We start from the raw sequence: 55,904 nt of genomic DNA, 5'->3' as shown, positions 1-55,904 counted from the left end.
GCCCGCCATCTCGCCCTGCCGGGCTCGTTCCCCTTCCCGACCGATGCCGGTCTCGCCACAACGGAACGGCTCCTCGCCGCAACCGCAGCCGACGACATCCTGCTGATCGATGGGCTCGCCTATGGCGCCTTCCCGGAAGCACTCGCGGCAAGGTTCGCGGATCGCATCGTCGCGCTGGTGCATCATCCGCTGGCACTGGAAACGGGGCACAGCCCGGAGATGACAGAGGCGCTGTGTCGCAGCGAAACGCTGGCACTCCGCCACGCGCGCGCCATCGCGGTAACCAGCCTCGCGACAAGGCACATACTGGAAGCCGAGTTCGGCGTCCCGACCGACAAGATCGCCGTCGCCATACCCGGCACCGACCCGGCGCCCCGCGCAAAGGGCTCCGGTAACGGCGAGACACCGAACCTCCTCGCCGTCGGCTCGCTGATCCCGCGCAAGGGCTACGACATCCTCGTCGCGGCACTGAGCACGATCACCGACCACCGCTGGAGGCTGACCATCGCCGGCTCGCCTGATCACGCTCCGGCAATGGCGGCGGAGTTGCGTGACGGAATCGCCCGTGCCGGGCTGGCGGAACGGATCTTGCTGACGGGTGGCGTCCAGACCGGCAGGCTCGCGCAACTCTATGACGAAGCGGATCTTTTCGTGATGTCGTCGTTCTATGAAGGCTACGGCATGGTATTGACCGAGGCGCTTGCACGCGGCCTGCCGATCGTCACGACGCTGAGCGGCGCCGGGGCCGAGGCCCTGCCCGATGCCGCCGCGCTCAAGGTGCCGCCCGGCGACGCTGCGGCACTTGCCAAGGCGCTAGCAAGGCTGATTGATGCGCCGGCAGAGCGTCGGCAGCGTGCCGATGCCGCGTGGGCTGCCGCCGGCGATCTGCCGCGCTGGAGCGAGACCGCGCGCATCGTCGCGGAGGCCTGCCTGCGTGATAGCAGCCGAAAGGTGGGGTAATGGCTGGTTTCTCTCCGGAATGGCTCGCCTTGCGCGAGCCGGCCGATCATGCGGCGCGCAATCCGCAGGTGCTCGCGGCCGTCGGCGGCTATTTCGCCGACAAGGCTTCGCTCTCCGTGCTCGACCTCGGCTGCGGCGCCGGCTCCAACCTGCGCGGGACCTATGCCGCCCTGCCCGATCGCCAGCACTGGACGCTGGTCGATCACGATGCCGAGCTCCTCGCCTTTGCCCGCGAGCGCCTGATCGACTGGGCCGACGAGGCGCGCGAACAGGGCGAGGAACTCGTGCTCGCCAAGGACGGCAAGGCGATCACGGTCGATACCCGCAAGGCCGACCTGAACCAGGACCTCGAATGGGTGCTGGGCTGGCAGCCCGACCTCGTCACCGCCGCCGCGCTGTTCGACCTCGCCTCGAAGCGCTGGATCGAGCGCTTCGTCGCCGCGCTGGCCGCCCAGCATCTGCCGCTCTATGCGGTGCTCACCCATGACGGCCGTGAGGCCTGGCTGCCGGAACATCCGGCCGATGCCGGCATCCACGCCGCCTTCACCGATCACCAGCATCGCGACAAGGGTTTTGGCCCGGCCGCCGGCCCGGATGCCTGCGAAATCATGGCCGAGGCCTTCCGCAAGTCTGGCTTCGCCATATCGAGCGGCGATAGCGACTGGCTGCTCGATGCGAAGCGCCGGCCTTTGCAGGAAGCCCTGGCGGAAGGCATTGCCCAGGCAGTTCGCGAGACCGGCCGTCTCGATCCGAAAGCGCTCGCCGCATGGCTTGCGGCGCGGCGCGAGGCCCGGTCGGCCATGATCGGCCATCAGGACCTCTGGGCCCGGCCGATCTGAACTTGACCCGTCTCCACGAAACCACATCGTCATTCCGGGGCAGGCCGAAGGCCTGAGCCTGGAATCCAGAACCGGCGCCCTTCAGCGTTGTATTCGACGGCCCCTCCGTGCTTTTCGCGGAGGGGCATCGGTTCTGGATTCCGGGCTCTTCGCTGACGCGAAGCCCCGGAATGACGGCATAGTTCCGTGGAAACGTGGCTCTCGCCCTACCGCACCCAAGGCAGCATCCGCCGCATCACCCCGTCCTTGAGGATCAGATAGTGATGCAGCGCCGCGCCGATATGCATCAGCGCCAGCGCCCCGGTCGCCAGCGCGAGCTTGCCATGGATGTCGAGCACGCGCTTGGCCATGTCCTCATTGGGCTGCGCCAGCGCCGGCAGGTCGAACAGATCGAAGATCGTCAGCGCCGGAAACAGCGATACCCCGATCCAGCCGAGCAGCGGCACGACGATCAGCAGGCCGTAGAGCAGCCAGTGCACCAGATGCGAGACCGCCTTCTGCCACCAGGCCAGCGTCGGCTCGTCCGGCGGCGCGCCATGCAGCAGGCGATAGGCCAGCCGGCCGGCCATCAGCCAGAGCAGCAGGAAACCGACGAGCTTATGGGCGCTGTAGAGCCCGTTCGTCAGCCCATCCCAGATATTCAGCACATTGCCGCGATAGCTCATGGCGAGCCCGACCGGGACCATCGCGAAGACCGCCGCCACCGTGATCCAGTGCAACGTCCGGGCGATCGGGCTGTAAACGCGGGTTGCCGGCATATCGCCCTCCATAAGCACGACTCCTCACCTGTTGCCGAAGCCACATTCATCTCACGTTCAAGCACATGCGCCCATAGGATGCGAGACGCTTCGGAAGTTCCCGATTTCGCTTGCCGACCGACGCCATCTGACGCGGTTTTGATCATGGAACCGGCGCCCCGCCCGCCACGTTGCTGGCAGAGCGCGATGCAAGGCCCTATATCGATACGCGATGGTGCCCTGGACGCTCCCTCGGCCGTTCCCCGGCCCAATCTGACGGACTTTTCGATGCCTGAGTCGCGTACGCTCTTCGGCCCATCCCTCCAGACGGATCTCGTGAAGGTCGAACGGGCGATCGCCGAGTTCCGCGCAGCCCGTCCGGTCCTGCTCCGCGATGGCGAGAGATTGGCGCTGGCCCTCTCCGCCGAACTCGCCGACGCTGGCCTCGCCCACAGCTTCGACCTGCTGGCGCAGGGCCGCGGCCATCTCGTGCTGAGCGCCGCGCGCCTGCGCCGGCTGGGCGCCAAGGGGCGCCTGGAGACCGGCATCTTCGCCCTGCCGACCATCGATACCGCCCGCGTCGAGACGCTCGCGCTCAAGCTCGATGGTCGCATGGATGCGCCCGTCGCCCCGGCTTCGGCCCTCGACGAGGCCGCTTTGGAGCTGGCCCGCCTCTCGCTCGTGCTGCCGGCCGTGATCCTTGTGCCCGTGACCGCCGATGCCGTCGCGAACGAGCCGCTCGTCGCGGTCGAGATTACGGCCGTCAACGGCTATCGCGCCGAGCAGGCGGCGACGCTGAAGATCGTCGGACGCGCTCCGGTGCCGCTCGAAGGCGCGCCCGAGACCGAATTCGTCGTCTTCCGCGGCGGCGAGGGGCTGCGCGATCAGGTCGCGATCATCGTCGGCAAGCCCGATCTGTCGACGGCCGTGCCGGTGCGCCTGCACTCCGCCTGCCTGACGGGCGATCTCTTCGGTTCGCTGAAATGCGATTGCGGCGACCAGCTCCGCGAAACCGTGCAGTGGATGGCCGAGAATGAGGGCGGCGTGCTGCTCTATCTCGATCAGGAAGGTCGCGGTAACGGCATTTCCAACAAGATGCGCGCCTACAAGCTGCAGAGCCAGGGCTGGGACACCTACGACGCCGACGAAGTCCTCGGCTTCGATCTCGACCAGCGCCATTTCGACTTCGCCGCGACCATGCTCAAGCAGCTCGGCATCTCGCGGGTGGTGGCACTCACCAACAATCCGCAGAAGATCGGCGCGATCCAGGCAGCCGGGCTCGAGGTCGCCGCGACCCAGCGCGTGCTCGGCCGCCCGAATGCCCATAACGTCCGCTATCTCGCATCGAAGCGTGACCGGGCCGGCCATTTCATCGACATGGACGCGCTGATGGCGCGCGCCGCCCCCACGGATTGACCCTGCTCCCGCTCGCGATCAGGCCAGGCTGATGCCCGCGCCCGACGATACCTTTCCCGACGCTCCCGCACGCTGGCCGCTCGCCAGCGTCTGCGCGATCGTATCCATCGCCTGGCTCGCCCTGTCCTGGCCCTGGCTCTCGGGCAGGCTGACGATCCCCTGGGACGCCAAGGCGCATTTCCACCCGCAGCTCCAGTTCCTCGCCGATGCCTTCCACAAGGGCCTCTCGCCTTTCTGGACTCCTTACGTCTTTTCCGGCTCGCCGCAGGTCGCCGATCCGCAATCCCTGATCTTCTCGCCCATTTTCGCCCTGATCGCGGCGCTGAACCCGGCCCCGGATTTCCGCTGGAGCGACGGCGCCCTGCTCGGCACGCTGCTTCTCGGAGCGCTGTCGATCGTTTTGATCTTCCGTGATCGCGGCTGGCATCCGGCCGGCGCCGTCGTAGCGGCCCTCTCCTTTGCCTTCGGGGCGGCTGCGGCCTGGCGCATCCAGCATGTCGGGCAGGTGCTCAGCCTCGGCTATTTCGCGATCACGCTCTTCCTGCTCTCGCGGGCACTGGAGCGCGGCTCGATCGGCTATGGCTTCGCCGCCGGCATCGTCTCCGGCTTCATGGTGCTGGGGCGCGATCAGGTCGCGCTGCTCGGCGTCTATGTCCTCGCCGGGCTCACCATCGCCGCGATCCTGATCGCCCGGAGCCCGTGGCGAGCCTTCCGCGCCAGCCTGCCGCCGCTCCTTGCCGGAACGCTCGGCGCCATCCTCGTTGCGACAATCCCGATTCTGTTGACCGCCTTCATCGCGCAGGAATCGAACCGCCCCGTCATCGATTTCGTCGAGGCCGGCAAGGGCTCGCTCCATCCGGCGGCGCTGCTCACCGGGCTCTTCGCCAATCTCTATGGCGCGGCCGGTCCGCTCGCCGATTTCTGGGGTGCGCCCAGCCCGGCCTGGGAAGCCCGCTTCGGGCCGCTCAGCCTCTTCCTCGCCCGCAACATGAGCCAGCTCTATCTCGGCCTGCTGCCGATGGGCCTGATCCTCACGGTCGGCCTCGTCCGCGGCGCGCTCTGGCGGCGCGAGATCGTCCCGCTCACCGTCGCGGCGATCGTCGTGCTGCTCTTCGCGCTCGGCCGCTACACGCCGGCCTTCCGGGTGCTGTTCGAACTGCCCGGCATCAGCTTCTACCGCCGCCCGGCCGATGCGCTCTTTATCCTCGGCGCTCTGCTCGCCCTGCTCGGCGGCTACCTGACCCATCTCGTCATGACCGGCACCGCACCGAAGGCGCGGCCCTGGCAGATCGCTCTCGAAGCCCTGATCTTCGCCGGTGCGCTCGCGTTGGCGCTCTGGCTCGCCTGGATGGTCGGGCGCATCCCGGTCGCGACCATTCCGCTCGTCATCGCGGCGCTCTGCGGCATGCTCTCGCTCGGCGGCCTCATTGCCGCGCGCGGGCTCGCGGTGCGCGGTTCCCTGCTGGCCGCAACCCTGGTCCTCGCCGCGACGCTGACCATCGATCTCGCGGTCAACAATGGTCCGAGCGAATCCACCGCGCTGCCCGCGCAGACCTACGACGTGCTGCGCAAGGACAGCAGCAACGACACCATCGCCCTGCTGAAGCGCGAAACCGCCCGCACCATGGGCCCCGACCGGCGCGACCGCATCGAGCTCGCCGCCATCGATTTCCACTGGCCCAATGCCAGCCTCGTCCACGATCTCGACAACACGCTGGGCTACAACCCGCTCCGGCTCGGCCTCTACAGCAAGGCGACCGGCGCCGGCGACCATGTCGCCCTGCCCGACCAGCGCACCTTCTCGCCGCTGATGCCGGGCTACCGCTCCCTGCTCGCCGACATGCTCGGCCTGCGCTTCATCGCGACCGGTGTCCCCATCGAGCAGATCGACAAGCGCCTGAAGCCCGGCGACCTCAGGCAGATCGCCCGGACGAAGGACGCTTTCGTCTATGAGAATCCGCGCGCCCTGCCGCGCGTCCTGCTGGTGACCGACGCCCGGAAGGCGGATTTCGACGCGATCCTGAAAACCGGGGAGTGGCCTGGGAATTTCGACCCGCGCCGTACCGTGCTGCTCGACCGCGATCCTCCGCCCTTGCCGACCGGCCCGCTTGGGCAAAACAGTGTCGCGATTCGCGACTACGGCACCACGACCGTGACGCTCGCGGTCGAGACCACACGGGGCGGCTATCTCGTGCTCAACGATGTCTGGCACCATTGGTGGCAGGTCGAGATCGACGGCCAGCCGGCCGAATTGCTTCGCGCAAACGTCCTGTTCCGGGCCGTCGTCGTGCCGCCCGGCAATTCGACGGTGCGCTTCGTTTTCCGCCCGCTGCAAGGGCTCTGGCACGACATCGCCGCGCATCTGCTCAGGCCCCGGTAACGCAGCCAGGGTAAAGCCTCGTGCTATTGCCCTCAGGCCAGCGCGCCCATCGCCGCGATCGGCTGGACGGGGAGACCGTCCAGCACCCTGGCGAGCCCGGCCGCATCGACCTCGCCGCCCCGCATCGTCTCGTCGCGATGGATGCCGCCGGCGATGAACAGGCTGTCGAAGCCCATCAGGCGCGCCCCGGCGAGGTCGGTACGGACCGCATCGCCGATCACCAGCACCTTGCCGGGCTCGACCGACCGGCCGCCGCGCGCGTCGGCCGCCGCCGCCAGCGCGAGATCATAGGCCGGGCCATAGGGTTTGCCGGCCCAGGCGACGGAGCCGCCGAGCTGCTCATAGATCGTCGCGAGCGAACCGGCGCAGGGCAGCAGGTCCTCGCCGACATGCACGACGAGATCGGGATTGCCGCAGATGAAGGGCAGGCCGCGCCGGGCGAAGCGCTCCAGCAGCGGCCGGTACTGCTCCGGCGTCTCGGTGCGGTAGTCGTTGAGCTCGGTCGCGACGACGATATCGGCCTTGTCCTCATCGACGAGCGTGACATCGAGCCCGTCGAAGACGGCCCGGTCGCTCTGCCAGCCGATATGATAGGCGCGCTTGTGATGGCTCTGCGCGATCAGCGCCCGCGTGACGTCGCCGGAGGTGACCAGCCGGTCCCAGGATTCGCGCGGCACGCGCTTGGCGTCGAGGAGGTTGGCGACCTGCTGCGACGGGCCCGGCGCATTCGAAAGCAGCACCACCGTGCCGCCGCGCTCGCGATAGGCCATCAACGCGTCGCAGGCCGGCTCCAGCGCCCAGAGCCCGTCATGCACCACGCCCCAGACGTCGCTGATCAGCACATCGTAGCGGGCGAGAAGATCGCCCGCCCGCTTCAGAACCGGAACGCTCATCAGGAACGGACCTCCGCAGCGATGCGCGCCTCGACATCGGCGCGGCGCGGCAACGGCGCGACCGCGCCATAGCCGAGCGTCGACAGGGCCGCCGCGACATTGGCATAGGCGCCCGCAGTGAAGGCATCGCCCGTGCGCAGGTATTCGGCGAGGAAGGCGCCATCATAGCAGTCGCCCGCGCCCGTCGCGTCGATCGCATCGACCTTGATCGGCCGGAAGCGCTCGCGCCGGACCGGCGTCGCCACCAGCGAGCCCTCATGGCCGAGCGTCAGCGCCACGACCCGTGCACCGAGACCGAGGTAGAAATCGACGATGGCATCGGGATTGTTGAGCCCCGTGAGCTGCGTCGCGTCGTCGAGGCCGGGCAGGATGATGTCGGCCATGGCGCAGGCGGCATGGATGATCGCCCTGGCGCGGGTCAGCGGCCAGAGCTTCAGACGCAGATTGGTGTCGTAGGCGGTGAGAACCCCTGCCTTGCGGGCCGTGTCGAAGGCCTCGAACACGGCGTCGCAGGCGCTGGCCGAGATCGCCTGGCTGATGCCGGAAGCCTGGATGATCCGGGCCGAACGGATCAGGTCGCGCGGCAGGTCGCGCGGGCCGTAGAGGCTCGCGGCCGAGCCGGCGCGCAGATAGGAGAAGACATGGCCGGAGGGACCGTGATCGACGAAATAGAGGCCGGTCGGCGCGCTCGGATGGGTCGCGACATGGCTGTCGTCGACGCCTTCGCGCTTCCACAGGCCGCGGATCGAATGGCCGGCACTGTCATCGCCGAGCGCGCCGAGATAGCCGACCGACATGCCCTGGCGCGCCGCCGCGACCGCGCAGTTCGAGGTGTCGCCGCCATGGCCGAACAGGAAGGCACCGCTCTCGGCGCGGGTCGCATTGAACTCGCCGAGCGGCTCGCCGAGGCAAAGGAGATCGAAGCGGCTGTCGGTCACGTTTCAAACCATTCGGATGGCGCGGGAAGGCCGGGAACGCAGCCTTCCTAGAGCATCGGCCCGAAAAGTGGAATGCGGTTTTCGGGAAAGCCGATGCAGGATCAAAGCCCTGCATCGAATGGCAAAGTGAAATCCGCGAGAGAGCGGGCGGGGTGCATTTCGAAGAACGCGGGTCATTCCGGACGCAGCGAAGCGAAGATCCGGAATCCGTGCCTGAACCTTCACCGGGAGCGCTCCGGCATGGATCCCGGGTCAAGCCCGGGATGACCCCGTGGTTCCCGGGAAAATCGGCAAAGGCCGGTGACCGCCAAGCGGTGGCCGCGCCTATTCCGCCGCCTCGCGCTTCGGCGCCGCACCCATCAGCCGGTCCGCGAGCTTGACGATCTCCTGGCGCAGGGCCGCATCGTTGGCACCCGCGCCTCCAGCCCGGCGAAGACCGGACATCTCGTCCATGAGCCGGTCCCGGTCGGTCCGCGCCTGGGCGAGCGCGCCCTGCAGCGTCTGAAGCTCGGCCCGCAGCATCGCGATCTGCCCCTCGTGCTCGGTCTGGGCGTCCTGCAAGCTCGCGATCTCCTCCCGGTTCTTCTGCATGGCAGCCTCGTGATCGGTCTTCGCCGCGGTCAGCGCCAGGTCCAAGGCTCCCCGCAAGTCCTTCGCCGCCGCATGGTCGGCCTGCTCCTGCCGGAGCTGCGTCTCGAGCTGCTGCGCCGCCACACCCGCCGCACCGGCGCGGGCATCGGCAGCGGCGAGCCCGGCCTCGGCCTGCGCGGCCCGGGCGTCGAAGGCATCGGCCCGCACCCGCTCGCCATCGCGTTCGCCGGTCATGGCGCGCAGCGCCGTTTCGCTCTGGAGAAGGCGCTCCTCGGTCACGGCAAGCTTGCCCGCAAGCTCGTCGCTCCTGGTTTGCAGCACCATGATGCGGGTTCCGTCCTCGATCTGTGCGACGCGCAGCTTCTCGGCATGGCTCCGGGTCTCGGAGAGCTCGCGCTCGCGCTCGGCCAGCAGAGCCTCGATCCGCCCGACGGTCTCCCGCTCGCGTTCCAGTTCGCCGCTTCGCGCCACCAGATCGGCGCCGGTACCGGTCAAGGCCGCCCGGGTCTCTTCCAGATTGCGTTCGAGACTGGCGAGGTCCGCCACCCGCTTCTCCAGCGTGGCCGTGGTTTCGCCGTGGTCGGCCCGTTCGCTCGCGAGCGCTCCTTGCGTATCGGCAAGTTCGCCGCGCGTCTGCGCGAGATCGGTTTCGAGCCCGCCAATCCGAGTGTCGCGCTCGCCAAGCTCGCGTTCGAGCCGGCCGATCGTCATGTCGCGGCGGCCGAGTTCCTCCATCGCGCCGGCCTTGGCGGCGAAGCCGCGCTCGGCATCCTGCTCGGCCTTGCGCATGCGCAAGGCAAGCTCGGCGCGCAGATGGTCGCGATCGGCCGCGATCTCGGCGAGGGACAGCGGAAACGCGGCCTCGGCCCGCTTGCGCGCCAGCCTGTCGGCCCGCCGCGCCAGCGCCGGCACGGCCGCCAGGGCCAGCAAGGCGGCACAGAGGAAGCCGAGCGCGAACAGCATGGCGGCTTCGATCACGTCTCAGGACTCCCGGCTGAGGACTGAGGTCGAATCTGCCATGACGGCCGCGTCATGGCCAGAGCGGCACACTCGAACAGGGCGGCTGAGATGCTCCCGATCGCAGCCGCGATCAGAACGGGTTCCAGGTCGCCTGCGGCGTGAACTTGAGATAACCGAGATTCACGCCGAGCCGCCAGCCGACGCCGGTGCGGATCGGCACCACGGTGATCCCCTCCGCCGTCAGCGCGGTGAAGCCGAAGCCACCGATGAAATAGGCCGAGCCGTCAACGCCCGCGAAGCGCTGGTAGAGCGCATCGACCATCGGGAGGTTGTAGACCAGCATCATCGTGCGGGCGCCTTCGCCGCCGAAATCGAAGCCGATCGAAGGGCCCTGCCAGAACACGCGGCGGTCGCCGGCATTGCGCGTGTAGAGCTGGCCCTCGCCATAGCGCAGGCCGCCGACGAAGGCGCCGGAAGCTTCCTGGCCGAGCACATAGCCATTCGGCTCGCCCCAGCGGCGCACCGCCTCCTCGATGGTGAGCGCGAGACCGCGCGACACATTGCCGAAGAACTTGTGGCCGGAGCCGACGAGCTCATTCTGGCTGAACGATTGCTGGTTCTGATAGTTCTGGGCGAGCGCGGAAAGCGGCCCCCCCGTCAGGCTCGCGCCGGCCACGGCGAGACCGCCCGTGATCAGGTTGCGGCGGGTCTGGGTCATCGGCGACATCTCCAGGCAGGGCGCCAGACGAGGCAGAGCGCCGGGGCGGTTCGATCATCCGTCCGCTCGGCACCCGCGGCTGCGCGGCAGCAAGCCCGGGATGGATGCGATACGGGCCGGGGGGCGGGCCGATCCTGGGCCATCCGCCGCCCGACCGGACGTCGAAGCCCGACGCCCGGCGAATGCGAATCAATTCGGTAACGAATTTGATACGCCGCAAATCTATTCAAGGCGTGAAGATTCCGGAGAGCCGTTCGGCCCGGGATGGGACCTCGACGAGGATTTGATGCGATGAAGGCCGCAACAAGGCAGCGCCGGATATTGCTCGCCGCCGGCCTGCTGTCGCTCGCCCTGAACGGGCCGGCATCCCGCGCGAACTCCCCATCGGCGGCGGCGAGCGCAACGACACCGGTGCCCCTCCCGAGCCTGCCGGACCTGCCTGCCGTCGGCGAGGTGATGCAGCGGGACCTCCACACCGGCCTGGCCATCAACGGCGTCGACCCGGTTTCCTATCGGCTCGGCGCGAAGCCGCTGGCCGGGCGCGCCGAATACGAGCTCATCCAGGATCGTTTCGTCTGGCGCTTCGCCTCGCGGGCCAATCTCGAAGCCTTCCGCGACGCGCCCGGCATCTATATGCCGGCCTTCGGCGGCTTTGACCCGACCGGCGTCGCCAATGGCGTCGCCGTCGAAAGCGATCCCAGCCAGTTCGCGATCATCGGATCGCGCCTGTTCCTGTTCCGCTCGGCCGAAAACCGTCAGCGCTTCCTGCGGGAACCCGGCTTGCTGGCTCAGGCCGAGAGTCGCTGGAACGCGGTGCTGCGCGTGGTCGCCCGCTGACCGGCTCGGCTCAGCCGCCGCAATCCCCGGCGATCGCCCGACGCGCCAGTTTTTCGCTCGACGCCGCCACGAAGGGCGGATTGCGGAACTGCCGCTCGCTGCGCCCGTAATCGGGCAAGGCTCCGTCCAGCGTCAGCACGATACCGCCCGCCGCCGAGAGGATGGCGTCGCCGGCCGCGATGTCCCATTCCATCGTCTGGCCGCAACGGACATGGATGTCCGCCTCGCCCGAGGCGATCAATCCGAATTTCACCGCCGACGAGACCGGGATGCCCTTGCTGCAGCACATCGAGGCGGTGATGCCGTCGCTGCGGCCGTCGCCGTGGAAGCGGCTGACCAGCGCGACCGGGCCTTCGCCCGGAACGGCGCGCACGGCCGTCGGCTGCGCCTCGCCGAACAGGACGCCGTCAGGGCCGAAATCCTGCACATAGGCCCGCGTGCCGGAGAACCAGAGCCGCCCCATCGCCGGGGCGGCGATCGCGCCCGCGATCGGCCGGCCGTCGCTCACCACCGCGATAGCGACGCAATAGCTGTCGCCGCCGGCGAGGAACTCGCGCGTGCCGTCGAGCGGGTCGAGCAGGATGAAGATCGCGCCGGGCGCCGCATCCGGGGCGGTTTCCTCGCTGACGATCGGAAAGCCGGGCAGGAGGCGCGCCAGCGCCTGCTTGGCGGCGTGGTCCGCCGCAAGATCGGCCGAGCAGACGGGCGAACCGTCGCTCTTGAGCGTGACGTCGCGCGCCGCCCGCTTCGCCAGCAGGACCGCCGCACTCAACCCGGCGGCTTCCGCCAGTTTGCGCCCCAGCCCGTCGCGGTCGTGCAGGCGGGGATCGTCATGGCCGATCATCGCGGCCCATCCTTCCCGTGATCGCCCCCGATATGGCGATTAACCACATGAAAACCAAGATAGCAGCATATCAAGCGATAACGACGCCTCAATTCCGGCGCATCCCCGTTTCCAGGACCTCGCCCCCATGACCGACATCTCGCTCGAGCCGCTCGACCTGGCTGCGCTTCTCTGCAGCCGCGTCTGCCACGACGTGATCAGCCCGGTCGGCGCGATTGTCAACGCTCTCGAAGTTCTGGAGGAGGACGATCCCTCGATGCGCGATTTCGCGCTGGAGCTGATCAAGAAGAGCGCACGCGCCGCTTCCGCCCGGCTGCAATTCGCCCGCCTCGCCTTCGGCGCGGCGGGTTCCGCCGGCGCGATGATCGATCTCGGCGATGCCGGCAATGTCGCCAACGGCTTCCTCAACGACGAGAAGCTCTCGCTCGACTGGGAGGCGCCACGCGCCCTGCTCCCGAAGAATCAGGTCAAGCTGCTGCTCAACCTGCTGGTCATCGCGACGCAGGCCGTGCCGCGCGGCGGCAAGCTCGTCTCGCGCGCGACGGTCGACGGCGAGCAGGGTGCGTTCGAGATCACCGCGACGGGCTCGCATGCCCGCATCCCGGCTCATGTCGAGGAGCTCCTGGCCGGCCGCTCGGATACCGGCACGATCGATGCCCACGCCGTCCAGCCGCTCTATACCGGCATGGTCGCCCGCGCGGCCGAAATGGGCATCACCTTCGCCATCGAGGGCGATACCGTGACGATCAAGGCAGCCAAGGCCGCGTGAACGAAAGCGGCCTGAATGATCGTTACCGGTCGAGACGCGATCTCAACCGATCATAAACCGTTCTCCTGCTTTAGTTCCGGCAGCGTTCCGCGTTGAGTGAAGTTCCTGCATGGACGAGCTGCTGCAAGAGTTCCTGACGGAGACCGGCGAGAATCTCGACACGGTCGATCGGGAACTCGTTCGCTTCGAACAGGACCCCAACGACCGCGACATCCTGCGGAATATCTTCAGGCTGGTCCATACGGTGAAAGGCACCTGCGGCTTCATCGGCCTGCCCCGGCTGGAAGCGCTGACCCATGCCGCCGAATCGGTGATCGGGCAATTTCGCGACGGCGCCACCGTCAATTCCATCGCCGTCACCGCGATTCTGGAAACGATCGACCGGATCAAGGACATCCTGGCGGAGCTTGCCGAGAAGGGGCAGGAGCCAGAGGGCAATGACGAGACGCTGATCGGCGAGCTGTTCGCGCTGGCCGAGCACGCCAAGGGCGAACTGACGCAGCAGAATCCGGCGGAAGCGCCGCTCGATCCGGTCGCCGCCTATCTGGCCCGCCATGGCCAGGCCGCGCCCTCCACGGCCAGCGCCGAGGACATCGTCTTCCGCAGCGCGCCGGGTCCGCAGCGCGGACGCGACGGGCGCATCGAAGGCAGCGAAGCCGCCGTCCACGCCGAAGACGCCCAAAGCCCGCCCCGCAGCGGCGGCCCGGCCACGCTGCGCGTCAATGTCGATACGATCGAGCATCTGATGACGATGGTCTCGGAGCTCGTCCTGACCCGCAACCAACTCCTGGAAGTTGCGCGGCGCCAGGAGGATGCCGGTCTCAAGGCCCCGCTTCAGCGCCTGTCGCTGATCACCGCCGAATTGCAGGACGGCGTGATGAAGACGCGCATGCAGCCGATCGGCAATGCCTGGTCGAAGCTGCCGCGCATCGTGCGTGACCTCAGCGCCGAACTTGGCAAGCGCATCGAACTGATCACCGAGGGCGCCGAGACCGAGCTCGACCGTCAGATCCTCGACCTGATCAAGGATCCGCTGATTCACATGGTCCGCAACTGCGCCGACCATGCGATCGAGTTGCCTGCCGACCGGCACGAGGCCGGCAAGCCAGAGCACGGCACGATCCGGCTCGCCGCCTATCACGAGGGCGGCTCGGTCACGATCTCGATCGCCGATGACGGCCGGGGCCTCGACATCGAGCGCATCCGCGGCAAGGCCCTCGCCAGGGGCCTCGCGACCGAGGCGGAGCTCGACAGGCTCAGCGACGCGCAGATCGGCCGCTTCATCTTCGATCCCGGCTTCTCCACCGCCGACAGCGTCACCGCCGTCTCCGGCCGCGGCGTCGGCATGGACGTCGTCAAGGCGAATGTCGATTCCATCGGCGGCACGGTCGATGTCGCGAGCCGCCCCGGGCTCGGAACGACCATCACCATCAAGATTCCGCTGACGCTCGCGATCATCTCGGCGCTGATCGTGGTCGCCGGCGAGGACCGCTACGCCATCCCCCAGATCGCGGTGCGCGAGCTCGTCCGGGCCAAGGCGGGTGACGACAACCGCATCGAGGAGATCAACGGCGCCCCGGTGCTGCGCCTGCGCGGGCGCCTCCTGCCGATCGTCTCGCTGCCGGGCCTCATGGCCTGCCCCGGCAGCGAACAGGCCAGGCGCGTGGATGGCGAAGGCTTCATCGTCGTCACCCAGATCGGCGAACGGCAGTTCGGCATCCTCGTCGACAGCGTCTTCCACACCGAGGAAATCGTGGTGAAGCCGATGTCGAGCAAGCTTCGCCATATCCACCTGTTCTCCGGCAATACCATCCTCGGCGACGGCACCGTCGTCCTGATCGTCGATCCCAACGGCGTCGCCCGTCTTGTCGGCGCGACGACGTCCGAAACCGCGGAAGAGCAACCTCTTGAGGCGGCCACCCAGGTGCACCGTGGCGAGCGCACGACAATGCTCGTGTTCCGGGCTGGCTCCGGCAGTCTCCAGGCCCTGCCCCTGTCGCTCGTGACGCGATTGGAAGAGATCGAGGCCGGCGAGTTCCAGCGCAGCGGCGGCCGCACGCTGCTGCATTACCGCGACCGCCTCGTCCCGGTGACGCCGGTGGCCGAGACGCAGCTGCGCACTGCCGGCATCCAGCCGCTCGTCATCGTCTCGAACGGCGATCTCACGGTCGCGCTCGCCGTCGAGGCGATCGTCGACATCGTCGAGGAGACCTTCGAGCTTGAGATGGCGGCGGCCGAGACGCGCGGCATCATCGGCTCGGCCATGATCCGCGGTCGCGCCACCGATATCCTCGACCTCGCCCACTATCTGCCGCTGAACGAGCCCGGCTGGTTCGCGGCCGGCCGCAACGCCGAGCTTCCCGGCCGAATCCTGCTGGTCGAGCCCTCCGACTTCCTGCGCGACATGCTGAGCCCGGTGCTGCGGGCTTCCGGTCGCATCATCGCCCCGATCGCCGATTTCAGCGAAGCCGCCCTGGCGACCGCGGGCGAACCGATCGTGACCGCCCTGCTCGACCTCGATCGCGACGCCGACGCCGCCTTTGCCTTCGCCGCCCTCCTGCGCGAGCGGGCCAGGGGCGAGCGCCTGCGCATCCTCGGCCTGACCACATGCGCCACGCCCGACCTTCACATGCGCGCGGTCCAGGCCGGTCTTGACGACGTCATCGCAAAATTCGACCGCCGCGCCCTTCTGAGCGAGATCAACGCGGCCGGCTCCGATCTGAGGCAGGCGGCATGATGTCGAGCGAACCCCAGACACCTGTCCCCGCCGCGCCCGGCTTCGGCGACTCGCTCGACTACGTGACGATCCGCATCGGCGAGCAGCTTCTCGGCCTGCCCATCGGCCGCGTTCAGGACGTGTTCATCGCCAACCGCATCACCGTCGTTCCGCGCGCCCCGGACGAGATCGTCGGGCTGATCAACCTGCGCGGCCGCATCGTCACCGCGATCTGCCTGCGCAAGCGGCTGGGGCGCCCGGTCGAACTCCAGCGCGACGGCCAGGGTCGCTACGAATTGACGGCGATCGGCATCGATCATGGCGGCGAGGCCTATGCGCTGATCGTCGATGCGGTCGGCGAGGTCATCCGGCTCGACCGGTCGAGCTTCGAGCCGCTTCCGGTTCACCTCGATCGTGTCTGGGCGGCCCTGGCGACGGGAATCCATCGCCTGGAGGGCGAGCTTCTCGTCGTGCTCGATCTCGACGCCGTCCTCGATCTCGACCTTCGCAGCGCGGCCTGACGGCGGCGCCATCATTCTGGAGACGTCATCATGAAATACTGCCTCGTCGTCGACGACTCAGCGGTGATCCGAAAAGTGGCCCGCCGTATCCTGGAGGGGTTGCAGTTCCGGATCGCCGAGGCCGAGGATGGCGCACGCGCCATCGACGCCTGCAAGGGCGAGATGCCTGACGCCGTGCTGCTCGACTGGAACATGCCGATTATGGACGGCTACGAATTCCTGCGCACGCTGCGCCAGATGCCGGGCGGCAAGCGCCCCAAGGTCGTGTTCTGCACCACCGAGAACGACATCGCCCATATAGCGCGCGCCATGCATGCCGGCGCCGACGAGTACATCATGAAGCCCTTCGACAAGGAGATCGTGGCTTCGAAATTCCATCAGGTCGGATTGCTCTGAGCAGGCAAGTTCCGGTGCGGCTGCGCATCGGGGCTCCATCGCCTGAGATGCCTTCGCCTACGCAGCCGGCCTAGCGAGAAACATGCCGATGTTGTCTCCCCGCGCGCTTCCCGCAAGTCCCGCATCGCGGCACAAGACCGTGGTGATCGCCGACGATTCCGTCGTCGTACGCGGGCTCTTCGCGCGCTGGCTGGGCGAGGCCGGCAATTTCCACGTCGTCGCCGTCGCCGGTGACGGCGAGACCGCGGTCGCCCACGCCACCCGCTTCAAGCCGGACGTGATGGTGCTCGACCTCGACATGCCCGGCGTCGACGGCGCCGCCGCCCTGCCCCAGATCCTCAGGGAAAGCCCGAACACGGGCGTCCTGCTCGCGGCGACGCTCAACGAACGCAACACGCGGCTCGCGCTGGAATGCATGACACGGGGCGCGATGGACGTGGTCTCCAAGCCGGACAGCCGCAGCGGGATGACGCTCTCGCTCGATTTCCGCAGCGAGTTCCTGCTCAAGCTCGGGAATATCGTCCAGGCGCCGGTGAAGCCCGGCTCGCTGCCGCCGGACATCGAGATCGAGCTGCCCCATGCCGGCCCGGTGAACCTGCGCCCGCTCGTTTCTGTGATGCCGCGTTATCTCGTGATCGGCGCCTCGACTGGCGGTCCGCGCGCCGTCGCCAAGGTGCTGTTCGACATCGGCGAGGGGCTGAACGACCTGACGACGGTCGTCGTCCAGCACATGCCGCCGCTCTTCACCGCCTCCTTCGCCGAGCAGGTCGCGGCCCATATCGGCGTGCCCGCCCGCGAGCCCTTCGACGGCGAGCGCCTGATGCGCGGCACTGTCTATATCGCGCCGGGCGGCCGCCATCTCGGCATCGACCGCAGGCTAGGCCATATCGTCGCCCGCATCGGCGACGAGCCGCCCGTCAATTTCTGCCGCCCGGCCGTCGACGTCCTGTTCGGCGATGCCGCTCGTCATCTCGGCGCCGCCGCGCTCGGCCTCGTCCTCACCGGCATGGGCAGCGACGGCACCGAGGGCGCCGGCGCGCTGCGCAAGGCCGGCGCCGCCGTCATCGCCCAGGACGAGCCGAGCAGCACGATCTGGGGCATGCCGGGCTCCGTCGTGCGCGCCCGCCAGGCCAGCACCGTGATCGCGCTCGACGAGATCGGCGCGTCGATACGCTGCCTCGTGCGCGGGGTGCAGCCGGCATGACCGAAGCCGATTTCTCCTTCCTGCGCCTTCTGCTGCAGCAGCGCTCCGGCCTGTCGCTGACCGCGGACAAGCGCTACCTCGCCGAAAGCCGGCTCGGCATCCTCTGCCGCCGGCGCGGCATCGCCGATCTCGAGGCGCTGGTCCGCCAGCTCAGGCTCGGCCGCGATCCGGGGCTTGAAAGCGCGGTGGTCGACGCCATGACCACGAACGAGACGCTGTTCTTCCGCGACCAGACGCCGTTCAACCTGTTCCGGGACGTGATCCTGCCCGAGCGGCTCGCCGCCAACGCCGCCAGCCGCTCGCTGCGGATCTGGTGCGCCGCCGTCTCCAGCGGCCAGGAAGCCTATTCGCTGGCCATGCTGATCGACGAGCTCGGCGAGCGGCTCGCCGGCTGGAGGATCGAGATCCTGGGGACCGATATCTCCGCCGAGATCCTGGAGAAGGCCCGTGCCGGCATCTACAGCCAGTTCGAGGTCCAGCGCGGCCTGCCGATCCAGATGCTGCTCAAGCATTTCCAGCAGGTCGGCGACAAGTGGCAGGTTTCCGAGCGCATCCGCGCGATGGTCACGTTCAAGCCGCACAATCTGCTGGACCACAACGACCAGTTCGGCCGCTTCGACGTGATCTTCTGCCGCAACGTGCTGATCTATTTCGACGTCCCGACCAAGGTGAAAGTACTGGAGATGCTGACTCCGCGCCTTGTGCCGGACGGCGCCTTCCTGCTCGGCGCCGCCGAGACCGTGCTGGGGCTGGCGACGAAGCTGACCTGCGATCCGCAGCATCGCGGCCTTTACCGGCACGCAGCGATGGCTGCGGCTCCCGTGACCACCTCGCCCGCGCCGGGTCTCCGGCCGCGCCCGGCCATCGCTGCCGGCGCGCTGCGCGGCTGAACCGACGCGCCTGGTCGTCCAGAGACTTTGCCTGCAGAGGATGCCCGCGCCCTGAATGCGGGCCGCTCCGTCATGATCGGGCTTGCCCCGACCATCCCCGTCTTCGCTGGTCGGGTGCGGTGTCCAAGACGTGGATGCTTGCTACAAGGGCGAGCATGACGGCATCAGAGCCAGTCCGCCGAGCGAATAAGCGCACAAACAAAAACCCCGCCTCTCGGCGGGGTCCCCGTCGACCTGTCGTGTACATCCGACGATCAGGTCAAGAAATGGTATGCCGTCGCTTCATGACCGCCCGATGACGGTCGGGCGACGGAAATGCGTCAGGCCGGGATGCGCTCTTCCGCCTCGGACGGCTCGCGCAGCACGTAGCCGCGACCCCAGACGGTTTCGATGTAGTTCTTGCCGTCCGACGCGTTGGCGAGCTTCTTGCGCAGCTTGCAGATGAAGACGTCGATGATCTTGAGCTCGGGCTCGTCCATGCCGCCATAGAGATGGTTGAGGAACATCTCCTTGGTGAGGGTCGTGCCCTTGCGGAGCGAGAGCAGCTCCAGCATCTGGTATTCCTTGCCGGTGAGGTGGACGCGGGCCGCGTCGACTTCCACGGTCTTGGTGTCGAGGTTGACGACCAGGTCGCCGGTAGTGATGACCGACTGGGCGTGGCCCTTCGAGCGGCGCACGATCGCATGGATGCGGGCGACGAGCTCGTCCTTGTGGAACGGCTTTGTGAGATAGTCGTCGGCGCCGAAGCCGAGGCCCTTCACCTTGTCCTCGATGCCGGCGAGGCCGGAGAGGATCAGGATCGGCGTCTTGACCTTCGCGACGCGCAGGCTGCGCAGCACCTCGTAACCCGACATGTCGGGGAGGTTCAGGTCGAGCAGGATGATGTCGTAATCGTAGAGCTTGCCGAGATCGACGCCCTCTTCGCCGAGGTCCGTCGTATAGACGTTGAAGCTCTCCGATTTGAGCATGAGCTCGATGCTTTGAGCGGTCGCGCTATCGTCCTCGATCAGCAGAACCCGCATGTCCACGTCCCCAATTTCGCCCGCAGGGCAGGTTTGACCGTTGTTTCCACCCGGACCGTTCGGCCCTGGGCGACGACGCACTTGCCCAATGAAACGCCACGCGACACGCTACGGGGAAATGGTTAACAAACCGTGATTCCCGAGCGCAAGCGCTTCCTCGGAGAAAGTGAACGATCCTTGTCGAGGTGAGTCGAATTTGACACGGATCGCTGAACTTCCCGGCCGCGAAAGCGCCTTTCGCGGAGGCCAGCTTCGGGAAACAGGGCGATAATGGCCCTGCGACACGCGGCAGCCTCGATCTGCAGTCTTAACCACAGAGCTTAACAGCTGGTAAATGAGCGCAATTTGTTAGGAACCCTTACCAAATCATCCACAGGGGTCCCGCCAGCCGATAGCCCTGATCTCCATTTGACCGATAACCTCGACATATCCCGATGAGTTCCCCCTCGCACGGCCATGACCGCCTCTCCGCCCTTGCCACCGCCATCGAGCAGATCGAGGGCGTGACCATCTACGGCCGCGTCATCGGCGTGCGCGGCCTGCTGGTGGAGGTCGCCGGGCCGATCGGAACCATGAGCCTGGGCGGGCGGGTCGGCATCGAGATCGCGCCGGGCACGCGCGTCCCCTGCGAGGTCGTCGGTTTCTCCGGCGACAAGGCGCTGGTCATGCCCTTTGGCGGGCTCGACGGCGTTCGCCGCGGCTGCCCCGTGCATGTCGACCGCGCCCAGCCGGGCCTGCGCCCCACGCCGGCCTGGCTCGGCCGCGTCGTCGATGCGCTCGGCCGCCCGGTCGATGGCGGCCCGCCCTTGCCGCAGGGCGATACGCTCTTCGCCTACCGCAACGACCCGCCGAACGCCCATAAGCGCCGCCGGGTCGGGCGCCCGCTCGATCTCGGCGTGCGTGCGCTCAACACCTTCCTGACCTGCTGCATCGGCCAGCGCATGGGCATCTTCGCCGGCTCCGGCGTCGGCAAGTCCGTGCTGCTCTCGATGCTGGCCCGCTATGCCCAGGCCGACGTCAACATCATCGGCCTCGTCGGCGAACGCGGCCGCGAGGTCCAGGAATTTCTCCAGGAGGATCTCGGTCCGCAGGGTCTCGCCCGTTCGATCGTCGTGGTCGCGACTTCGGACGAGCCGGCGCTGATGCGCAAGCAGGCCGCCCTGACCACGCTGACACTGGCCGAATATTTCCGCGATCGCGGCCTGCAGGTGATGTGCCTGATGGATTCGGTGACGCGTTTCGCCATGGCGATGCGCGAGATCGGATTGGCCGCGGGCGAGCCACCGACCACCAAGGGCTATACGCCGACCGTCTTCGCCGAATTGCCGCGCCTGCTCGAGAGGGCCGGGCCCGGCACCGGCGACGGCGCGATCACCGGCCTCTTCACCGTGCTGGTCGATGGCGGCGACCATGACGAGCCCGTCGCCGACGCGGTGCGCGGCATCCTCGACGGCCATATCGTGATGGAGCGTTCGATCGCCGAGCGCGGCCGCTATCCGGCCGTCAACATCCTGAAATCGGTCTCGCGCACCATGCCGCGCTCCTGCGACCCCGCCTATTATCCGGTCGTGCAGAAGGCCCGCTCGACGCTCGCGACCTATGCCGACATGGAGGAGCTGATTCGCCTCGGCGCCTATCGCCAGGGAGCCTCCGCCGAGGTCGACGAGGCGATCCGCCTCCATCCAGCGCTCGAAGCCTTCCTCAAGCAGGCCAAGGACGACGCGACCCCGCTCCATGAATGCTACGCGCGCCTGGCCGCCATCATGAGCGGCACGGTGTGATGGCGTTGCAAGTCTCCCGCCGCAGGATGTCCGCCCGATGATCGCATCCCTTCTGACCGGCCTCGTCGCCCTGATCCACGTCTATATCGTCCTCCTGGAGATGCTCTGGTGGGACACGCCGCGCGGCCACAAGGCCTTCGGCCTCACGCCTGAATTCGCCGCCCGTTCGAAGGTCCTCGCCGCCAATCAAGGGCTCTATAACGGCTTCCTCGTCGCCGGCCTCGCCTGGGGGCTCTGGCTCGGCCCGGAAGGTTTTTCGATCAAGCTGTTCTTCCTGGCCTGCGTGCTCGTCGCCGGGCTGTTCGGTGCGGCGACCGCCAGCCGCAAGATCCTCTACATCCAGGCCCTGCCGGCCGCGCTCGCCATTGCGGCGCTGTTTGCCCGGATCTGATCCGGCCTCAGCCCCGCGCCACCATCCGCACCAGCGCGAACATCGCGGCGAAGCCGACGGCTTGGATGGCGGCAGAGGTCATCAGCGTCGGGCTGGCGCCGAGGCGCTCGACCATCACCGCGAAGAGCAGCGGCGCGGCGGCGAAAGTCATGTTCTGCGGCACGGTGAGCTTGCCGAGCATCGTCGCGAAGCCGTTGCGCCCGAACAGGGCCAGCGGCAGCGTCGCACGCGCGATCGAGATCACGCCGAGCGCCGCGCTGAACAGCACGATGAAGATCGCCGCGGCCGTGGTCGTCATCGTCACGAAGGGCAACGTCAGGCAGAGCACCGGCCCCAGCAGCAGGCCGAATAGCGCGACCTTCTCGGCCGGCAATCGCTCGCCCAGGGTCGCATCGATGGCGCGCGCAGCGAGCGTGGCGGGACCACTCAGCGTCGTGACCCAGACCGCCTCGGTCTGGGTCAGACCGGCCTGCTGGAACAGGCCGATCAGGTGCAGCGGCAATCCCCAGGAAACGAGCCCGCTGGCGGAAAAGGCGAGCGCCACCAGCCAGAACGCCGCCCGTCGCGCATGTGCCGGCACGCTGCCATGTTCGCCTGCAGAAGCAGCCTCCGGAGCGGTTGCCGATGCGGCAGCCGCGACGGGCGCGCGGCGGTAGCGCGGGATCGCCGCATAGATCGGCAGCACGATCACGATCTGCATTGCCGCGAAGACGAGCACTGTCATCCGCCAGCCGAAAGCGTTCATCAAGGCGGCGGTCAAAGGCCAGAACACGCTGGAGGCGAGCCCCGTGACCAGCATCATCAGGCCGATCACGCGCCGCGTCCTGTCACCCATGAGCTGAGAGATCGTGACATTGCCGGTATTGGCGAGCGACATCGCGTGGCCGAGCCCGATCACGAACCAGCTCGCGAGATAGCTGACAGGCCCCTGCGCCAGCGACAGCACGCCGAGCCCGAGCGCGCAGATCAGCGCGCCGATGCACATCGAGCGACGTGTGCCCTCGCGGTCGAGGATGCGCCCGATCGCGGGCGCCACCAGCGCGCCGGTGATCAGCAGAATGGTGATGCCGCCGAAGACGATCTCGGCATTGAGCCCGATCTCGCGATCGAGCGCGCCGACCAGGACCGAAGGTGAATAGAAGGTCGAGCCCCAGCCGATGATGCGGGTCATAGCCAGGCCGAGAAGCAGGGGGCCGTGCCCGCCGAAACGAGAAGAGGCAGCCAAGACGGGATATCCGCGGAAGCAAAGCGGCCGGTCGGCCGTGCTTCCTGTCTCACTAGATCATCCCGACAGCCGGCGGCAGGAGCCGGAACGCGGGCGGATCATGCGTCAAAGGCAGCCCGTTCCGGTAAGGAAAGGTCAACCTCCTTGCGCCATGTTGCTCCTCGTCTCGCGGATCGAGTTCTGGCGTGCGCCGAGGGGTCGGCAGCGCCGATGCGTAATCAGGAGTTGAAAACGACATGAAGTCGCGAGAGACGCTTCTTCGGCTCAAGCGCTTCCAGGTCGACGAGAAACGTCGCCGGGTAAGCCAGATCGAGATGATGATCGCCGATTTTCATCGGATGGCGAGCGATCTCGATCGCGAAATCCAGGCCGAGGAATCCCGCGCCGGCATCGCGGACCCCGCCCATTTCGCCTATCCGACCTATGCCAAGGCCGCGCTTGGCCGTCGCGACAACCTGCGCCAGTCCGCCGACAACCTGAAGGGCCAGCTCGACGAGGCCAAGGCCGAATTGCAGGAAGCCTTCGAGGACATGAAGAAGGTCGAGATTCTCGACGACCGCGAGCGCGCCTCGGAGCGTGCGGCGGAAGCCGCCCGCGACCAGGCCACCATGGACGCGATCGGGCTGCGGTCCCGCGCCTGAGATCGCGATCGGAGTTCAGACAAAGGGCGGCGTCCTTCCGGGCGCCGCCCCTTTTCATGCGATGACGGGGTGGTGCTCGACGGAGTCGCGCCGCAGCTTGCCGGTGAGGCGCGGATCGTCGTCGACCTCGACCCCGCGCTTGAACACCGTGAAGCCCGAGCGCTGGTAGAAGGCCAGCGCGGCCGGGTGGTCGAGCGTGCAGGTATGCACCCAGAAGCGCGCGATCGGCTTGGCCCAGGCCAGCGCGAGCGCCCGGTTCATCAGCCAGCGGCCGGCGCCCTTGCCGACCACGGGCTCGTCCAGCCCGAAGAAGGCAAGCTCGCCCTCCCCCGGCACCCGGAAATCCAGCTCGAGCAGGCCGACATCGCGCCCTGCGAAGCGAACGGCATGGAGCTCGACCGACGGGTCGGCGAGAATCGCCTCGATCTCCGTACGCGGCTTGGTCAGGCGGCTGAACCACATCCAGCGCTCGCCGAGCAAGCGATAGACGGCGAGATAGCGCTCGACATCGGCACGGCCGATCGGGTCGAGCGAGAAGCCTTCCGTCCCGGCCGGATCGGGCCGCTGCGGTGGCCGCTCGAACATCTCCAGCGACGTCACGATCGTCGCGATCTTGCCGGGCGGCAGGTCGGTGGTTCCGGTCAGGGTGATGGTCAGGCTCTGGGACATCGAAGGCTGTTCGGCACGGTCACGGGGAATCTGCCGCGATCATGGCATGATCGCGGGCGAAAGATCACCGCACGATGACGCATGCCCCGCGTCATGGCATTGCGGTCCCCGGCCAGCGCGGACGGGCATCCTCAAATGCTTGCCCTTGTCCCTCCCCGCTGGCAGAGAGGGAAAGGTTTGCGCCGCAGCGGTGACGACGTGAGCCATCCGTCACCATCGTTCCGAGCCTGCGGCCTTTCATGAAACGCTATCTCGACTATCTCTGGCCGGTCATCGGGCTCGTCGCGGTCGTCTGGTCGGTCGAGCTGCTCTGGGCCAAGCTGAAGACCGAGGCCGGCTCGGATGCGGCGATCGAGGCGGTCCTGGAGAATGCCGGCCTCTGGCAGAGCATCAAGATCATTGCCCATCGGATCGGCGACAAGATCGCGGTGATCCCGCCTGAGGCCTTCCTGCACGCGGCGCTGGCCACGCTGGTCGCCTATGCGGCGCTCGCCTGGTACGACCGGATCGCCCTGATCCATCTCGGCAAGGAGAAGGGCATCTCCTGGCCCTATATCTCGCTCTGCTCCTTCGTGACCTATGCGCTCTCGCACAATATCGGCGCCTCGGTCTTCTCCGGCGGCATGGTGCGCTACCGCGCCTATACGGCAAAGGGCCTGACGGCGGCGGAAGTCGCGGTGCTGGTCGCGCTCTGCTCCTTCACCTTCGCCTTCGGCACGATCTTTCTCATGGGGCTCGTACTGCTCTACGAGCCGCAGATCCTGCATCCGCTCGAACGCATGTCGACATGGTTCGCGATCACCGACAACACGGCGCGGCTGATCGGCGTCGGCATGCTCGCCTTCGTCGCTCTGTACACGATCGGCTCCTGGCTGCGCTTCAAGCCGCTGAGGATCGGCACGTTCGAGATCATCTACCCGCGCCTGCCGATCGTCTTCCGTCAGTATCTCGCGGCTCCGCTCGAACTCGCCGGTGCCGCCGGCATCATCTATTTCGCGCTGCCAGAGCAAGGTAATCCCGGCTTCCTGATCGTTCTCGGCGCCTTCCTGCTCTCGTTCTCGGCCGGCCTGCTCAGCCAGGTTCCCGGCGGCGTCGGCGTGATGGAAGCGGTCTTCCTCGCGGTGATGCCGGGCGTGCCGGCCCCGGCCGTCTTCGCCGCCCTGCTGATCTGGCGGCTGTTCTATCTCATCCTGCCGCTGGTGATCTCGCTGCCGATCGTGCTCGCCTTCGAGCGGGCGCAGCTCAGGCGCAGCACCCGCATCGCCCCGCCGCCCTGAAAGCGGCCGTCATGCTCGCCCTTGTGGCGAGCATCTCCTGACCAAAGAGGCTCCGGCGCCTATCCTCATCGAGATTCTCGGGTCAAGCCCGAGAATGACGCCTCTATCGCTTCAGCGCGATCGCCGCCGCGCCGAACATGAGCAATGCGCCGATCGCTTCCGACCAGCCGAAGGGCTCGCTCAGCGCGACGACGCCGACCGCGACCGCGACGGCCGGGCTGACGAATGCATAGAGCCCGGCCCGGAAGGCGCCCCAGTCGCGCAGCAGCCGCATGTAGATGGTGAAGCCCATCAGCGAGCCGCCGATGATCAGGAAAAGCAGCGCCGGCAGCACCGGCCATTGCGCGAGCCTCGCCACATCGGCGAGGCCGACCGGCTCCAGCGCAAGCGAGACGACGATCAGCCCGAGGCCGCCGATCAGCGTCTGCCAGCCGGCGAGCGTCAATGTCGGCATCGTCCCGGCGATCGGCCGCGAGAGCACGGCGCCGACGCAGTAGAACAGGGTTCCGGCCGCGACGGCTGCGAGCCCCAGCGCCTCCAGCGGATCGCCATGGGCGGCCGAGAGCCCGCCCATGGCCCGGGTCGCGAACAGGAAGCAGAGCCCGACAGTGCCGAGTGCGATCGCCGCGAGCTTGCGGCTATCGATCCGCGCGCCCTCGATCACGCGGCTGGCCAGCAGCGTGTAGATCGGGATCGTCGCGAAATTGACGATGGCCGCGAGCCCGCTCGGGGCATGCTTGGTGCCCCAGAACAGCAAGGCGTAGTTGACGGTGTTGAGCAGGAGCGCCGTGCCGATCAGGCGGGGCCAGGCCCCGCCGGGCACCCTGGGCGCGTCGCGTCCGGCCCAGAGCAGCATCAGCAGGCCGGCGATCGAGAACCGCGCCGCCGCCAGGAAGACCGGCGGGACATGCATCGAGCCGACCTTCACCGGCAGCCAGGTCAGGCCCCAGACGAGGCACATCACGGCGAAGAGGGCGGCGTTGCGGGACATCTTCTCCGCTTAGCCGCAGGCCAGGACGCTGACCATTGCACGGCGGGCATCGGGGGGCCGTGGAAACCGGAGGCACAGGAGCCTGCTAGCTTCCCTCAAGCCCCCATCCTGAGGAGCAGCCGGAGGCTGCGTCTCGAAGGATGCTCCAGCTAACTCGGGAGCCTCATGGAACATCCTTCGAGACGCCATTCCCAGGGGAATGGCTCCTCAGGATGAGGGCTCGTGAGATCTTTTGGAAATCACTCAGACGCTGCCGACCGTCTTGAGCCGCACCCGCGGGTGGATTTCCGCTTGCGACAGCACCGGCGTCTCGCGGCGGAAGCGCTCGATGATCTGGCGGGCGAAGGGCCGCGCCATGGCCGAGGTCACCAGCGCCGGCATCTCGCCGATGCGGGCCGCGTCCTCGAACTTGTCGCGGACGTGATGCACGAATTCCTGCAGGCGGGACGGCTGCATCGCGAGATGGCGGTCCTCGCCCTGGCCGATGATCGACTCGGCGAAGACGCTCTCCCAGGCCGGCGAGAGCGTGATGATCGGCAGCACGCCCTGCATGTTCGAGAACTGCGCGCAGATCTGGCGGGCGAGCCGGGCTCGGACATGCTCGGCGATGTCGCGCGGATTGCGCACGCTCGCCGAAACCTCGGCAACCCCTTCGATGATCGTCGGCAGGTCGCGGATCGAGATGCGCTCCGCGAGCAGGAGCTGGAGCACGCGCTGGATGCCGGTGGTCGAGATCTGGCTCGGCACGATCTCCTTGACGAGATCGGCATGGTCCTTCGGCAGTTCGCGCAGCAGCTTCTGCACCTCGGAATGCGAGAGCAGCTCCGGCATGTTCGATTTCAGCACCTCGGTGAGATGCGTCGAGATCACGGTGGCGGCGTCGACCACGGTGTAGCCGCGCAACTGCGCCTCGTCCTGCAGCGCTGCGTCGATCCAGGTCGCCGGCAGGCCGAAGGTCGGCTCCAGCACATTGTGGCCCGGCAGGTTCACGGCGCCGCCCATCGGGTCCATCGCCATGTACTGGCCGGCATAGACGATGCCCTGCCCGGCATCGATCTCCTTGATCTTGATGAAATAGTGGTTCGCCTCGAGCTGGACGTTGTCGACGATGCGCACCGCCGGCATGACGAAGCCCAGTTCGGCCGCGAGCTGCCGGCGCAGCGCCCGGACCTGATCGGTCAGCCGGTCCTGACCGCTCGGCGCATTGACCAGCGGCAGCAGCCCGTAGCCGATCTCGATCTTGAGCTCGTCCATCTTGAGCAGGTCGTTCAGCGTCTCCTCGCGCGCGGTGCCGTCGGCAGCGACCGCGCCGCCGTCCTGCGCCGGATCGAGCCCACCCGCTTGCGCTTCGCGCTCCTTGGCCGCCTTGCCGAAGCGATGGGCCAGGAAGCCGGCGCCGGCCGCCAGAAGCAGGAACGGCAGCATCGGGATGCCCGGCAGCAGCGCGATCAGCAGCATCACCGCCGCCGACATGCCGAGCGCCTTGGGATAGCCCGAGAGCTGCTTGCCGAGCGCCTTGTCGGCCGCACCGCGCACACCCGCCTTCGAGACGAGCAGGCCGGCGGCGGTCGAGACAATCAGGGCCGGAATCTGGCTGACGAGACCGTCACCGACCGTGAGCTGGGTGTAGTTCGTCGCTGCCTGGCCGAAGCTCAGGCTCTGCTGCGCGACGCCGATGATGATGCCGCCGAGCACGTTGATGAAGGTGATCAGCAGGCCGGCGATGGCATCGCCGCGGACGAATTTCGAGGCGCCGTCCATCGAACCGAAGAAGGAGGACTCGTCCTCCAGCGCCCGGCGGCGGACCTTGGCCGTCTCCTGGTCGATCAGCCCGGCGGACAGGTCGGCGTCGATCGCCATCTGCTTGCCGGGCATGGCATCGAGGCTGAAACGGGCCGCGACCTCGGCGATGCGGCCCGAACCCTTGGTGATGACGACGAAGTTCACGATGATCAGGATCGTGAAGACGATCACGCCGATCACGAAATTGCCGCTCATCACGAAGCCGGCGAAGGCCTCGATGACATGGCCGGCCGCAGACGCTCCCTCGTGGCCGTGGGCGAGGATCAGGCGGGTCGAGGCCAGGTTCAGCGCCAGCCGGAACATCGTCACGATCAGCAGCACGGTCGGGAAGGCGGAGAACTCCAGCGGCTCCTCGATGAAGAGCGCGGTCATCAGCACCAGCACCGACAGGATGATGGACAGGGCCAGCATCAGGTCGAGCAGCACCGCCGGCATCGGGAAGATGAGCACGACGAGGATGCCCACGACGCCGATCGCGAGGAACAGGTCGGGACGGTTGAAGAGTTTGGCCAGCGCTCCGCGATCGGGAACGGCGAACCCTCTGCCCTGTCCTGCCGTCACATCGGTCATCGACCGCTCCGCTCACGCCCGTGCGCCCCGAAGCGGAGTGCCACCCGGCAATTCTTGCCGGGCGTATGGTGAACGAATTGTTAAGAAACGGATTAATACCTTGCCGGAACCATCGGATGAACGGATGGTTGTCGAAACGCCGCGTTCTGGCCGCATTCGCCGGCCCCACTCGGCTCAGGGACGGCTGAACTTCGCCGCATCCCCACGATATTGGAGGTCATCTTGAATCGACGTTCCTTCCTGACCAGTCTTGTCGGCGGCCTTGCGGTTGCCGCGATCGGCGGCACCGCCATGGCCAAGAGCCTCATCGAGGCGGCACCTGCCCCCGTCGAGCCCAAGACCGGCGACATCGACCCCGCCCTCAAGGCCGGCCTCGACGAGACCGACGCTGCATTCACCCAGTACTATCGCCGCCATCCCCGTCACTATCGCCGGCCGCCGCCGCCGGTTCGCCACCGCCGCCCACGGCGCGTGGTGCGCAACGGCCGGGTCTACTGGGTCCGCTGATCCGTTTGGGGCCGGCACCTCGCGGTGCCGGCCTTTCCTTCAGGCAATCGCTCATCGGGAGGGTTCCGGCATGACAGCGCCGGGCACGCAGCAGAACGGCACGATCGAAACCGATGTGCCTGCAAGGCTCGACCGCCTGCCCTGGTCGCGCTTCCACACGCTGGTGGTCGTCGCCCTCGGCATCACCTGGATTCTCGACGGGCTTGAAGTCACGCTGGCCGGCTCGGTCGCGGGCGCTCTCAAGGAAAGCCCGGTTCTCAGGTTCACCAATACCGAGATCGGGCTTGCCGGCGCAGCTTATATCGCCGGCGCTGTGCTCGGCGCCGTCTTTTTCGGCTGGCTGACCGACCGCCTGGGACGCAAGAAGCTCTTCACGATCACCGTTCTCGTCTATCTCGCGGCCACGGCGGCGACCGCCTTCTCCTGGAACCTCTGGAGCTTCATCCTCTTCCGCTTCCTGACCGGCATGGGCATCGGCGGCGAATACACCGCGATCAACTCGACGATCCAGGAACTCATCCCGGCCCGCGTGCGCGGCTGGACCGACCTCGTCATCAACGGCTCGTTCTGGGTCGGCGCGGCGCTCGGCGCGCTCGGTTCCATCGTCCTGCTCAACCCCGCCTGGATCGACCCCGAATATGGCTGGCGCCTTGCCTTCTTCATCGGCGCGGCGCTCGGCCTGATCATCCTCTTCCTCAGGCAATGGATTCCGGAAAGCCCGCGCTGGCTGATCAGCCACGGCCATCCGGACCGCGCCGCGGCCATCGTCTCCGATATCGAGCGCCGCGCCGGTTTCGTCGCACCTGCCGGCGAGGTTCTGCCGGTGACGCGCTTGCGCCCGCGCGCCGCGACCCCGCTCGGCGAGGTCTTCGCCACGCTGTTCGTCGTCCATCGCGAACGCGCGCTGGTCGGCCTCGCCCTGATGCTGTCGCAGGCCTTCTTCTACAACGCGATCTTCTTCACCTACGCGCTGATCCTCACCGATTTCTACGCCGTGCCCTCGCAGAATATCGGCTGGTTCATCCTGCCCTTCGCCGCCGGCAACTTCCTGGGCCCGCTCCTGATCGGCCGGTTCTTCGACACGCTCGGCCGCCGCACCATGATCGCCGCGACCTATGCCCTGTCGGGCCTGCTGCTCACCGGCACGGGCTATCTGTTCTGGAAGGACTGGCTGACGGCCTCGCAACTCACCCTGTGCTGGAGCGTCGTGTTCTTCTTCGCCTCGGCCGCGGCGAGCTCGGCCTATCTCACGGTCTCCGAGACCTTCCCGGTCGAGATGCGGGCGCTGGCGATCGCGATGTTCTATGCGGTGGGAACCGGCGCGGGCGGCATCGCCGGCCCCTGGCTCTTCGGCATCCTGATCGATACCGGCTCGCGCGGCAGCGTCTTCGGCGGCTATCTCATCGGCGCCTTCCTGATGCTGGCGGCGGCGGTCATCGCGGCGCGGTTCGCGATCCGGGCCGAGCGCCAGCCGCTCGAAAGCGTCGCCCGGCCGCTCAACGCGGTGGACTGAGCCCCGGCCGCTCGTAACCATAGCGGACGAAATCCGCCCCTCTGGAACAAGGCATCATTTAAATGCATTATTCCATGCTGGCGTTCCTTGCGTAAGGATGCCCGGGGAGATGTGGTGACAACAGACTGGAGGCCGTCGTGGACAGACGCTCATTCCTGATGACACTGGTCGGCGGCTTTGCCGCAGCCGGCATGGGCGGCATCGCCGCCGCCGAAGCGGCACAGCCCAAGCTGGCGCCGCTGCCGGAGGCCAAGCCCGACAAGGGCGACGAGGCCGTGACCGCCGAGATGAAGGAGGCGCTGGACAAGGCCGACGCCGAGTTCAGCCAGTACTATTATTATCGCCGGCCGCGCTATTATCGCCGGCCGCGCTACTATGTGCGCCCGCGCTACTATGCCCGGCCGCGCTACTATTACCGTCGGCCGCGCTACTACCGCCGGCGTTACTGGTAAGCCTTCCTCGGGTCAGGCCGCGCTGATGCGCGTCTGACCCGGCTCGGCCACGGTGATCCCGGCCGATGTGTATTCGCTGAGCTTGTTGCGCAGCGTGCGGATCGAGATTCCCAGGATCTTGGCCGCATGCGTTCGGTTGCCGAGGCAATGATCGAGCGTGTCGAGGATCAGCTCGCGCTCGACATCGGCAACGGTGTGCCCGACCAGCGAGCGCGTCATCGCCTCCGCCGTCTGCGCCGCGCGCGCCGCCGGATCTCGCGAGGGCGCCGGTGACAGCGCCTCGCCCTCCGGGCTGAGCACGGCCGAGGCCGCGATCTCCGGTCCGCTCGCCAGCAGCACCGCCCGATGCATCGTGTTCTCCAATTCGCGGACGTTTCCGCGCCAGGCGCCGGCGAGCAGCAGCTTGCGCGCGTCGGCCGCGATCGGCCGGGCCGGCAGGCCGTTCAAATCCGCGTATTTCTTCGCGAAATGCTCGGCCAGCGCCAGGATGTCGCCCGGACGCTCACGCAGCGCCGGGAGGCGCAGATGCACGACATTGAGCCGGTAGAGCAGATCCTCGCGGAAGGAGCCCTCGCGCACGGCGTCCGCGAGGTTGCGGTTCGAGGTCGCGATGATCCGGATATCGACCTTGACCGGCTGGGTGCCGCCGACGCGGTCGATCATGCGCTCCTGCAGGGCGCGCAGCAGTTTCGCCTGCAGGCGGACATCCATCTCCGAGATTTCGTCGAGCAGGAGCGTGCCGCCATTGGCCTCCTCGAACTTGCCGATCCGCCGCGCGATGGCGCCCGTGAAGGCGCCCTTCTCATGGCCGAACAACTCGGATTCGAGCAGGTTGTCGGGGATCGCCGCGCAGTTCACCGCGACGAAGGGGCGGTCCTTGCGGCCGGATTTCTGGTGCAGATGGCGCGCGATCACCTCCTTGCCGGTGCCGCTCTCGCCGGTGACCAGCACGGGCGCCTCCGAACGCGCGATCTGCGTGGCGAGCTGCACGACACGCTCCATCGCCGGATCGCGCCAGATCAGGCTGGACTGGTCGGCGGCAACCGCCTCCAGCACGGCGGCGATCAGTTCCGGGTCGGGCGGCAGCGGCACGTATTCGCGGGCACCGGCCTGGATCGCGGCGACAGCGGCGCGCGTGTCGGTCGAGGTGCCGCAGGCGACGATCGGCGTGCGGATGCGCTCCCCCTCCAGCGCCGCGACATAACCCGCAATCGGCTGGGCGACATCGACCATCAGGAGGTCGGCGCCCTTGGCGCGCAGCACCGCGAGCGTCTGGTCGAGGCTTTCGGTATGGGTCACGGCCGCGCCATGCGACATGGCGATCCTGGCGGCTGCGATGATCTGTCCCTTGAGACCGCCGGCGATGATGAGGCGCATGGCTCAGGTCCTTCTGCTTGCGATGTCTTTGGAAGCGAGCCCAGCCCGAGAGCTGGTTTGAAAATTCGTCAGGGCGTGTCGAGACTGCACCGTTCGCGAGCATCGAAGCGGGGCGTACGTCATGTACGTGAGCACCGAAGCGCAGCAAAACCGCAGTCGCAGACCGCCATCACGAATTTGCAAGCCGGCTCTCACCGGTCCGCCTTGATGATTTCCGTCATGGTCACGCCGAGCCGATCCTCGACCACAACGACCTCGCCGCGCGCGACCAGCCGCTCGTTGACGAAGATGTCGATCGCCTCGCCGACGCGCCGGTCGAGCTCCAGCACCGCGCCCGGCACGATTTGAAGCAGGTCCCCGACCGCGACCTTCGAGGAGCCGAGCACGGCCGATACAGTGACCGGCACGTCGAAGACCTGTTCCAGGTCCTCCGCCGTCTTGACCGGCACCGGCCCCGAGCGCGCGACCGACATCTCGCCCTGGTCGAAGGACAGGTCGGCCTGGTTCAGCGGCGGCAGGTTGAGATCGTTCTCCGTGCTCATGGCTCAGACCTTCATGGTTCCGCACGGGCATGGCCGAACACGCGGGCGACCGCCTGCTCGACCAGGGCCGTGAGTTGCTGGCTGTCGAGGACGAAGCCGCCCTCCGCCCATTCGATGCGCCCGTCGCCGGGCGCGATGTCGGATTGCCCGAGCAGGATCAGCTTGCCGGAGAAGCCGTGCTCGGCCGCGAGCTTGCGAACCAGCTCCTCCGCCGCCTCGACCGCGCTCTCATGCACGCGCAGCACCAGATGCGGCGCCGTCCTTGCGTGGCTCAAGGCTTCGCGGATGGCTCCCGCCAGCACCGCGAGCGGCTTCTCGGCCAGCGCGGCCCCAGCCAGCGCCTTCGCCGTCACGATCGCGACCTGTGCCGCATGCTCCTCGATCGCGGCCATGCGGGCCGCCTCCTGCGCGAAAAGCCGCTCGGCCGAGCGCGCGAGCTGCCCGGTCAGGCCGACGAGCTGGGATTGCGCCTCGCGATGCGCCTGTTCCTGCCCCGCATGAAAGCCTTCCGCCCGGGCCGCAGCGAGCTCCGCTTCGCCGGCGGCTTTGCGGCTGCCTTCGCGGAAGTCGGTGCCGAACATGAACTTGGTCGCGGACGCCATCTCAGTACACCAACTCGTCGTCGGCACTGCCCTTGGACAGCACGATCTCGCCCTTGTCGGCGAGTTCCTTGGTCATCTGGACGAGCTTGGTCTGGGCTTCGTCGACCTCCTTGAGACGCAACGGGCCGAGGCCCTCGATGTCGTCCTGCATGTTCTTGGCCGCGCGCTGCGACATGGCACCGAAGAAGAACTCGCGCATCGACTGGCTGGCACCCTTGAGCGCGCGCGCCAACGTGTCCTTCTCGGCCTGGCTCACCAGTGTCTGCAGCCCGGCAGGGTCGAGCTTGCCGAGGTCGTCGAAGGTGAACATCAGGGCGCGGATACGCTCCGCCGAATCCTGGTTCGAGGCGTCCAGCGCAGAGAGGAAGCGCAGCTCGGTCTGCCGGTCGAAGCCGTTGAAGATCTCGGCCATCATCTCGTGCGGATCGCGGCGGCGGGTTTGCGTCAGGGTCGAGACGAATTCGGTGCGCAGCGTGTTCTCGATATGGTCGAGCGCTTCCTTCTGCACCGATTCCAGCCGCAGCATGCGCCCGACCACCTCGATCGAGAGATCGTTCGGCAGGTTGCGCAGCACGTTGGCGGCGTGGTCGGGCTTGATCTTCGACAGGATCACCGCGATCGTCTGCGGATACTCGTTCTTGAGGAAATTCGCGAGCACCACGGCGTCGATATTGCCGAGCTTCTGCCACATGTTGCGGCCGGCCGGCCCCCGGATCTCCTCCATGATCAGCGCCACCTGATCGGTCGGCAGGATTTTCTCCAGCAGCGAGATCGTGCGATCGAAGGAACCCGTGACCGCACCGGCGCTGGATAGCTTGCCGACGAAATCGAGCATCAGGCGCTCGACCTCATCGGCATCGACCGTGCCGAGCTCGGCCATGGCACGCGTGATGATCCGGATCTCGTCGTCGTCGAACTGCTGCCAGATCGCACGGCCGTGATCCTCGCCGAGCACCAGCAGGATGACGGCGGCGCGCTGCGGGCCGGTCATCTCGGCGACGGTGGTCACGCCGAAGCCGCCGCCTTCGATGCCGTCCTGGAAGCCGGTGTTGCGCGGTGCAAGGGATCGGGTGTCGGCCATGTCTCAGGGCCCCGTCACGCGGCGGACTTCTCGTGGATCCAGCTGCGCAGCACCGCGACCGAGTCGGCCGGGTTCTGCGAGACCAGAGCCCCGATCTTTTCCACGGATTGCGCCTTGAGCTGGCCCTTCACCTGGGCGATCGCGAGCATCCGCTCGGAGGGAGCCGCATCCACCTCGATGGGAAGCGGCTCGCCATCGGAACCGACGGTCACCGCACGCGAGCTGCCGGCCGGATCGCCGGTCGCGTCGGCGAGCGCCGCGCCGCCATTGCGCATGAAGGAGGGGATCGCCCGGACATTGCTGTTGTCGGAGGCCAGAACCTGCTTCAGCAGCGGGCGCACCACCGTCATCAGCACGATCACCGTGAGCAGCGAGATGACGGCGAGCTCGGCGAAGCGGATCAGGTCCTCCTTCGTGAAGGAGGTGAGCTGCTGCAGCAGCGTCTGCTCGGTGAGATCGGCCGGCGGCGGCGGCGCCTCGGCGAAGCGCAGGTTGACCACCTCGACCTTGTCGCCGCGTGCCTGGTCGAAGCCGACGGCGGTGCGCACCAGCTCGCCGATGCGCTCCAGCTCGTCGTTGTTGCGCGGCTGATAGGACAACTCGCCGGTCGGGCTGCGCGTGTAGTTGCCGTCCACCAGGACGGCGACCGAAAGCTTCTTGACGCGCCCGCCCTCCAGCACCTCGGTGCGGGTCGTGCGCGAGATTTCGTAGTTCGCGACCTCCTCGTTCTTCGAGGAGTTCTCGCGCTGGTTCTGCTGCGCGCCCTGCGTCTGCTGCGCGCCGGGCAGTTCGTTGCCGACGGTCACCGTGCCGTTGCCGCCCTCGGTCGTGGTCGAGGCTTCCGTCCGGTTCTGGCTGGAGCGCAGGACGCGGCTTTCCGGGTCGTAGCTTTCGGAGCGGCTCTCGACGCGATTGGTGTCGAGCGCTGCAGAGACCTGCACGCGCGCCCGGCCATAGCCGACGACGCTGGCGACGATATCCTCGACCTGCCCCTTGATGCGCTTCTCGATCGCGGTCTGGCGCTCCTCGATGCCGAGCCCGATCAGGCCCTGGTCGCTCTGGGCGCCGTCCGCCAGGAGCCGGCCGCGCTCGTCGACGATCGAGACGCGCTCCGGCTTCAGGCCGTCGACGGCCGAGGCGACGAGATGGCGCACGGCCCGGACCTGCGCGGCATCGAGATCGCCGGCGAGCTTGAGCGCGATCGAGGCGCGCGGCGGCTCGCGGTCGCGTTCGAACAGGCGCCGCTCCGGGATGACGAGATGGACGCGCGCCGCCTGCACCCGCCCGATCGAGCGGATGGTGCGCGAGAGTTCGCCTTCGAGGGCGCGCAGGTGGTTGATGTTCTGGACGAAGCTGGTCGAGGAAAAGGCGTCGCCCTTGTCGAATATCTCGTAGCCCACGCCGCCACCCGCCGGGATGCCCTTGCTGGCGAGGTCGAGGCGCAGGCGCGGGACGTCGGCCTTGGGCACCAGCACGGTCTGGCCGTCGCCGCGCAGCTCGTACTTGATGCCGCGCGCGTCGAGATCCTTGAGGATGGCGCTGACGTCCTGGCTGCCCAGATCCGAGAACAGCACGCTCATCGCCGGCTGGGACATCTTGAGCATGACGAAGCCGAAAAAGCCGACGAGCACCAGCGTGACGGCCAGCATGGCCGCCAGACGCGCCGCGCCGAATTTGGCAAACTGCTCGATCAGGCCGTTCACGCCGCCATCCGTCCCACAGAATCGCAGGGGACGGCACACCTGTCCCGCCCCACTAGGCAAGTTTTTCCCGGTGCATGGTTAGCGGCTGGTTAATTTTTGAAGGCGGGTCGTTAAACTTTCTCGCGGGCCGCGCATTGGAAACGCCAAAGGCGCCGGCCCTGCTTGGGCCGACGCCTTTGAAAAGAAACGGAAATCCCTGCTTCTTACTGGCGGTAGTGCTGGATGCGGGTCGTCCGCAGGCCGGCAAGGCCATGCTGGTCGATCGACATCTGCCAGCTCAGGAACTCGTCGACGGTCAGCGTATAACGCTGACAGGCCTCTTCGAGGCTGAGCAGTCCGCCGCGCACGGCGGCCACCACCTCGGCCTTCCGCCGGATGACCCAGCGCCTGGTATTCATCGGCGGGAGGTCCGCGATCGTCAGCGGACTGCCGTCCGGTCCGATCACGTATTTCACCCGCGGTCGCAATGGCTCGGTCATGGTACTCTCACACAACTCAACAGAGCTACTGAGGGCAGCATAAGCAGGCGGCTTTAAAAATTGGCTAAAACATTCGCCTCGGATGTCCACGACTGATTCGCCCGTGCTCAGTCGCCGCGGACCACGCTCTTCACCTTGTCGATCGGGATGCTGATCGAGCCGATCTTGAGCATCGGGATCGAGGAGGTGAAGTCGACGCCGTCGACCACGCCGCTGATCTGCGTCTTCGCGGTTATGCTCTCGCCGGCCACGTTCTTGGCGTCGATCGTGATGCTGTACTCGCCGTCCGGCGCCTTGGTGCCGAGCGAGGTCGAGCCATCCCAAGTGAAGGTCTGGTCGCCCGCGGCCAGCGTCTTCGTCAGCGTCTGGACGACGCTGCCGTTCGAATCCTTGATGGTGATCGTCGCCGTTCCGGTCGAGGGCATGTTGACCTTCCAGTCGGCCTTGCCGTCGATCAGGCGCGTCGCGGTGCCGTCGGCCGTGACCGTGGCCCCGATGAAGCCGACGGCATTGGTCGCCGTACCGGCCGCGCTGAGGCTGAGGAGCGAGCCCAGCGTCTCGTTGGTCTTGAGCTGCTGCTCGACGCCGGCGAACTGCACGAGCTGCTGGGTGAACTGGTTGGTGTCGAGCGGGTCGAGCGGCGACTGGTTCTTGAGCTGCGTCGTCAGCAGCAGCAGGAACTGGTCGAAATTATTGGCAATGCCGTTCGTGGAACCGGTCACCGTGCTGGTGCTGGTACCCGATGTCCCTGAGGTGCCGCTGGTGCTGGAAACCGCCATGGCGCTGGTCCTCGTTCAGATGCTGAGATCGACGCCGCCGAGCCGAATGAGACGGCGCTGCGGAACGGGGTCGATGGTAAGGGGAGCGTCCTCGGCCAGCTCGATGCCGTCGGGCTGGCGCGGGCGCTGCGGCGCCTCGTCCTGCTGGCGGTTCTGGCGGAAGGCGGATTGATCGGACGGGTCGCGCAGGGTGATGTCTACACCGCCATCGGACGGCTTCAGTCCTGCCTGCTCGAAGGCGCGCTCCAGCGTGCGCGCATCGCGCTGCAGGAGATGCAGGGTCTCGACGCGGTCGACGACCAGCCTGGCGCTGACCTCGCCCTTGTCGGAGATCGACAGGTTGACGTCGACGCGGCCAAGTTCGTCGGGATCGAGCCGGATATCGAATTGCCGCGCGCCGGACATGGCGCGCAGCCCGATCTCGATCGGCACGACATGGATCGGCGTCGGCTGGCCGCTCGCCGTGCCCTGTCCTGGCGCGCCGGGGGCGTTGCCGGCCGCCGCGTTCGGATCGAACGGCTGGACCAGGCGCTCATGCCCGGATTTTCCGGGCGCCTGCTGAAGCAGGGTCGAGAGATCGAAAGGCGCGGCCGGCTGCTGCTGCAGGGCATCGAGCGCCTTCGGCTCGGCGGCAGACTGGGCTCCGTTGGCCGCCGGCGGCTGGTCGGCCTTGGCGAGGGTATCCGCGAATTCCGCAGCGCCCTGTCCGGCAGCCCCGACCGCATGCGCACCACCGAGCGCCGCCTTGCCGTCCACGGTGCCTGCGGCCGCGGCCTGCGCAGCCTCCGGCGTCGCTGCCGCGACGAGCGGCAGCCCGGCGGTTGCCGCGGCCAGTGCCGGCTTCGCAGCCCCCTTCTTCGATCCGCCGTCGGCCGACAGTTCGTCGACCGCCTCGCCGGCAGCCGCTTCGGTCGCGGGTTGCGCTCCCTGCGGCAGGGCCAACGGAGGCGGGACCACCACCGGCACCGGCACGGCCCCCGCCTGGTTTTCGCTCGCCGGAACGGCAGTCACGACGGCAGGCTCGCCCTCCCCTTCGGCAGCGTCTTTGTCAGCCTTCTTGGCAATGCCCTCTCCGGTCTCGACAGCGGCCTCGCCCGATTGCGCCGCCGGCTTCTCGCCGCCAGCTTCGCCCTGGACGCCGGTCTGGGCTTCTGCCATCGCGATCAGGAACGCGATCCCGCTCGCCTCGGCCTTCGCCGGCTGCGGCTCGGATTTGGTCGCCGGAGCACGCGCCACCGGGGGCTCGGCAACTGGCTGGGACGTGTTCACCTGCGCATTCACCTTGGCGGGATCGACGACCAGCGCGGCAGCAGCCGCTTCCTTGGAAATCGCGGCCTCTCCCGAGGCGATCGCCTTCCCGGCGGCACCGGCCTTGGTCTCGCCGGCCGCCGCCTCGGTATCGGGCAGCGCAAAGACCTCGCCGTTCTCGCGCGGCTCGGTTTGACCGGCGCGCGACCGGGCAACCGGCGCTTCGGCAGAGGCCTGATGTGTGAACACAGACTGGATCGGCATGAACGGTCCCGTGACGCGGGCAACAACGCGCCCGACCTGTGTCCAGCAAGTTGCGAGCCAGAAGCGGCCCTTGCTGAATCAAGGCCTTAGCACCATCTGATTGGGCGAGCGGGCAATATGAGCCCGGCTCGCAACGTTCAGACCGGCAGGATTTGCCGATCCGGCTGGCGGCATCGGAGCAAAGCCGGTATAGAGCCGGCAGACGCGCCGAAGCCGCCTTTCGAGCCCCCGAGCCAGCCACGACACAGCCGAGAATGACCGCGCCATCCCGCAATTCCCTCGACATCGCCAAGCCGCCCGCGGCCACGCGCGTCGTTGCGGCAATGTCCGGCGGCGTCGATTCCTCCGTCGTCGCCGCCCTGCTCAAGCGCGAGGGGTATGACGTCATCGGCGTCACGCTCCAGCTTTACGACCATGGCGCAGCCGTCCATCGCGCTGGCGCCTGCTGCGCCGGGCAGGACATCCACGACGCCCGTCGCGTCGCCGAGACGATCGGCATCCCGCATTACGTGCTCGATTACGAAAGCCGCTTCCGCGACGCGGTGATCGAGCGCTTCGCCGAGAGCTATCTCGCCGGCGAGACGCCGATCCCCTGTGTCGAGTGCAACCGGACCGTGAAGTTCCGCGATCTGCTCGACCTCGCCAAGGAGCTCGGTGCCGACGCGCTGGCGACCGGCCATTACGTGCTGAGCCGCGACCTCGGCAACGGCCATCGGGGCCTGTTTCGCGCTGCCGACGCGAGCCGCGACCAGAGCTATTTCCTCTATGCGACGACGCAGGAGCAGCTCGACCTGCTGCGCTTCCCGCTCGGCCATATCGACAAGGCGCAGACCCGCGCGCTCGCCGCCGAGCTCGGCCTCGCCATCGCCGACAAGCCCGACAGCCAGGACATCTGCTTCGTGCCCAACGGCCGCTATGCCGACGTCATCGAGCGCCTCAAGCCCGGCGCCGCCCGCCCCGGCGACATCGTCCATCTCGACGGCCGCATCCTCGGCCATCACGATGGCGTGCTCCATTACACCGTCGGCCAGCGCAAGGGCCTCGGCATCAGCGCCAGCGAGCCGCTCTATGTCCTGCGCCTCGACGCCGACGCCGCTCGCGTCATCGTCGGCCCGCGCGAGGCGCTCAGCGTGGGCGAGATCCGCCTGCGCGATCTCAACTGGATCGGCGAAATCTCGCTCGACGCTCTTCCGCCGGAAGGGCTCGACGTCGCCGTGCGCGTGCGCTCGACCCGCGCCCCGCGCGAGGCCCGGCTCTTCCGCGACGCGGAGGGCCTGCGCATCGAGCTCGCCAGCGACGAGGAGGGCGTCTCGCCGGGCCAGGCCTGCGTGATCTATGCCGATGCCGGCCCCGGTTCCCGCGTCCTCGGCGGCGGCACCATCCTGCGGCGCCCGCTCGCCCTGCCGTCCGCGCCCGCGCCGGCCGCCCTCGCCCTGTCCTGATCGCCCAGGCCTCGCTCTTCCGTTCGGACTCCAGACCATGCCGGTGACCTACGATCTCGACGGCCAGAAGCGCGTCTATGCGACCTGGGCGAAATTCTACGACCGGATCTACCAGAACATGCTGGCGCGCCCGCAGCGCGAGGCGGTGGAGGCGGCCTGCTCCTGCGGCCCCGACATCCTCGAGATCGGCGTCGGCACCGGGCTCACCCTGCCCTATTTCACGCCGGACTCGCGTGTGCTCGGCGCCGACCTCTCGCTCGACATGCTCAGGGTCGCCCATCGCAAGGTGGTGAACCAGAAGCTCGACCATGTCCGCGGGCTGATGGTGATGGATGCCTGCCGGCTCGGCTTCGGCGACGAGCGCTTCGACGCCGTCACCGCGCAATTCGTGATCACGCTCGTGCCGAACCCCGAGCAGGCGCTGGCCGAGATGGACCGCGTGCTGAAGCCGGGCGGCGAGATCATCATCTCCAGCCGCCTCGTCGACGATGGCGGCCTGCTGGCGCCGTTCTGGAGCGCGGTCGCGCCGCTCTCGAAGGCGGTGGGCTGGAGCTCCGACTTCAAGGTCAGCCGCCTGACCGACTGGGCGAAGGCGACCGGCCGCTACGAGACGGTCCATGTCGGGCGCGGCTATTTCAAGGTCGTCCGGCTGCGCAAGCAGGCTTCTGCCGATAACGCGCAATCCAAGGCTTGACGCCGCCCCGCCGCGACGCCTATATCGCGCCTCGAAGACGAGCCGGCTTGCCGGCCTCGACCCTGTGGCGGGGTAGCTCAGCTGGTTAGAGCAGCGGAATCATAATCCGCGTGTCGGGGGTTCAAGTCCCTCTCCCGCTACCACTTTTTTTCTTGAACCTCCGATCGTGTTCAAGAAGCTGAAATCAATCGATTTTTGGAAAGCGTCCCGCGCCTGCGGATTGTGAGATATCTCACGGGGATGTCTCACACCGATTCCTCTCGTTTCCGAGGCTTCGCGTGGCCCGCTCGTCCCATCTCGCCCGCCGTGAAGGCGGACGCTATTATCTTCAAATTCGCCTCAAAACCTTCAGTTCCGGTACACCCAGTCGCTTAGTGCGGTTTTCACTGGGCACGAGCGACTATGCCACCGCCCGTCACGTCCTGGCGGATCGGATGACATGGCTCCTTCCCTTGCAAACCTCGCAGAGCATGAACCAGCGCTATCAGCACATCCGGGACCAGCTGCATGCCTTCAATGCTCAGGGCCCTGTCAGCGAACGAAACAAGCTCTCCTCGCGCATCATGTTCGAGCATGTCGTCCGTGGCCTGATCGACGAGATGGGAGGCCTGGCGCAGGACGGGCCGTTCAACGCCGCCTGGATGACCTTCTGCCAGGAAAACCTCGTCGCCGAAAAGCGGATTGCGACCGACGACCGGACTGATGCCTATGAGCGGGGCCGGGCCGACGCGATGCGCTCGTTGGGAATCGCCCCTGCCCTGCCGTTCGGGACGCTTAAACCGCATCGCTTTGACCCCACGCGGCCGGACAAAGGCGTGATTCTCGTCGGTCAGGGCAATGGGCGTGACACCGCATCGAGCGATGTCGACGTCATACTGGCGCGACAGCAGGCGTTGACACCAACGCCCGCAGTACATTCAACCGGTCTTTCAAACGTGTCCACGGTGGGGCCGACCGACCACAATGGAGCCGCGTGCGATGTGTTCGTTCAACCACCAGCCGCATCATCCCCGAAAAAGGATGATGTGAAACGCCTCAGCGATTTCCTCGAGGAATATCTCGCCGGGCGACTTCGCGTGAATGGTGATGATCGCGCCAGGAGCGAGATCGGACCGATCGTGACATTCGCCATCGCCCTGATCGGCGACAAGCGCCCCCGGGACTATGATCGCGACGATTTTTCGAAGTTGAACGCGGAAATTCCGCGCATCCCGACGCCCAAGAACATCCCGGCGCATGTCGGCAGAACCCTTTACGCCCGCTATCGCTATGGCATCGACAATCCAGACGCCAAGCTGGTCACCGCCGCCGTCGGAACCATCAAAAAAAACTACCATGCCGGTTTGGATCGGTTCTTCAACTGGCTGCACAAGCAGCGGTTGATCGACGTGGTGCCGGTTCTCGACGAAACCACTCCGCAAAACAGGGCCGCGTTACCGCGAGACAGTTTCGAGGACGACGAGATCCTGAAACTGGTGAGCTTGCCCCTGTTCACCGGCTGCCATAGCCGGAAGCGCTGCTGGACCGAAGGGCGTTATCTCATCCAGGGATCTGTATACTGGCAGTATCTGATCCTCCTGCTGACGGGCATGCGCACTGGCGAGGTGGGTCCATTAAAGGTCGATGATTTGATCGTCTCGCACGGATTTGCCTGTTTCGACCTCAGGCCGTTCGACGCCAGAAAGGGCCGGGTCACACTGGCAGAGTTGAGGACTTTGAAGACGAGCGCATCCGCGCGCGTCGTTCCGATCCATCCGCTCCTCGTCGAGCTCGGTCTGCTCGATCATCGCGACGAGATGGCCAGGCATGGCGTGGCAAGGCTCTTCCCCGACTGCGAGCCATATAAAAAGCCGGACGGGCAGCTCCGTTGGAGCCAGGAGATGACGAAGAGCTGGCAATACGTCAAACGCCGCTTCAACGTCGCCAATCGCCAGGATGTCACGCTCTACAGCACGCGGCACACGATGGCCGACATGATCGACCAGCTGAAGTTATCGGCTCGGACACGGGACCGTGTTCTCGGCCACGCGAACTCCGAAACCTCCGCGGGCAATTATGGTCGCAATGGTTTGCTTTCCGCCGACGAGTTCAAGGAATTCTCTGGTATCACCAGTCCCCTGATCGAGGGCATGCGAGAGATCCTGGTGCCTCGAAAGCAGGATGCAGATGCCGGGAGATTGATCTTGCTCAGGCCAACACGGCCACTCACGCGCGCGCCCGGGAAGAAGAAGGCTGATTAGCCCCGTTGCCGACGGGTCAGGCCCCCCTGACAGCATGAACGCAAAAATGCCCGGGCCGCGTCAAGGCGTCCGGGCATTTGCTTTTCGATCGTTGCGACGGCCTGGGAGCTCCGGTCTACGCTGCAGGAGACTTGAAGTCCTCGCGAAGGCCCTGGCCGAGGGACCGGTACGAGACCTGCGGCCGGTTCTGCGGCTGGGTGACATGGCTGTAGATGATCACCTCGGCAAGCCGCACGAGCCGGTCAGCGTCTCGGGATTTCGGGCGGAAGAAGTAGATCTCCGCCGTGTCCGACCGGCGCATGCTCTTGCTGAAGCGGTAGACGGTCTTTCGCGACAGCGTTTCGGGGTAGATGCCGAGATAGCCGCAGTGGCGCTTGCCATCCAGCGACTGGAGCCAGTCATTGAGCAGCGCGTTGCGCATCAGCTTGTCCAGGCGTTTGTCGAATTCCTCAGCCGGCAGATCATGCGGGAGGCGGACGTTGAGGACCATCTCGCCTATGGACACGGGAGAATTCGGAAGAGGATCATTATGCGGCAGGATATGGGTCAGCGCCCAGGTGTTGTACCCAAGATCGCTGCACGCGTTGCCGTCAGCCGTGATCGTCAGCGCGCCATAGTGCACCTTGCTCATCTCGCGCATCCGGTTCCTGGGATCCGTCTGTGTGGTGACCCCGACTTTGTGGAGGGCTGCCTTGAGCGTTCGCGCGAGCCCGAGCAGGCCGGTCGCTGCGGCATTTGCGTGGTCGCGGCCACATCCCGCGGCGTAGATCGAGATCAGGAAGCCGGGTTGGTAGGCTTTGGTGAAGGCATCAGACGTGAAGGCGTCGTTGGGCAGCGGCTGCAGCGCGACGCCGCCGGGACGCGGCCACTGCGTCGGCAGGTGATGTGTCACCGCGCCGGGCGATCCTTCTGGCAGGAGGCGGCGCGCCGCCGCGAGGAGCGGCTCCTGTGCGACGCTACCGTTGCCGGTCTCAGGCGTGAGCATGGCATTGTTGCTGTGTGTCGTCATTGTCTGGTTTCCGAGTTTCCGTTGTCCGGGGCTTCATGGGGGCATTCCCGATCTTCCCCTCACTCCAGACTTTTTGATCCCTTCGCGGCCGACCGGATAAATCCGATCGACCTCCTCGCGCCCTCCTTTCCGGAGAGCAGGACCTGCTCGGCCCCACGGATATCCGCAGTGACGAGATGCCGTCGGCCGGCCGCTACGGCGAAGCCCATGGCGATGTCCCAGAGTCGCGACAGGGTGCGCGGGCTGTGGCCGGCGGTTACCCGGAACAACTCCTCGTCGGGCTCGGTGAAACTGCAGCCGACGCGCAGGTTCGCCTCGTTGAAGATACTCTTCTGGATGAGGAGCATCTCGGCCTCCTTCGGCTCGACCGAAAACACGATCAGCCGGTCGACGATGCTTTGGGGTAGCGGATCGAGGCTATTGGCCGTCGCGAACCAGAATATGTGATCGGCCCTGATCGGCAGATCGACAAACTCGTCGACGAACCGGGCGGCATTCTCGCGCTCAAGCAGCGAGTGCAGCACATTCTCCGGGGTCTCTCGCGGATTGATCGGGGATGCCTTCTCGATTTCGTCGATCACGATGAGGGGCGAGGCATGACTGCCCTCGATCAGGAGTTTGGCGACCTTGCCGGGACCGGAGGCCTTCCAAACCGGCGTCAGGCCGGAGAATGCCGAACCGCGATCCGTCATCAGATTCATGGCGATGACCTCGGAGAGTACGCCGAGCGCCTCGGCGAGCTTGCGGGCATAGAAGGTCTTCCCCGTTCCGGGAGGCCCAACGACCACGGCCGGATCGAGCCGCAGCGGCGTCCCGGTGGAGGCACTGAGCCCCGCGGCCCTGACGATCCAGGCCGTGACCTCCGCGAAGTGGGGGCAGATCGCGTCGAGGCCGGCGAGGCGCGCGATCATCACCGCGTCGGCAATGACCAGCTTGCGCCAGGGCCCTCGCTCGTCGGCATGCATCCTGGTCCAGAGCCGGATCTGACGGGCCTGACTGGCATCCTCGTCGTTGTTGGCCTCAGCCGGATCTCCGACGAACCCATCGCCGTGCCCGAGACGACGCGCCAGCCGCTCGGCATCGTAGATCGCGATCGCAGGTTCGGTGGGCTCGGGCTTTTGCTGATCGGGGAACTGCCGAGGCTCAGGCTCTCCGCCATCGGGACGCTGATCGCGCAGATGGCCGAGCAATCTCTGGCAGTCCAGATCGCTGAGGGTCGTGACGGCCTCGGCATCGTAGTCGGAAATCTTGGTCATCACGCGCCTCACAGCTCGACGCCGCCGAGGACGGTTACGAAGCGTCCGCCCTGCTTGGCGATGCGGCGTCCGACGCCGAGCGCGATCTCGACCGCGGCACGCATCGGATCGGGATCGGCCGCACGTTCGGAGATGAGCCGCTCCACTTCCATCTTCACGACGACTTCGGCGGAGCTGCGCGCCGGCCAGAGCCCGATCTGGCAGAGGCGTGCATAGGCGAGGATGAGGGCGCCGCGCCTCGCGCCGTACCAGAACGGCGATGGTGGCTCGGCTTGCGACCACGCTTCGACGCTCGCAAACAGCGTCCTCGCCTCGTCGAGCACGAGGGCGAGATCGGGCGGATCGTCGAACCAGTCCTCCAACGCCAGCCCGTGCTCGAGGTGATAGATGCCGGGCGCGTTACCGTCGCCGGCCATCGGCTGCGGCAGAACCGCACCGCTGAAGCGCCGGGAGGCCTCCTCCATCCCGGGCGGAATGCGCGCGCCGATGACGAGGCGCGGATGGCTGTCGGCGAAGGACCGCCGCAGCGCGCGCTCCATCAGCTTCGGATCATGGACTCCGCCGCCGGAGCGATACTGCTCGCCGCGTTCCTTCGCGAGCATGGCCTTGGCGAAGAGGTCCTCGGGCGAGCCCGCTGGCACCAGCAACATCGCGATCTCGCCGGCATGCGACAGGAGCGCGAGCGCATTGCCGATATCAGCGAAGTGCTCCAACGCCGAAGGATCGGCCTCGGCGAGGGTCAGGAAGCGCTGATATTCCCGGGCATGAACCAGCGCCCTCCCGCGCAGGTCGAGGAGCGGCGGGAGCCGCTCGAGCAAAGCGGCGGAGCGCTCGAGTTCGTCCGACATGTCCGGCAGGAGCGTGTCCAGCGCGGCGAGTTCGTCGATGACGGGCACTGCCTCGGCCTCGAAGACGAGGTCGCGCAGGGAGTGTGCGGTGGTGTCGGTCATGGTCTTGAACCTGTTCCTCGGGGTCGGCTCGTCCGCCCCTTCACCGCTCCCCATCGCCATGCAGAAAGGCGCGCCCCGTGGGCGCGCCATCCAGATGTTCCGACGTATCGCCGTTGCGCTGCCGTCAGCCGATCTCGTCGATATTGAGGAACCGATTGCTCTGGCCGGCCACGGTTTCGCCCTGGCCGAACGCGATTTCCCAGAGCGCGCCGAGATGGTCCGGATCGGTATCACGCGTGCGGACGAGATCGCGGGCGGCGGTCTTCGCCGAGACGTCATCGTAGTAGCGTGCCGGCCAGAGCGCGACGCGGATCAGCTTGGCATAGGCCAGGATCAGCCCGCCTTCGATCGCGTTTAGGGTCATGGCATCCGGCTCGGCGATGCCGCGCAGCCCATCGACCAGCGCCAGCACCTGCTGAGCACCGCCGAGCAGTCCGGCGAGATCGGGCGCGTCGGCGAAGTAGGCCTTCAAGCTGTCGGCCTGCTCGAGCGCCCACGCGCGGGGCGCGCCGGGTTCGGTCTCATCCTGCGGTTTCGGCTGGAGAGCGCCGACCCGCCGCGCCATGGTCTCGATCATCTCGGCGACCGCATTGGCGCTGGTCGGCAGCGCCAGATGCGCGGCACGCGGCGGCAGATCGGCGACCGCACGACGCACGAGCGCGATGTCCTCGCCATCGCCATTCCGGCGGGCGTGGCGCAGCAGGTTGCGGCCGAACTGCTCGCGTGCCCAGATGTCGTCCTCCGACCGGGTCGGCAGTAGGAGCAGGGCGAGGTTCGAGGCATTGGTCAGCACCGTCAGCGCGTTGGCGACATCGATCCAGCGCTCGATCTGCCCCTTCTCACGGGCAAGAAGCAGGATGAGGCGCCGGACCTGTTCGGTATGTGCCTGACCCCGGGCCCGAAGCGCGAGCAGGCCGGGCAGCTGGTTGCGGAAGATGGCGAGGCTTTCGGTCTCGCTCGGCGCGTCGGGGACGAGGCGCTCTAGGCCCGCGAGGTCGTCGACGACAGGATGCACGTTCGGGTCGAGGAGGATGGTGCTGAGCAGCTCGTCGCAATGGGCGGTGGTCTTCATGGTGTTTCCTTGGGTTCATGAGGGGTGACGGTGTCGTTCCGTCGTCTTCCTCCTCTCTCCTGGTCCTCGGTCCGCTTCCCGCCGGCCTTGGAATGCGAACAGGCAGCGCCCGCGAAGATGCTGCCTGTCATTGCTGCTCGAAGCGGGGCGTCTGTCGGACGCCCCGGCCAGGTCGGCTTATTCCGTCGCGAAGAGCGCTGCGATGCGTACGCCGAGCCCGAGTGCCACGAGACTCACCTCGTCGAGATGGGCATGAACGCTCCCGGCCTCGATCGCCTCGATGCGACGTGCTGCAATGCCGGTCAGGCGGGCAAGATCATCGATCGTCAAGCCGCGTTCCTCGCGCAATCGCCGCAGGTTGCGGGCGAGGAGCTCGGCAGCCTTCAATTGTTCAGATGGATTCATGTGGGGTTCCCGTCCCGGTTGGATCGGAAGTTCCCTTTTTCTGCGGCCCCTCTCAGGCCGACGGCGTACCGCCGCTCAGCCCTTCGGCTTGCGTCCGGCGCGCAGCGGTTGCGGGGCGGTGTCGCCCCGGCCGGGTTCGGCGAACATCTGCGCGATGGGGACGCCCAGCGTCAGCGCCAGCTTCTCGACGATGCCGATCGAGGGATTCTCGATCTGCCGCTCCAGCCGGCTGACATAGGTCCGGTCGATGCCGCTATCGAGCGCCAGCTTCTCCTGCGACAGGCCACGCTCGACCCGCAGCCGTCTCATGTTCCAGGCAAGGAGTTCGCGCGCATCCACGTCGCGATGTCGACCGCAGCAAGGTCGATTTATCCACGGTAATTAGACCCATTATTAAACCTGACCCGTCTTTCCCGCGACGCAGGCACTCGCGCCTCGCCGGATTCAGCGCCGATTAAATAAGATGCCCATAGGCCCATATTTCGATTGAGCGAACGATGGCGCCTGAGGATACATCCACATGATCCGGCAACTCCTGTCCCGCTTCCTGATATCAGCGAGCCTCTGCGTCGCGGCGACGGCGTCATTGGCCTTTCCGGATGCTGGGTTGCGCTTCCGCGACGACGGGGCCGCGACCCAGGCCAAGACGCTGCAGCAGCGGTTCCGGCAGCTCGGCGGCGAGCGTGGCGTCGATGGGCCGGGCCAGGCGGCTCGCCTGTCGTCCGAGGTCTCGCGCGTGATCGGACTGCTCGACCTGTCGCGCCCGGCGATCCCCAAAGCTGCGAATGTCTGTTCCGAGCTGCTCGGACCCTGGTACTCGGCGGGACCGCCACTGCTCGACAGCAATGCGGCGCAGATCGACGCCCGCACGCGTGCGGCGCGGGGTTTGACCATCGGCTGCTGGAACGCGCTCAACGCGCATCTTCTGGCTAACAAGGACGTCATCGTCACCGGCATGCTCGGCTGGATCGCGACCTGGGCCTCGAAGGAGCCGATCGGCACGGCGCGGGGCTGGTGCACCGGTTACGGCGCGCAGGACGACTGGTGGCCGCTGCGCAGCTTTTATCCCGACGACCTGATCAACGCCGTCATCGCCGGCTGCACCGCGCGCGCTGAGGCCGTGCTGGCCAAGGTGGCCGAAGCTCGAATCCAGACCGCGATCGCGGCGGCCGAGCGCTCCGACCGGACGCTGGAGGCCATGGTCGCGGCCAAATGGCTGCCGATGCCGGATCTGCGCATCGGCGATGCCGCCTTGGCTCGCACGCTGAAGGAGCGTTATGAGGCGGCCGTCCTGCCGATCCGCCGTCAGGTGACCGACGAGATCGTCGAGAAGCTCGAGCAGGCCTATGGCAGCAAGGTCGTCGCCGACAAGCTGATCCGCACGGCCCGCCAGGCCTGCAACGAGGTCTGGTCGAAGACGCTGTTCTCCAGCCAGGACGATGGCATTCGCGCCATCGACACCTCCTGCAAGCGCATGGAAGCCGCCTTCGTTCAGCGCGCCTGCAAGGCTGCGCTCGACAAGGCCGGGATTGAGACGCTCGGTGGGCCGAAGCTGATGGGCGTGCCGCGCGCGAACGGAACGCTGGGGCCGGTCGACCACAACACCATGGTCTGCGCCGCCGCGATCGATGGCTTTGCCGTTACGACTACGTCCTCCTGGTTCGGCTCTCCCTCGATCACCATCGCGCCTGCTCGTGGCGGGCCGTCCGCGACCCTGAAGCTGCGCAAGGCGACCCGCGAGGGCGGTGTCGAGATCTGGGCGATCGGCGACCTCGAAGGCAAGATCCCGCTGACCACCGCCTCGGATCTGGTCGGCTGCCTGGCGACGACCCTCGACCGCAACGATCCGACCCCGGTTGTCCGGAGCCTCGGCTTTGCGACCGGCGCGGTGGTGACGCTCGCCGATCTGATGAGCGGCAGCAGCCTGACCACCTTCGCCTGCCGCGAGGCCAAGCTGCGCTGGCTGGAGGGCGCATCATGATGCGCTCGACCATCCGTTTCATCGCCTTTGGAGCGATATCGCTTTGGATGCTGGCCGGCTCGGTGGTCGCCGAGACGACAGAGCACTATGCCGATCAGGACGGCGCGCTCGGTGCCGCGCGCGGGGCGGCAGCAATGGAGATCCGCGCGGCCCTGGCGGCGAAGACGCGAAGCTGCACGGGCATGGATTTCCAGCCCAGGCGCTGCTCGCTCGCCGACAACGCGGTCAGCGCCGATGTGCATTACGGCTGCGCCGCAGACCGGCGTTTCGCCTTCGTCTCGGTGCGCTGGCAATTCGACCCCACCGGCAATGCGGTCGAAGCGAAGGGACTGGTGTTCGTCGCCGACCGTAACGGCCCGTTCCGCCTGCTCGGAGAGACCGAACTGATCGGCGAGAGCGTCAGCGACGTCATCTTCGAGGCGCAGCGAATCACGTACGCGACGCCCTATCTGCGGCCAGCTGATTCTCGCAGTCAGCCGACCGGCCGCAGGCGCTACGAGGTTCCACTCGGGGCAAACGGCATCGGTCGCACAACGATCCAGCGGACGGGCTTCGACAGGACCGCCTCGGCTCGACCGCCACAGCGAGGCGACGATGCGCTCGAGCTCGTCAAACGGCTCTACGAGGCGGGGGAAGACTATGCCGCGATAATCGGCGGGAGTTCCGCCGCGAACGCCATGCTGTCGCCCGGCCTCGCCAGGCTCGTGCATGAGGCGATGGCGCTGTCGCCGCGCTGCCCGATCTATGACGGCGATCCTCGCCTCGGCGGCGCGCAAGGCGCCGGCGGCCCGACGCGGATGCGTTATGAGTCCGACATCCGTCAGGATTCAACCGATCGACGAACGATCATCGTCACCGCCGGGCAAGCAGAGGCGCCCGATGCCGTCTCGCGCACGCGCGTCGCTCTGATCCGAATACCGGCGGGCTGGCGCATCGACGATCTCGTGGCAGAGGGAATGAATAGCTACAAAGCCACCCTGCGGGCCGCCATCACGCGCTGCCGGAAAAGGGGATGATGAAGCCGCGTGCCAGCAAGACAAATGGGCAGCGCCGTGCCGGCGCCGCCCATCACGATGATCGGGATCGTTCCTCGCCGGTCAGACGATTTCGCTCCAGTCGAAGTTCAACGTGTCGCGGGCGTCGACCGGCAGGGACTTGATCCAGGCGGCATCGGCCGTGACATGCCTGACGGCAGCCTGCATGTGCACGGGGTCACCGACCACGCCGCGCAGGTTGATCAGCGCGACGACCTCGCGCTTCGTCGCGAGGCTCAGCCTGTTGTGGACCGGCCAGATCATGACCTGCACCGCGGCGAGGTACCCGGCGAGGCGCGCACCCTCTGCCGCGACCATCAGCTCGCTGGCATTCTCCGGACCGCGCTGGGCGAGCGCGACCAGCCGATCGCAGGTCTCGAACATCTTGCGGGCGCGCGCCAGCAGCCGGTCGAGATCGGGCGTCGCCCTGGCGAAGCCGGCCCAGGCGGCGAGCTCGGTGTGGGCGAAGGTGGGCGGCCCGCCCCGCAGCGGCAGGCCGGCGACCAGGTCCCAGCGCGCGAGCGGCCAGGTCGAGAGGCCCTGGCTCGAGCCTTGCGGCATGGCGGGGCCTAGTGGCAGCATCAGCTCGGGCACGGCGAAGGCGGCGCGCTTCCAGCGCAGGCGGCGCGCATGCGTCGCATCCAGGCTCGCGACGTAGTCCGGCTCGTGCCGGGGATGCAGCGCACCGGTCTTCTCGGCGAGCGCCAGCTTCGCCTCGGCCTGATCGAGATCATCCGCCGGCCAGGTCGCGACCAGGGCCACGAGAGACAGGCCCATGATCTGCAGGCCAGCGCAGGCGAGTTCGCCCTGCTCGTCTCCGAGCTCACGGGCGAGGCTCACCCGGAACTCCTCGTTCTGGAGGGCCTTGGCGTGGCGCGCCGCAGCCTTCAGGTCGATCGGCTGGCGACGGAAGGCCACCAGTTCGTCGAGGCTCGGATCGTCGCTGCCGGCGATCGCCGTCACCAGCGTGATCGGATCCTGCAGCGCGCCGGTGTCGTACTCGTGCGGGAGTTGCCCGCCCAGCGGGGCGAGCGAGCGCCCGCTGCCCTGGTCATTCCTGGTCATGTCTTCGAACTTTCCGTTGGGGTTACGACCATTTGGCCGCACGTCCCCTCCGTCCCCGGAATCGAACGAGGCGCCGTTCCCGAGCGCCTCGTCGTCGTAATGGTCCGCGTTGTGGTCTCCGCGCCGTCCGTCAGACGATCGGGATCCAGTCCGGCTCGAGCTCCAGCGTCGCCCCGAGCCTGAAGGCCTTGGCGATCCAGTTCGCCTCGGAGACGATGTGCCGGATCGCGGCCTGCTGGTGCAGCGGATCGCGGCGGCAGGCGCGCTCATTGACCAGTTCGACCAGCCTGAGCTTGGCCTGCGCATCCGCCGAGTAGCGCATCGCCGGCCAGATCGCGGCGCGTGCCGTCGCGAGATAGGCCAGGATGCGGGCGCCCTCCGCCCCGCGCCGCAGCTCGGGCGCGTCTTCGGTGCGGCCTTCCGCCAGCACATCGAGCCGGTCTGCGATCGCGATCATCCGCGCGAAGCGATCGACGCAATCCGAGATCGTCGGATAGGCGTCGGTGAAGGCGGCCCAGCGCGCGACCTGCCCGCCGTCGAGCGAGGCGTCGCCGCCCGCCAGAGGCACCGTGTAGACCAAATCGAGGCGCGAGAGCGGCCAGCGGGCGAGACCGCGGTCATCCGCTGACGGCGGCGGCGGAGCCGGCGGTACGATCAGCTCGCCGACCGCGAAGGCGGCGCGGTGCAGCCTGATGCGGGCAGCATCTTCGACAGAGAGCATCGCCGCCATCCCGTAGTCGGTCTCGCCGCTGCGCAGGCGCGTCTCATGGGCGAGCGTCCGCTTGGCATCGGACTCCGCGACCGTATCGACCGGCCAGATCGCGACCATGGCGGTGCAGCTCAACGCCACGATCCTGAGCCCGATCCTGCCCAGCCGCACCTCATTGGTCTGGTCGAGGCTGTAAGGCAGACGGTCCGCCTCGTCTTCGCAGCGCTTCGCCTCGCGGGCGAACAGCGCGAGATCCGGCCGGCTGTCGCGGAAGGCGACGAGCTCGCCGAGCGAGGGATCGTCGCCGATCGCATCCGTGATCGCGGCCAGCGGATCGCGAATCTGGCCCAGAGGCCCACCGCCTCCATCCTGTCCATCGCTGGCCAGCGGCGCGAGGCCGCGATCCTGATTGTCCTTGGTCATCTCGGGTACCTGCTCATTGGGGTTACAGCCATCTCGGCTGCGCTTCCCCTCCGATCCCCAGACTCGAAGAAGGCGCCGTCGCCGGCGCCTTCTTCGTCATCACCAGTGTCCTGCGGTCGGACTCAGGCGGCGAGCCTAAAGAATTGGCTGCGCTCGGACAGCCAGCGCTCGATCGTATCGAGAAGCGCATGGCGGGCAACATCCTCGATCGGCACCGTCTGCCGCAGCATCGCGACCTCGGCGAATGCCTTCGGCAGGGTGAGCCAGGGCACATCGGATTCCGTCATGAGCCGATCGCGAAGCCAGGCCTGGCCCTTCTGCCAGGCGGGCGGCGACAGAGACTGCGGCGCCTCCATCAATGTGATCCGGTTGGCGAAGGCCTTCAGACGCTCGTCGCCAAGATCCGCCGCGATCGTCGGCCGATCGCTCCAGGGCGAGGCATGCCAGCGGGCGCAGGCGCGGGCATCCGCGTTTGACAGCAAGCCGCCCGAATAGAGTGTCGCCTCGGGATGGGGCGACGGTTCGCGATCTGCGAAGCGGTTCGCCATCGCTGTGGCGAGGTTCGCCCGGAAGACTGCATGCTCGCGGATGCGGGCGGCGCGCTCGTGGTAGAGCGCAAGATCGCGCTGATCCTCTGCCAGGGCGTGGCAGCCCTGCTCATAGCCTACCAGGATCGACTGGGCGTTAGTCTTGACCGTCCGGATCGGCCGGACACCGCGCTGCGAGAACAGCGTGATGAGATCCTCAGTAGGCAGGTCGACATAATCTGCCGGATCGACCGTGAGATCGACCGCCGCCCAGGACGTCGCGATGGTCGGGTGCGGCGTCACGCCGATGACCGGCGTCAGCCGCGACTGGCCGCCGAGCAGCAGGACGTCCCGGCTGGCGAGCATCCGACTCGCTATACCCTTGTCGGCGAGGCCGAGCATCGTTGCGACGGTGGTCGGCGCGACCTCGCGCAAATGGCGCAACAAGGCTAGCGTCGCCTTTGTGTCGGCCATCGCATCATGTGCTTCGTCTTCCGAGAGCGCGATGCCGTTGGCCCGGCAGACATCCCCAAGCCGGAAGCTCGGCTTGCCCGTCGCTCCCAGAGGGATGGTGATGGCGCCGGGCTCGAGCATCGCCACCGCCCGCACCATCGTCAGCAGGTCGGCGCGGCGATGGCCGTTCAGCGAGGTCGCGTAAGGCGGCAGCAGATGCGTGAAGAACGCGTGACGCAGGATCTCCTCGTCATAGCGCAGCGTGTTGTAGCCGATGATGGTCGCCGGCGCCCAGGCGTCCAACGCCCGCGCGATGATGCCGAGCATCTCGATCGAGGAGAGCGGCGTCTGCTCCAACTGCTCGGGTCGGATGCCTGTGGTCAGCAGAGCTCCCGGCGCCGGTACGATATGGGCCGGCAGACGGCAGCGTAGCGAGAGCTCGCCCAAGGGCTTTAGCTCGGCATCGGTGTGGATCAGCGCCGACTGCAGCGGCACGTTCCATTGCGGTTCGAGACCCGAGGTCTCGAGATCGTAGATCACGAAGGACATGGGGCCAGTCCTCAATGCCGGCTCGGCGAGCCGCCGGGCTCGACCGCGACCTTGTTCAAACTGATGCCGAGCTCGCGCGCATCCTGCTGCATCTCCGCCTCGACCATCCACGAGGTCCGCGTCCGGCGGATCTCCTCTTCGTCGAACGCCATCGCCTCGTAGGCCATGATCTTGGCCTCGAGGTGCCCGGTCTCGCGGGCGGGCGCTTCCGCCAGCAGGAAGGCGAAGAGCCGCGCCGTCGAGCGCGCTCCCTCGGCCAACTGCAGCGCGGTCATACCGCCAAGCTCCACGAAAGACGCCTCAGCCTGCTGCTCGAGCAGCAGCGCATGCGCCATCGCTTCCTGCCAAAGCCAGTAGAACCGCTCCGGCTGATCCGTCGTCATCCGGTAGCTGCGCGCATACCGCGCCAGATGCTCCGCGCTCGGACGCGCTTCATCCCGGGCGGTGTCGTCGCCCGTGTTCATCGTCTTCATCCCAATATCCGTTCGGGCTGGTATGACCCGGAACGGCTCGTCGGCTCAGATTCGCGGGGGTTCCCGAAATCGGGTTCCACTCAGCCTGCCTCTACC

52 protein-coding genes and 1 tRNA gene (1 of these 53 only partly in view) are annotated in these 55,904 nt (G+C 67.4%); 24 read left to right on the top strand and 29 right to left on the bottom strand.

What is annotated here, in order from left to right:
- Both OCUBac02_RS08065 and OCUBac02_RS08060 read left to right on the top strand, forming a co-directional pair.
- Positions 1–960: the 3' portion of a glycosyltransferase family 4 protein gene (locus OCUBac02_RS08065; RefSeq protein WP_173044772.1), read on the top strand. The gene continues 105 nt to the left of window position 1, outside the view; the window shows 960 of its 1,065 coding nt (coding positions 106–1,065); the start codon falls outside the window, past its left edge; it ends in the stop codon at positions 958–960.
- Positions 960–1,799, top strand: a complete 840-nt coding sequence (locus OCUBac02_RS08060) for a small ribosomal subunit Rsm22 family protein (protein ID WP_173044770.1) — start codon at positions 960–962, stop codon at positions 1,797–1,799. Before OCUBac02_RS08065 ends, OCUBac02_RS08060 begins: the two co-directional genes overlap by 1 nt.
- A gap of 206 nt (positions 1,800–2,005) precedes the next feature.
- On the opposite strand, the gene OCUBac02_RS08055 is transcribed toward OCUBac02_RS08060, so the two are convergent.
- Positions 2,006–2,557: a cytochrome b gene (locus OCUBac02_RS08055; protein WP_244639129.1), complete on the bottom strand. Its 552-nt coding sequence runs from the start codon at positions 2,555–2,557 to the stop codon at positions 2,006–2,008.
- Positions 2,558–2,824: 267 nt separating this feature from the next.
- On the opposite strand from OCUBac02_RS08055, the gene ribA reads away from it, so the two are divergent.
- Both ribA and OCUBac02_RS08045 read left to right on the top strand, forming a co-directional pair.
- On the top strand, positions 2,825–3,952 hold the full coding sequence (gene ribA / locus OCUBac02_RS08050; RefSeq protein ID WP_047580787.1) for a GTP cyclohydrolase II RibA: 1,128 nt from the start codon (positions 2,825–2,827) through the stop codon (positions 3,950–3,952).
- Between the two features lie 31 nt (positions 3,953–3,983).
- Positions 3,984–6,332, top strand: a complete 2,349-nt coding sequence (locus OCUBac02_RS08045; protein ID WP_244639128.1) for a glycosyltransferase family 39 protein — start codon at positions 3,984–3,986, stop codon at positions 6,330–6,332.
- Between the two features lie 32 nt (positions 6,333–6,364).
- On the opposite strand, the gene OCUBac02_RS08040 is transcribed toward OCUBac02_RS08045, so the two are convergent.
- The 4 genes from OCUBac02_RS08040 to OCUBac02_RS08025 all read right to left on the bottom strand — a co-directional run bounded on the left by OCUBac02_RS08040 (position 6,365) and on the right by OCUBac02_RS08025 (position 10,432).
- Positions 6,365–7,225: a TIGR01459 family HAD-type hydrolase gene (locus OCUBac02_RS08040; RefSeq protein WP_173044766.1), complete on the bottom strand. Its 861-nt coding sequence runs from the start codon at positions 7,223–7,225 to the stop codon at positions 6,365–6,367.
- A complete protein-coding gene (locus OCUBac02_RS08035) occupies positions 7,225–8,163 on the bottom strand; it encodes a sugar kinase (protein WP_173044764.1) in 939 nt (312 codons plus the stop codon). Before OCUBac02_RS08035 ends, OCUBac02_RS08040 begins: the two co-directional genes overlap by 1 nt.
- Before the next feature lie 324 nt (positions 8,164–8,487).
- On the bottom strand, positions 8,488–9,732 hold the full coding sequence (locus OCUBac02_RS08030; protein ID WP_173044762.1) for a coiled-coil domain-containing protein: 1,245 nt from the start codon (positions 9,730–9,732) through the stop codon (positions 8,488–8,490).
- A 112-nt stretch (positions 9,733–9,844) separates the two neighbouring features.
- A complete protein-coding gene (locus tag OCUBac02_RS08025) occupies positions 9,845–10,432 on the bottom strand; it encodes a DUF1134 domain-containing protein (protein ID WP_173044760.1) in 588 nt (195 codons plus the stop codon).
- A gap of 291 nt (positions 10,433–10,723) precedes the next feature.
- On the opposite strand from OCUBac02_RS08025, the gene OCUBac02_RS08020 reads away from it, so the two are divergent.
- Positions 10,724–11,269 (top strand): YHS domain-containing (seleno)protein, encoded by a 546-nt coding sequence (locus tag OCUBac02_RS08020; RefSeq protein WP_244639127.1) that lies wholly within the window; start codon positions 10,724–10,726, stop codon positions 11,267–11,269.
- A 10-nt stretch (positions 11,270–11,279) separates the two neighbouring features.
- Here OCUBac02_RS08020 and OCUBac02_RS08015 read toward each other — a convergent pair whose 3' ends face one another.
- Positions 11,280–12,113: a 3'(2'),5'-bisphosphate nucleotidase CysQ family protein gene (locus OCUBac02_RS08015; RefSeq protein ID WP_173044758.1), complete on the bottom strand. Its 834-nt coding sequence runs from the start codon at positions 12,111–12,113 to the stop codon at positions 11,280–11,282.
- A 127-nt stretch (positions 12,114–12,240) separates the two neighbouring features.
- Here OCUBac02_RS08015 and chpT point away from each other — a divergent pair, with 127 nt between their 5' ends.
- From chpT to OCUBac02_RS07985, 6 genes are all read left to right on the top strand, one after another.
- Complete coding sequence (gene chpT, locus OCUBac02_RS08010) at positions 12,241–12,882, top strand: histidine phosphotransferase ChpT (protein WP_173044756.1); 642 nt, start codon at positions 12,241–12,243, stop codon at positions 12,880–12,882.
- A gap of 109 nt (positions 12,883–12,991) precedes the next feature.
- A complete protein-coding gene (locus OCUBac02_RS08005; protein ID WP_173044754.1) occupies positions 12,992–15,619 on the top strand; it encodes a chemotaxis protein CheA in 2,628 nt (875 codons plus the stop codon).
- Positions 15,619–16,119 (top strand): chemotaxis protein CheW, encoded by a 501-nt coding sequence (locus OCUBac02_RS08000; RefSeq protein ID WP_156134707.1) that lies wholly within the window; start codon positions 15,619–15,621, stop codon positions 16,117–16,119. The genes OCUBac02_RS08005 and OCUBac02_RS08000 overlap by 1 nt, the downstream gene beginning before the upstream one ends.
- A 30-nt stretch (positions 16,120–16,149) precedes the next feature.
- Positions 16,150–16,515, top strand: coding sequence for a response regulator (locus tag OCUBac02_RS07995; RefSeq protein ID WP_038359309.1), 366 nt, complete (start codon positions 16,150–16,152; stop codon positions 16,513–16,515).
- An 88-nt stretch (positions 16,516–16,603) separates the two neighbouring features.
- Positions 16,604–17,719, top strand: a complete 1,116-nt coding sequence (cheB, locus tag OCUBac02_RS07990) for a chemotaxis-specific protein-glutamate methyltransferase CheB (protein ID WP_173044752.1) — start codon at positions 16,604–16,606, stop codon at positions 17,717–17,719.
- Positions 17,716–18,609, top strand: a complete 894-nt coding sequence (locus tag OCUBac02_RS07985; protein ID WP_173044750.1) for a CheR family methyltransferase — start codon at positions 17,716–17,718, stop codon at positions 18,607–18,609. Before cheB ends, OCUBac02_RS07985 begins: the two co-directional genes overlap by 4 nt.
- Before the next feature lie 320 nt (positions 18,610–18,929).
- Here the strand turns inward: OCUBac02_RS07985 and ctrA are convergent, their stop codons facing one another.
- A complete protein-coding gene (gene ctrA, locus OCUBac02_RS07980) occupies positions 18,930–19,631 on the bottom strand; it encodes a response regulator transcription factor CtrA (protein ID WP_047580924.1) in 702 nt (233 codons plus the stop codon).
- Between the two features lie 434 nt (positions 19,632–20,065).
- Between ctrA and fliI the strand changes: the two genes are divergently transcribed.
- Together fliI and OCUBac02_RS07970 are read left to right on the top strand one after the other, a co-directional pair.
- A complete protein-coding gene (fliI, locus tag OCUBac02_RS07975) occupies positions 20,066–21,412 on the top strand; it encodes a flagellar protein export ATPase FliI (protein WP_173044748.1) in 1,347 nt (448 codons plus the stop codon).
- A 37-nt stretch (positions 21,413–21,449) separates the two neighbouring features.
- A complete protein-coding gene (locus OCUBac02_RS07970; RefSeq protein ID WP_173044746.1) occupies positions 21,450–21,803 on the top strand; it encodes a DUF1304 domain-containing protein in 354 nt (117 codons plus the stop codon).
- Between the two features lie 7 nt (positions 21,804–21,810).
- On the opposite strand, the gene OCUBac02_RS07965 is transcribed toward OCUBac02_RS07970, so the two are convergent.
- Positions 21,811–23,028, bottom strand: a complete 1,218-nt coding sequence (locus tag OCUBac02_RS07965; RefSeq protein WP_173044744.1) for an MFS transporter — start codon at positions 23,026–23,028, stop codon at positions 21,811–21,813.
- A 236-nt stretch (positions 23,029–23,264) separates the two neighbouring features.
- Between OCUBac02_RS07965 and fliJ the strand changes: the two genes are divergently transcribed.
- Positions 23,265–23,669 (top strand): flagellar export protein FliJ, encoded by a 405-nt coding sequence (gene fliJ / locus OCUBac02_RS07960; RefSeq protein ID WP_173044742.1) that lies wholly within the window; start codon positions 23,265–23,267, stop codon positions 23,667–23,669.
- Positions 23,670–23,723: 54 nt separating this feature from the next.
- On the opposite strand, the gene OCUBac02_RS07955 is transcribed toward fliJ, so the two are convergent.
- Complete coding sequence (locus OCUBac02_RS07955) at positions 23,724–24,338, bottom strand: GNAT family N-acetyltransferase (RefSeq protein WP_173044740.1); 615 nt, start codon at positions 24,336–24,338, stop codon at positions 23,724–23,726.
- 239 nt (positions 24,339–24,577) lie between these two features.
- Between OCUBac02_RS07955 and OCUBac02_RS07950 the strand changes: the two genes are divergently transcribed.
- Positions 24,578–25,615 carry a lysylphosphatidylglycerol synthase transmembrane domain-containing protein gene (locus OCUBac02_RS07950; RefSeq protein ID WP_047574065.1) on the top strand — a complete coding sequence of 346 codons (1,038 nt, stop codon included), beginning with the start codon at positions 24,578–24,580 and terminating at the stop codon, positions 25,613–25,615.
- Between the two features lie 103 nt (positions 25,616–25,718).
- Here the strand turns inward: OCUBac02_RS07950 and OCUBac02_RS07945 are convergent, their stop codons facing one another.
- Together OCUBac02_RS07945 and flhA are read right to left on the bottom strand one after the other, a co-directional pair.
- Positions 25,719–26,606, bottom strand: coding sequence for a DMT family transporter (locus OCUBac02_RS07945; RefSeq protein ID WP_173044738.1), 888 nt, complete (start codon positions 26,604–26,606; stop codon positions 25,719–25,721).
- Positions 26,607–26,849: 243 nt separating this feature from the next.
- Positions 26,850–28,979 (bottom strand): flagellar biosynthesis protein FlhA, encoded by a 2,130-nt coding sequence (gene flhA / locus OCUBac02_RS07940; protein WP_173044736.1) that lies wholly within the window; start codon positions 28,977–28,979, stop codon positions 26,850–26,852.
- A 222-nt stretch (positions 28,980–29,201) separates the two neighbouring features.
- Between flhA and OCUBac02_RS07935 the strand changes: the two genes are divergently transcribed.
- The 3 genes from OCUBac02_RS07935 to OCUBac02_RS07925 all read left to right on the top strand — a co-directional run bounded on the left by OCUBac02_RS07935 (position 29,202) and on the right by OCUBac02_RS07925 (position 31,451).
- The gene (locus tag OCUBac02_RS07935) at positions 29,202–29,486 is read left to right on the top strand and encodes a hypothetical protein (protein ID WP_156134446.1); all 285 of its coding nucleotides are present in this window, start codon (positions 29,202–29,204) and stop codon (positions 29,484–29,486) included.
- 70 nt (positions 29,487–29,556) lie between these two features.
- Entirely contained in the window at positions 29,557–30,999 is a 1,443-nt protein-coding gene (locus OCUBac02_RS07930) for an MFS transporter (protein ID WP_173044734.1), read from the top strand.
- A gap of 137 nt (positions 31,000–31,136) precedes the next feature.
- Positions 31,137–31,451 (top strand): hypothetical protein, encoded by a 315-nt coding sequence (locus OCUBac02_RS07925; protein ID WP_197933321.1) that lies wholly within the window; start codon positions 31,137–31,139, stop codon positions 31,449–31,451.
- A gap of 12 nt (positions 31,452–31,463) precedes the next feature.
- Here the strand turns inward: OCUBac02_RS07925 and flbD are convergent, their stop codons facing one another.
- From flbD to OCUBac02_RS07885, 8 genes are all read right to left on the bottom strand, one after another.
- Positions 31,464–32,828 carry a sigma-54-dependent transcriptional regulator FlbD gene (flbD, locus tag OCUBac02_RS07920; RefSeq protein WP_047574045.1) on the bottom strand — a complete coding sequence of 455 codons (1,365 nt, stop codon included), beginning with the start codon at positions 32,826–32,828 and terminating at the stop codon, positions 31,464–31,466.
- A 191-nt stretch (positions 32,829–33,019) separates the two neighbouring features.
- Entirely contained in the window at positions 33,020–33,370 is a 351-nt protein-coding gene (gene fliN / locus OCUBac02_RS07915; RefSeq protein WP_047574042.1) for a flagellar motor switch protein FliN, read from the bottom strand.
- 11 nt (positions 33,371–33,381) lie between these two features.
- Positions 33,382–33,972: a FliH/SctL family protein gene (locus OCUBac02_RS07910; RefSeq protein ID WP_173044732.1), complete on the bottom strand. Its 591-nt coding sequence runs from the start codon at positions 33,970–33,972 to the stop codon at positions 33,382–33,384.
- A 1-nt stretch (position 33,973) separates the two neighbouring features.
- Positions 33,974–34,963 (bottom strand): flagellar motor switch protein FliG, encoded by a 990-nt coding sequence (gene fliG, locus OCUBac02_RS07905; RefSeq protein WP_244639194.1) that lies wholly within the window; start codon positions 34,961–34,963, stop codon positions 33,974–33,976.
- 104 nt (positions 34,964–35,067) lie between these two features.
- Positions 35,068–36,756 (bottom strand): flagellar basal-body MS-ring/collar protein FliF, encoded by a 1,689-nt coding sequence (fliF, locus tag OCUBac02_RS07900; RefSeq protein WP_047574038.1) that lies wholly within the window; start codon positions 36,754–36,756, stop codon positions 35,068–35,070.
- A 203-nt stretch (positions 36,757–36,959) separates the two neighbouring features.
- Positions 36,960–37,235: a CtrA inhibitor SciP gene (sciP, locus tag OCUBac02_RS07895; protein ID WP_038359348.1), complete on the bottom strand. Its 276-nt coding sequence runs from the start codon at positions 37,233–37,235 to the stop codon at positions 36,960–36,962.
- A gap of 107 nt (positions 37,236–37,342) precedes the next feature.
- Entirely contained in the window at positions 37,343–38,014 is a 672-nt protein-coding gene (locus OCUBac02_RS07890; protein WP_047574033.1) for a flagellar hook assembly protein FlgD, read from the bottom strand.
- Between the two features lie 15 nt (positions 38,015–38,029).
- A complete protein-coding gene (locus OCUBac02_RS07885; protein WP_173044728.1) occupies positions 38,030–39,526 on the bottom strand; it encodes a flagellar hook-length control protein FliK in 1,497 nt (498 codons plus the stop codon).
- A gap of 254 nt (positions 39,527–39,780) precedes the next feature.
- Between OCUBac02_RS07885 and mnmA the strand changes: the two genes are divergently transcribed.
- From mnmA to OCUBac02_RS07865, 4 genes are all read left to right on the top strand, one after another.
- Positions 39,781–40,968 (top strand): tRNA 2-thiouridine(34) synthase MnmA, encoded by a 1,188-nt coding sequence (gene mnmA, locus OCUBac02_RS07880; RefSeq protein WP_173044726.1) that lies wholly within the window; start codon positions 39,781–39,783, stop codon positions 40,966–40,968.
- A gap of 37 nt (positions 40,969–41,005) precedes the next feature.
- Positions 41,006–41,662, top strand: a complete 657-nt coding sequence (locus OCUBac02_RS07875; RefSeq protein WP_173044724.1) for a class I SAM-dependent methyltransferase — start codon at positions 41,006–41,008, stop codon at positions 41,660–41,662.
- 66 nt (positions 41,663–41,728) lie between these two features.
- Positions 41,729–41,805 (top strand) — tRNA-Met (locus tag OCUBac02_RS07870).
- Positions 41,806–41,940: 135 nt separating this feature from the next.
- Positions 41,941–43,902 (top strand): site-specific integrase, encoded by a 1,962-nt coding sequence (locus OCUBac02_RS07865; protein ID WP_173044722.1) that lies wholly within the window; start codon positions 41,941–41,943, stop codon positions 43,900–43,902.
- Positions 43,903–44,017: 115 nt separating this feature from the next.
- On the opposite strand, the gene OCUBac02_RS07860 is transcribed toward OCUBac02_RS07865, so the two are convergent.
- The 6 genes from OCUBac02_RS07860 to OCUBac02_RS07835 all read right to left on the bottom strand — a co-directional run bounded on the left by OCUBac02_RS07860 (position 44,018) and on the right by OCUBac02_RS07835 (position 48,903).
- A complete protein-coding gene (locus OCUBac02_RS07860) occupies positions 44,018–44,887 on the bottom strand; it encodes a hypothetical protein (RefSeq protein ID WP_173044720.1) in 870 nt (289 codons plus the stop codon).
- An 83-nt stretch (positions 44,888–44,970) separates the two neighbouring features.
- Positions 44,971–46,167, bottom strand: coding sequence for an AAA family ATPase (locus tag OCUBac02_RS07855; protein ID WP_173044718.1), 1,197 nt, complete (start codon positions 46,165–46,167; stop codon positions 44,971–44,973).
- 8 nt (positions 46,168–46,175) lie between these two features.
- The gene (locus OCUBac02_RS07850) at positions 46,176–47,117 is read right to left on the bottom strand and encodes a hypothetical protein (protein ID WP_173044716.1); all 942 of its coding nucleotides are present in this window, start codon (positions 47,115–47,117) and stop codon (positions 46,176–46,178) included.
- Between the two features lie 124 nt (positions 47,118–47,241).
- Positions 47,242–48,189 carry a hypothetical protein gene (locus OCUBac02_RS07845; protein ID WP_173044714.1) on the bottom strand — a complete coding sequence of 316 codons (948 nt, stop codon included), beginning with the start codon at positions 48,187–48,189 and terminating at the stop codon, positions 47,242–47,244.
- A gap of 177 nt (positions 48,190–48,366) precedes the next feature.
- Complete coding sequence (locus tag OCUBac02_RS07840; RefSeq protein WP_173044712.1) at positions 48,367–48,594, bottom strand: helix-turn-helix domain-containing protein; 228 nt, start codon at positions 48,592–48,594, stop codon at positions 48,367–48,369.
- A 75-nt stretch (positions 48,595–48,669) separates the two neighbouring features.
- Positions 48,670–48,903 carry a helix-turn-helix domain-containing protein gene (locus OCUBac02_RS07835; RefSeq protein WP_348521651.1) on the bottom strand — a complete coding sequence of 78 codons (234 nt, stop codon included), beginning with the start codon at positions 48,901–48,903 and terminating at the stop codon, positions 48,670–48,672.
- Positions 48,904–49,114: 211 nt separating this feature from the next.
- Between OCUBac02_RS07835 and OCUBac02_RS07830 the strand changes: the two genes are divergently transcribed.
- Positions 49,115–50,575, top strand: a complete 1,461-nt coding sequence (locus OCUBac02_RS07830; protein WP_173044708.1) for a hypothetical protein — start codon at positions 49,115–49,117, stop codon at positions 50,573–50,575.
- The gene (locus OCUBac02_RS07825) at positions 50,572–51,591 is read left to right on the top strand and encodes a hypothetical protein (RefSeq protein WP_173044707.1); all 1,020 of its coding nucleotides are present in this window, start codon (positions 50,572–50,574) and stop codon (positions 51,589–51,591) included. The genes OCUBac02_RS07830 and OCUBac02_RS07825 overlap by 4 nt, the downstream gene beginning before the upstream one ends.
- An 81-nt stretch (positions 51,592–51,672) precedes the next feature.
- Here the strand turns inward: OCUBac02_RS07825 and OCUBac02_RS07820 are convergent, their stop codons facing one another.
- The 4 genes from OCUBac02_RS07820 to OCUBac02_RS07805 all read right to left on the bottom strand — a co-directional run bounded on the left by OCUBac02_RS07820 (position 51,673) and on the right by OCUBac02_RS07805 (position 55,799).
- Complete coding sequence (locus tag OCUBac02_RS07820; protein WP_173044705.1) at positions 51,673–52,674, bottom strand: hypothetical protein; 1,002 nt, start codon at positions 52,672–52,674, stop codon at positions 51,673–51,675.
- Between the two features lie 130 nt (positions 52,675–52,804).
- Positions 52,805–53,806 carry a hypothetical protein gene (locus OCUBac02_RS07815; protein WP_173044703.1) on the bottom strand — a complete coding sequence of 334 codons (1,002 nt, stop codon included), beginning with the start codon at positions 53,804–53,806 and terminating at the stop codon, positions 52,805–52,807.
- 122 nt (positions 53,807–53,928) lie between these two features.
- Entirely contained in the window at positions 53,929–55,335 is a 1,407-nt protein-coding gene (locus OCUBac02_RS07810; RefSeq protein WP_173044701.1) for an exonuclease domain-containing protein, read from the bottom strand.
- An 11-nt stretch (positions 55,336–55,346) separates the two neighbouring features.
- A complete protein-coding gene (locus tag OCUBac02_RS07805) occupies positions 55,347–55,799 on the bottom strand; it encodes a hypothetical protein (RefSeq protein WP_173044699.1) in 453 nt (150 codons plus the stop codon).
- Positions 55,800–55,904: the final 105 nt, after the last annotated feature.

This window comes from Bosea sp. ANAM02, from assembly GCF_011764485.1.
In the GTDB taxonomy this organism is placed as follows: domain Bacteria; phylum Pseudomonadota; class Alphaproteobacteria; order Rhizobiales; family Beijerinckiaceae; genus Allobosea.
This window is presented reverse-complemented; position numbering and strand designations above follow the sequence as displayed.

Coding starts and splice junctions, on each gene's coding strand:
- OCUBac02_RS08060 (WP_173044770.1), top strand. CDS start 960: ATGGCTGGTTTCTCTCCGGAATGGCTCGCCTTGCGCGAGCCGGCCGAT.
- OCUBac02_RS08055 (WP_244639129.1), bottom strand. CDS start 2,557: ATGCCGGCAACCCGCGTTTACAGCCCGATCGCCCGGACGTTGCACTGG.
- ribA (WP_047580787.1), top strand. CDS start 2,825: ATGCCTGAGTCGCGTACGCTCTTCGGCCCATCCCTCCAGACGGATCTC.
- OCUBac02_RS08045 (WP_244639128.1), top strand. CDS start 3,984: ATGCCCGCGCCCGACGATACCTTTCCCGACGCTCCCGCACGCTGGCCG.
- OCUBac02_RS08040 (WP_173044766.1), bottom strand. CDS start 7,225: ATGAGCGTTCCGGTTCTGAAGCGGGCGGGCGATCTTCTCGCCCGCTAC.
- OCUBac02_RS08025 (WP_173044760.1), bottom strand. CDS start 10,432: ATGACCCAGACCCGCCGCAACCTGATCACGGGCGGTCTCGCCGTGGCC.
- OCUBac02_RS08020 (WP_244639127.1), top strand. CDS start 10,724: ATGAAGGCCGCAACAAGGCAGCGCCGGATATTGCTCGCCGCCGGCCTG.
- OCUBac02_RS08015 (WP_173044758.1), bottom strand. CDS start 12,113: ATGATCGGCCATGACGATCCCCGCCTGCACGACCGCGACGGGCTGGGG.
- chpT (WP_173044756.1), top strand. CDS start 12,241: ATGACCGACATCTCGCTCGAGCCGCTCGACCTGGCTGCGCTTCTCTGC.
- OCUBac02_RS08005 (WP_173044754.1), top strand. CDS start 12,992: ATGGACGAGCTGCTGCAAGAGTTCCTGACGGAGACCGGCGAGAATCTC.
- OCUBac02_RS08000 (WP_156134707.1), top strand. CDS start 15,619: ATGTCGAGCGAACCCCAGACACCTGTCCCCGCCGCGCCCGGCTTCGGC.
- OCUBac02_RS07995 (WP_038359309.1), top strand. CDS start 16,150: ATGAAATACTGCCTCGTCGTCGACGACTCAGCGGTGATCCGAAAAGTG.
- cheB (WP_173044752.1), top strand. CDS start 16,604: ATGTTGTCTCCCCGCGCGCTTCCCGCAAGTCCCGCATCGCGGCACAAG.
- OCUBac02_RS07985 (WP_173044750.1), top strand. CDS start 17,716: ATGACCGAAGCCGATTTCTCCTTCCTGCGCCTTCTGCTGCAGCAGCGC.
- ctrA (WP_047580924.1), bottom strand. CDS start 19,631: ATGCGGGTTCTGCTGATCGAGGACGATAGCGCGACCGCTCAAAGCATC.
- fliI (WP_173044748.1), top strand. CDS start 20,066: ATGAGTTCCCCCTCGCACGGCCATGACCGCCTCTCCGCCCTTGCCACC.
- OCUBac02_RS07970 (WP_173044746.1), top strand. CDS start 21,450: ATGATCGCATCCCTTCTGACCGGCCTCGTCGCCCTGATCCACGTCTAT.
- fliJ (WP_173044742.1), top strand. CDS start 23,265: ATGAAGTCGCGAGAGACGCTTCTTCGGCTCAAGCGCTTCCAGGTCGAC.
- OCUBac02_RS07955 (WP_173044740.1), bottom strand. CDS start 24,338: ATGTCCCAGAGCCTGACCATCACCCTGACCGGAACCACCGACCTGCCG.
- OCUBac02_RS07950 (WP_047574065.1), top strand. CDS start 24,578: ATGAAACGCTATCTCGACTATCTCTGGCCGGTCATCGGGCTCGTCGCG.
- OCUBac02_RS07945 (WP_173044738.1), bottom strand. CDS start 26,606: ATGTCCCGCAACGCCGCCCTCTTCGCCGTGATGTGCCTCGTCTGGGGC.
- flhA (WP_173044736.1), bottom strand. CDS start 28,979: ATGACCGATGTGACGGCAGGACAGGGCAGAGGGTTCGCCGTTCCCGAT.
- OCUBac02_RS07930 (WP_173044734.1), top strand. CDS start 29,557: ATGACAGCGCCGGGCACGCAGCAGAACGGCACGATCGAAACCGATGTG.
- flbD (WP_047574045.1), bottom strand. CDS start 32,828: ATGCGCCTCATCATCGCCGGCGGTCTCAAGGGACAGATCATCGCAGCC.
- fliN (WP_047574042.1), bottom strand. CDS start 33,370: ATGAGCACGGAGAACGATCTCAACCTGCCGCCGCTGAACCAGGCCGAC.
- OCUBac02_RS07910 (WP_173044732.1), bottom strand. CDS start 33,972: ATGGCGTCCGCGACCAAGTTCATGTTCGGCACCGACTTCCGCGAAGGC.
- fliG (WP_244639194.1), bottom strand. CDS start 34,963: ATGACCGGCCCGCAGCGCGCCGCCGTCATCCTGCTGGTGCTCGGCGAG.
- sciP (WP_038359348.1), bottom strand. CDS start 37,235: ATGACCGAGCCATTGCGACCGCGGGTGAAATACGTGATCGGACCGGAC.
- OCUBac02_RS07890 (WP_047574033.1), bottom strand. CDS start 38,014: ATGGCGGTTTCCAGCACCAGCGGCACCTCAGGGACATCGGGTACCAGC.
- OCUBac02_RS07885 (WP_173044728.1), bottom strand. CDS start 39,526: ATGCCGATCCAGTCTGTGTTCACACATCAGGCCTCTGCCGAAGCGCCG.
- mnmA (WP_173044726.1), top strand. CDS start 39,781: ATGACCGCGCCATCCCGCAATTCCCTCGACATCGCCAAGCCGCCCGCG.
- OCUBac02_RS07875 (WP_173044724.1), top strand. CDS start 41,006: ATGCCGGTGACCTACGATCTCGACGGCCAGAAGCGCGTCTATGCGACC.
- OCUBac02_RS07860 (WP_173044720.1), bottom strand. CDS start 44,887: ATGCTCACGCCTGAGACCGGCAACGGTAGCGTCGCACAGGAGCCGCTC.
- OCUBac02_RS07855 (WP_173044718.1), bottom strand. CDS start 46,167: ATGACCAAGATTTCCGACTACGATGCCGAGGCCGTCACGACCCTCAGC.
- OCUBac02_RS07850 (WP_173044716.1), bottom strand. CDS start 47,117: ATGACCGACACCACCGCACACTCCCTGCGCGACCTCGTCTTCGAGGCC.
- OCUBac02_RS07845 (WP_173044714.1), bottom strand. CDS start 48,189: ATGAAGACCACCGCCCATTGCGACGAGCTGCTCAGCACCATCCTCCTC.
- OCUBac02_RS07840 (WP_173044712.1), bottom strand. CDS start 48,594: ATGAATCCATCTGAACAATTGAAGGCTGCCGAGCTCCTCGCCCGCAAC.
- OCUBac02_RS07835 (WP_348521651.1), bottom strand. CDS start 48,903: ATGAGACGGCTGCGGGTCGAGCGTGGCCTGTCGCAGGAGAAGCTGGCG.
- OCUBac02_RS07830 (WP_173044708.1), top strand. CDS start 49,115: ATGATCCGGCAACTCCTGTCCCGCTTCCTGATATCAGCGAGCCTCTGC.
- OCUBac02_RS07825 (WP_173044707.1), top strand. CDS start 50,572: ATGATGCGCTCGACCATCCGTTTCATCGCCTTTGGAGCGATATCGCTT.
- OCUBac02_RS07820 (WP_173044705.1), bottom strand. CDS start 52,674: ATGACCAGGAATGACCAGGGCAGCGGGCGCTCGCTCGCCCCGCTGGGC.
- OCUBac02_RS07815 (WP_173044703.1), bottom strand. CDS start 53,806: ATGACCAAGGACAATCAGGATCGCGGCCTCGCGCCGCTGGCCAGCGAT.
- OCUBac02_RS07810 (WP_173044701.1), bottom strand. CDS start 55,335: ATGTCCTTCGTGATCTACGATCTCGAGACCTCGGGTCTCGAACCGCAA.
- OCUBac02_RS07805 (WP_173044699.1), bottom strand. CDS start 55,799: ATGAACACGGGCGACGACACCGCCCGGGATGAAGCGCGTCCGAGCGCG.